Source organism: Pseudomonas sp. 05N432 (assembly GCF_056396945.1).
In genome coordinates, this window is record NZ_JBFTMM010000028.1 from 56,865 (window position 1) to 103,471 (window position 46,607).

42 protein-coding genes, 2 tRNA genes, 1 rRNA gene and 3 pseudogenes (1 of these 48 only partly in view) are annotated in these 46,607 nt (G+C 58.6%); 23 read left to right on the top strand and 25 right to left on the bottom strand.

All coding sequences use genetic code 11. From position 1 onward, the window contains the following. The 8 genes from AC1DHT_RS27585 to ychF form a co-directional block, all read left to right on the top strand. A protein-coding gene (locus tag AC1DHT_RS27585; protein ID WP_429540275.1) for a tetratricopeptide repeat protein crosses the window boundary here: on the top strand, positions 1–1,202 show its 3' portion. Its footprint begins 523 nt before the window's first position; only the last 1,202 of its 1,725 coding nucleotides appear in the window; the start codon falls outside the window, past its left edge; the stop codon is at positions 1,200–1,202. A gap of 4 nt (positions 1,203–1,206) precedes the next feature. Then, positions 1,207–1,824, top strand: a complete 618-nt coding sequence (gene lolB, locus AC1DHT_RS27590; protein ID WP_427545601.1) for a lipoprotein insertase outer membrane protein LolB — start codon at positions 1,207–1,209, stop codon at positions 1,822–1,824. Position 1,825: 1 nt separating this feature from the next. After that, positions 1,826–2,677 carry a 4-(cytidine 5'-diphospho)-2-C-methyl-D-erythritol kinase gene (ispE, locus tag AC1DHT_RS27595; RefSeq protein WP_427545599.1) on the top strand — a complete coding sequence of 284 codons (852 nt, stop codon included), beginning with the start codon at positions 1,826–1,828 and terminating at the stop codon, positions 2,675–2,677. A gap of 36 nt (positions 2,678–2,713) precedes the next feature. Further along, a tRNA-Gln gene (locus AC1DHT_RS27600) sits at positions 2,714–2,788 on the top strand. 46 nt (positions 2,789–2,834) lie between these two features. Continuing rightward, a complete protein-coding gene (locus AC1DHT_RS27605; RefSeq protein WP_003171603.1) occupies positions 2,835–3,776 on the top strand; it encodes a ribose-phosphate pyrophosphokinase in 942 nt (313 codons plus the stop codon). A gap of 142 nt (positions 3,777–3,918) precedes the next feature. Next, entirely contained in the window at positions 3,919–4,518 is a 600-nt protein-coding gene (locus tag AC1DHT_RS27610; protein ID WP_054595617.1) for a 50S ribosomal protein L25/general stress protein Ctc, read from the top strand. Positions 4,519–4,687: 169 nt separating this feature from the next. Beyond that, a complete protein-coding gene (gene pth, locus AC1DHT_RS27615; protein WP_123582826.1) occupies positions 4,688–5,272 on the top strand; it encodes an aminoacyl-tRNA hydrolase in 585 nt (194 codons plus the stop codon). A 23-nt stretch (positions 5,273–5,295) separates the two neighbouring features. Further along, entirely contained in the window at positions 5,296–6,396 is a 1,101-nt protein-coding gene (ychF, locus tag AC1DHT_RS27620) for a redox-regulated ATPase YchF (RefSeq protein ID WP_427545597.1), read from the top strand. Between the two features lie 73 nt (positions 6,397–6,469). On the opposite strand, the pseudogene AC1DHT_RS27625 reads toward ychF, so the two are convergent. The 3 genes and pseudogenes from AC1DHT_RS27625 to AC1DHT_RS27635 all read right to left on the bottom strand — a co-directional run bounded on the left by AC1DHT_RS27625 (position 6,470) and on the right by AC1DHT_RS27635 (position 8,421). Next, positions 6,470–6,791 (bottom strand): annotated as a pseudogene (locus AC1DHT_RS27625) (hypothetical protein). A 3-nt stretch (positions 6,792–6,794) separates the two neighbouring features. Further along, positions 6,795–7,238, bottom strand: a complete 444-nt coding sequence (locus AC1DHT_RS27630; RefSeq protein ID WP_427545595.1) for a DUF3592 domain-containing protein — start codon at positions 7,236–7,238, stop codon at positions 6,795–6,797. Between the two features lie 280 nt (positions 7,239–7,518). Beyond that, positions 7,519–8,421 carry a LysR family transcriptional regulator gene (locus AC1DHT_RS27635; RefSeq protein WP_427545593.1) on the bottom strand — a complete coding sequence of 301 codons (903 nt, stop codon included), beginning with the start codon at positions 8,419–8,421 and terminating at the stop codon, positions 7,519–7,521. Positions 8,422–8,513: 92 nt separating this feature from the next. Between AC1DHT_RS27635 and AC1DHT_RS27640 the strand changes: the two genes are divergently transcribed. After that, the gene (locus AC1DHT_RS27640; protein ID WP_427545591.1) at positions 8,514–9,521 is read left to right on the top strand and encodes an aldo/keto reductase; all 1,008 of its coding nucleotides are present in this window, start codon (positions 8,514–8,516) and stop codon (positions 9,519–9,521) included. A gap of 15 nt (positions 9,522–9,536) precedes the next feature. On the opposite strand, the gene AC1DHT_RS27645 is transcribed toward AC1DHT_RS27640, so the two are convergent. The 6 genes and pseudogenes from AC1DHT_RS27645 to AC1DHT_RS27670 form a co-directional block, all read right to left on the bottom strand. Continuing rightward, complete coding sequence (locus AC1DHT_RS27645; RefSeq protein ID WP_427545589.1) at positions 9,537–10,160, bottom strand: glutathione S-transferase family protein; 624 nt, start codon at positions 10,158–10,160, stop codon at positions 9,537–9,539. Between the two features lie 151 nt (positions 10,161–10,311). Beyond that, positions 10,312–10,627: pseudogene (locus AC1DHT_RS27650) on the bottom strand (LysE family translocator); the annotation flags it as partial. A gap of 489 nt (positions 10,628–11,116) precedes the next feature. Beyond that, on the bottom strand, positions 11,117–12,004 hold the full coding sequence (locus AC1DHT_RS27655) for a helix-turn-helix domain-containing protein (RefSeq protein WP_427545587.1): 888 nt from the start codon (positions 12,002–12,004) through the stop codon (positions 11,117–11,119). Between the two features lie 218 nt (positions 12,005–12,222). Then, on the bottom strand, positions 12,223–12,510 hold the full coding sequence (locus AC1DHT_RS27660) for a putative quinol monooxygenase (RefSeq protein ID WP_018929562.1): 288 nt from the start codon (positions 12,508–12,510) through the stop codon (positions 12,223–12,225). Between the two features lie 137 nt (positions 12,511–12,647). Then, positions 12,648–12,779 (bottom strand): hypothetical protein, encoded by a 132-nt coding sequence (locus AC1DHT_RS27665; protein ID WP_427545584.1) that lies wholly within the window; start codon positions 12,777–12,779, stop codon positions 12,648–12,650. Positions 12,780–13,124: 345 nt separating this feature from the next. Beyond that, the gene (locus tag AC1DHT_RS27670; RefSeq protein ID WP_427545582.1) at positions 13,125–13,334 is read right to left on the bottom strand and encodes a helix-turn-helix transcriptional regulator; all 210 of its coding nucleotides are present in this window, start codon (positions 13,332–13,334) and stop codon (positions 13,125–13,127) included. 450 nt (positions 13,335–13,784) lie between these two features. On the opposite strand from AC1DHT_RS27670, the gene AC1DHT_RS27675 reads away from it, so the two are divergent. Continuing rightward, positions 13,785–15,179, top strand: a complete 1,395-nt coding sequence (locus tag AC1DHT_RS27675) for an aminotransferase-like domain-containing protein (protein WP_477761548.1) — start codon at positions 13,785–13,787, stop codon at positions 15,177–15,179. Between the two features lie 6 nt (positions 15,180–15,185). Here the strand turns inward: AC1DHT_RS27675 and panB are convergent, their stop codons facing one another. Together panB and AC1DHT_RS27685 are read right to left on the bottom strand one after the other, a co-directional pair. Continuing rightward, positions 15,186–16,001: a 3-methyl-2-oxobutanoate hydroxymethyltransferase gene (gene panB, locus AC1DHT_RS27680; protein ID WP_427545578.1), complete on the bottom strand. Its 816-nt coding sequence runs from the start codon at positions 15,999–16,001 to the stop codon at positions 15,186–15,188. Between the two features lie 381 nt (positions 16,002–16,382). Continuing rightward, the gene (locus AC1DHT_RS27685; RefSeq protein WP_427545576.1) at positions 16,383–17,600 is read right to left on the bottom strand and encodes an MFS transporter; all 1,218 of its coding nucleotides are present in this window, start codon (positions 17,598–17,600) and stop codon (positions 16,383–16,385) included. Between the two features lie 332 nt (positions 17,601–17,932). Between AC1DHT_RS27685 and AC1DHT_RS27690 the strand changes: the two genes are divergently transcribed. Further along, positions 17,933–19,990, top strand: coding sequence for a methyl-accepting chemotaxis protein (locus AC1DHT_RS27690; RefSeq protein ID WP_427545574.1), 2,058 nt, complete (start codon positions 17,933–17,935; stop codon positions 19,988–19,990). Positions 19,991–20,106: 116 nt separating this feature from the next. Beyond that, a tRNA-Met gene (locus AC1DHT_RS27695) sits at positions 20,107–20,183 on the top strand. Between the two features lie 123 nt (positions 20,184–20,306). Here AC1DHT_RS27695 and AC1DHT_RS27700 read toward each other — a convergent pair. Then, the gene (locus AC1DHT_RS27700) at positions 20,307–21,410 is read right to left on the bottom strand and encodes a DUF2817 domain-containing protein (protein ID WP_427545572.1); all 1,104 of its coding nucleotides are present in this window, start codon (positions 21,408–21,410) and stop codon (positions 20,307–20,309) included. Between the two features lie 189 nt (positions 21,411–21,599). Here AC1DHT_RS27700 and ggt point away from each other — a divergent pair, with 189 nt between their 5' ends. Continuing rightward, positions 21,600–23,444, top strand: coding sequence for a gamma-glutamyltransferase (gene ggt / locus AC1DHT_RS27705; RefSeq protein ID WP_477761549.1), 1,845 nt, complete (start codon positions 21,600–21,602; stop codon positions 23,442–23,444). Between the two features lie 49 nt (positions 23,445–23,493). Here the strand turns inward: ggt and AC1DHT_RS27710 are convergent, their stop codons facing one another. After that, complete coding sequence (locus tag AC1DHT_RS27710) at positions 23,494–24,324, bottom strand: alpha/beta hydrolase (RefSeq protein ID WP_427545568.1); 831 nt, start codon at positions 24,322–24,324, stop codon at positions 23,494–23,496. 96 nt (positions 24,325–24,420) lie between these two features. Continuing rightward, positions 24,421–24,774, bottom strand: a complete 354-nt coding sequence (locus tag AC1DHT_RS27715; protein ID WP_427545566.1) for a gamma-glutamylcyclotransferase family protein — start codon at positions 24,772–24,774, stop codon at positions 24,421–24,423. Positions 24,775–24,947: 173 nt separating this feature from the next. Between AC1DHT_RS27715 and AC1DHT_RS27720 the strand changes: the two genes are divergently transcribed. Together AC1DHT_RS27720 and AC1DHT_RS27725 are read left to right on the top strand one after the other, a co-directional pair. Next, the gene (locus AC1DHT_RS27720) at positions 24,948–25,757 is read left to right on the top strand and encodes an AraC family transcriptional regulator (protein ID WP_427545564.1); all 810 of its coding nucleotides are present in this window, start codon (positions 24,948–24,950) and stop codon (positions 25,755–25,757) included. 76 nt (positions 25,758–25,833) lie between these two features. Next, positions 25,834–26,202, top strand: coding sequence for a cupin domain-containing protein (locus AC1DHT_RS27725; RefSeq protein WP_427545562.1), 369 nt, complete (start codon positions 25,834–25,836; stop codon positions 26,200–26,202). Positions 26,203–26,208: 6 nt separating this feature from the next. On the opposite strand, the gene AC1DHT_RS27730 is transcribed toward AC1DHT_RS27725, so the two are convergent. The 4 genes and pseudogenes from AC1DHT_RS27730 to AC1DHT_RS27745 form a co-directional block, all read right to left on the bottom strand. Further along, positions 26,209–26,790 carry a flavin reductase family protein gene (locus AC1DHT_RS27730; protein WP_427545560.1) on the bottom strand — a complete coding sequence of 194 codons (582 nt, stop codon included), beginning with the start codon at positions 26,788–26,790 and terminating at the stop codon, positions 26,209–26,211. Positions 26,791–26,909: 119 nt separating this feature from the next. Further along, a complete protein-coding gene (locus AC1DHT_RS27735; protein WP_237142992.1) occupies positions 26,910–27,341 on the bottom strand; it encodes a methyl-accepting chemotaxis protein in 432 nt (143 codons plus the stop codon). A gap of 108 nt (positions 27,342–27,449) precedes the next feature. Beyond that, positions 27,450–28,334, bottom strand: a pseudogene (locus tag AC1DHT_RS27740) (PAS domain-containing protein); the annotation flags it as partial. 105 nt (positions 28,335–28,439) lie between these two features. Next, entirely contained in the window at positions 28,440–29,756 is a 1,317-nt protein-coding gene (locus AC1DHT_RS27745) for an MFS transporter (RefSeq protein WP_427545558.1), read from the bottom strand. A 201-nt stretch (positions 29,757–29,957) separates the two neighbouring features. Between AC1DHT_RS27745 and AC1DHT_RS27750 the strand changes: the two genes are divergently transcribed. The 4 genes from AC1DHT_RS27750 (at position 29,958) to AC1DHT_RS27765 (ending at position 35,159) form a co-directional block, all read left to right on the top strand. Further along, entirely contained in the window at positions 29,958–31,376 is a 1,419-nt protein-coding gene (locus AC1DHT_RS27750; RefSeq protein ID WP_427545556.1) for a short-chain fatty acid transporter, read from the top strand. Between the two features lie 102 nt (positions 31,377–31,478). Further along, entirely contained in the window at positions 31,479–33,179 is a 1,701-nt protein-coding gene (locus tag AC1DHT_RS27755) for an acid phosphatase (RefSeq protein ID WP_477761550.1), read from the top strand. 112 nt (positions 33,180–33,291) lie between these two features. Then, positions 33,292–34,458 (top strand): hypothetical protein, encoded by a 1,167-nt coding sequence (locus tag AC1DHT_RS27760; protein ID WP_427545552.1) that lies wholly within the window; start codon positions 33,292–33,294, stop codon positions 34,456–34,458. Between the two features lie 182 nt (positions 34,459–34,640). Beyond that, positions 34,641–35,159 (top strand): lysine methyltransferase, encoded by a 519-nt coding sequence (locus tag AC1DHT_RS27765; RefSeq protein ID WP_427545550.1) that lies wholly within the window; start codon positions 34,641–34,643, stop codon positions 35,157–35,159. 21 nt (positions 35,160–35,180) lie between these two features. Here AC1DHT_RS27765 and can read toward each other — a convergent pair whose 3' ends face one another. Beyond that, positions 35,181–35,825 carry a carbonate dehydratase gene (gene can, locus AC1DHT_RS27770; protein ID WP_103318388.1) on the bottom strand — a complete coding sequence of 215 codons (645 nt, stop codon included), beginning with the start codon at positions 35,823–35,825 and terminating at the stop codon, positions 35,181–35,183. A gap of 151 nt (positions 35,826–35,976) precedes the next feature. Here can and AC1DHT_RS27775 point away from each other — a divergent pair, with 151 nt between their 5' ends. Beyond that, positions 35,977–36,378, top strand: coding sequence for a serine kinase/phosphatase (locus AC1DHT_RS27775; protein ID WP_427545548.1), 402 nt, complete (start codon positions 35,977–35,979; stop codon positions 36,376–36,378). A gap of 139 nt (positions 36,379–36,517) precedes the next feature. Here AC1DHT_RS27775 and rimI read toward each other — a convergent pair whose 3' ends face one another. Both rimI and AC1DHT_RS27785 read right to left on the bottom strand, forming a co-directional pair. Continuing rightward, positions 36,518–36,970, bottom strand: coding sequence for a ribosomal protein S18-alanine N-acetyltransferase (gene rimI / locus AC1DHT_RS27780; RefSeq protein ID WP_427545546.1), 453 nt, complete (start codon positions 36,968–36,970; stop codon positions 36,518–36,520). After that, positions 36,963–37,709, bottom strand: coding sequence for an energy transducer TonB (locus AC1DHT_RS27785; protein ID WP_427545605.1), 747 nt, complete (start codon positions 37,707–37,709; stop codon positions 36,963–36,965). The genes rimI and AC1DHT_RS27785 overlap by 8 nt, the downstream gene beginning before the upstream one ends. Positions 37,710–37,927: 218 nt before the next feature. On the opposite strand from AC1DHT_RS27785, the gene mksB reads away from it, so the two are divergent. The 3 genes from mksB to mksF are packed head-to-tail and all read left to right on the top strand — an operon-like array spanning position 37,928 to position 42,733. Further along, on the top strand, positions 37,928–39,205 hold the full coding sequence (gene mksB, locus AC1DHT_RS27790) for an Mks condensin complex protein MksB (RefSeq protein ID WP_178098849.1): 1,278 nt from the start codon (positions 37,928–37,930) through the stop codon (positions 39,203–39,205). Beyond that, positions 39,195–39,896, top strand: a complete 702-nt coding sequence (mksE, locus tag AC1DHT_RS27795) for an Mks condensin complex protein MksE (RefSeq protein WP_427533594.1) — start codon at positions 39,195–39,197, stop codon at positions 39,894–39,896. Before mksB ends, mksE begins: the two co-directional genes overlap by 11 nt. Then, positions 39,893–42,733 (top strand): Mks condensin complex protein MksF, encoded by a 2,841-nt coding sequence (gene mksF / locus AC1DHT_RS27800; protein ID WP_347928881.1) that lies wholly within the window; start codon positions 39,893–39,895, stop codon positions 42,731–42,733. Before mksE ends, mksF begins: the two co-directional genes overlap by 4 nt. A 75-nt stretch (positions 42,734–42,808) precedes the next feature. Here mksF and AC1DHT_RS27805 read toward each other — a convergent pair whose 3' ends face one another. From AC1DHT_RS27805 to rrf, 4 genes are all read right to left on the bottom strand, one after another. Continuing rightward, positions 42,809–45,112 carry a PqiB family protein gene (locus AC1DHT_RS27805; protein WP_477761551.1) on the bottom strand — a complete coding sequence of 768 codons (2,304 nt, stop codon included), beginning with the start codon at positions 45,110–45,112 and terminating at the stop codon, positions 42,809–42,811. Continuing rightward, positions 45,105–45,728, bottom strand: coding sequence for a paraquat-inducible protein A (locus tag AC1DHT_RS27810; protein ID WP_019693707.1), 624 nt, complete (start codon positions 45,726–45,728; stop codon positions 45,105–45,107). Before AC1DHT_RS27810 ends, AC1DHT_RS27805 begins: the two co-directional genes overlap by 8 nt. Then, positions 45,715–46,374 (bottom strand): paraquat-inducible protein A, encoded by a 660-nt coding sequence (locus AC1DHT_RS27815; RefSeq protein ID WP_427547470.1) that lies wholly within the window; start codon positions 46,372–46,374, stop codon positions 45,715–45,717. The genes AC1DHT_RS27810 and AC1DHT_RS27815 overlap by 14 nt, the downstream gene beginning before the upstream one ends. 147 nt (positions 46,375–46,521) lie before the next feature. Beyond that, a 5S ribosomal RNA gene (gene rrf / locus AC1DHT_RS27820) occupies positions 46,522–46,607 on the bottom strand; the annotation flags it as partial.

Below are 46,607 nucleotides of genomic sequence, written 5' to 3' on the forward strand. Positions count from 1 at the left end.
TTGACCGTTTGCTGCTGCGCCATCCGAAAAACAGCCAACTGATTTTCGGCAAGGCCCTGTTGCTGCAACAGGACGGTGACACCAAGGGTGCACTGGCACTGCTTGAGAAAAACCCTCCGCAAGACGGTGAAATCGCCCCGATTCTGTTGCGCGCACGCCTGCTGCAAAGCCTTAACCGTGGCAAAGAAGCGCTGCCGCTGCTGGAAAAAAGCATCCGCAAATACCCGGACGACAAACGCTTGCGCCTGACGTATGCCCGCATGCTGGTCGAACAGGACCGCATGAACGACGCCAAAGAGCAGTTCTCAAGCCTGGTCCAGCAGTATCCGGAAGACGACGAGTTGCGCTATTCCCTGGCACTGGTTTGCCTGGAAGCCAAGGCCTGGAAGGAAGCCAAGGGTTATCTGGAAGACCTGATCGCCCGGGAAAGCCATGTCGACTCGGCCCACCTGAACCTGGGTCGCATCGCCGAAGAACGCAACGACCCGCAAGGCGCCCTGATCGAGTACGCACTGGTCGGCCCGGGCAACGACTATTTGCCGGCGCAACTGCGTCAGTCCGACATCCTGATGAACAACGGACGCACCGCCGAAGCCCAAAGCCGTTTGGCCAGAGCACGCGACGAACAACCGGATTACGCGATCCAGCTGTATCTGATCGAAGCCGAAACCCTGTCTGCCAACAAGCAGGATGATCGCGCCTGGGCCGTTCTCGATAAAGGCTTGAAGCAGTATCCGGACGATCTGAATCTGCTTTATACCCGGGCCATGCTCGCGGAAAAACGCAATGACCTGGCGCAGATGGAAAAAGACCTGCGACTGATCATCAAGCGTGATCCGGACAACGCCATGGCGCTGAATGCCCTCGGTTACACCCTGTCCGACCGCACCACGCGTTATGACGAAGCCAAGACCTTGATCGAGCACGCGCACCAGCTGAACCCGGAAGACCCGGCCGTTCTCGACAGCCTCGGCTGGGTGAATTACCGCCTGGGCAACCTCGATGTAGCCGAACGCTACTTGCGCCAGGCCCTGGAGCGTTTCCCCGATCAGGAAGTCGCGGCGCACCTGGGTGAAGTCCTGTGGGCCAACGGCAAGCAACGCGAAGCCAAACAAATCTGGGGCAAATTCCTCAAGGAACAACCCGACAGCCCTACCCTGCGCAGCACCATCAAGCGCCTGACCGGTTCCGAGACTCTTTAAAATCATGTTTTTGCGCCACATCATCGTTTTCAGCTTCATCGCCCTGCTCGCCGGCTGCGCGGGCTTTGGCGCCCGTGAATCCGTCGAGGGCCACGGCAATTCCGCGCAATGGCGCGTGCACAAACAGCAATTGACCAGCCTCGATGGCTGGCAAATCAACGGCAAGGTCGGTATCCGGGCCCCGAAAGACTCGGGCAGCGGCACCGTGTTCTGGCTACAACGACAGGACTACTACGATATTCGCCTGTCCGGCCCGCTGGGTCGCGGCGCGGCACGCTTGACCGGTCGTCCCGGCCAAGTGTCGCTGGAAGTGGCCAACCAGGGCCGCTTTGAGGCGCCAACGCCTGAAGCCCTGCTCGAAGAACAGTTGGGCTGGAAACTGCCGGTTTCGCATTTGGTCTGGTGGGTTCGCGGATTGCCCGCACCTGACAGCAAAAGCCGCCTGAACCTGGATGCCGACAGTCGCCTGGCCAATCTCGAGCAGGATGGCTGGCAAGTCGAGTACCTCAGCTACATCCAGCAAAACGGTTATTGGCTGCCCGAGCGGATCAAACTGCACGGCACCGACCTTGATGTCACGCTGGTGATCAAGGACTGGCAACCTCGCAAATTGGGGCAATGACATGCCTGCTACTCGCCTGACCCTGCCCTCGCCGGCAAAACTGAATTTGATGCTGCATATCCTGGGTCGCCGTGAAGACGGCTACCACGAGTTGCAGACGCTGTTTCAATTTCTCGATTACGGCGACGAAATCACCTTCGCCGTACGCGATGACGGTGTCATTCGTCTGCACACCGAATTCGAAGGCGTCCCTCACGACAGCAACCTGATCGTCAAAGCCGCCAAAAAACTTCAGGAACAGTCCGGTTGTTCGCTGGGCATTGATATCTGGATCGAAAAAGTCCTGCCCATGGGCGGTGGAATCGGTGGCGGCAGTTCGAATGCGGCCACCACGCTGCTGGGCCTCAATCATCTCTGGCAACTGGACTGGGACGAGGATCAACTGGCCACGCTGGGCCTGACACTCGGCGCCGACGTCCCGGTTTTCGTGCGTGGACACGCGGCTTTCGCCGAAGGCGTGGGAGAAAAGCTCACCCCTGTAGACCCGGAAGAACCGTGGTATCTCGTACTGGTGCCGCAAGTATCTGTAAGTACAGCAGAAATTTTTTCAGATCCGCTGTTGACACGTAACTCTTCTCCCATTAAAGTGCGCCCCGTTCCCAAGGGAAACAGTCGAAATGACTGCTTACCGGTGGTAACAAGGCGTTATCCAGAGGTACGTAACGCTTTGAATTTGTTAGGTAATTTTACCGAAGCAAAACTCACCGGAACTGGAAGTTGTGTGTTTGGGGGCTTCCCAAGCAAAGCTGAAGCTGATAAAGTCTCGGCCCTTCTTACAGAGACCCTTACAGGGTTTGTAGCGAAAGGAAGCAACGTTTCGATGTTGCATCGCAAGCTGCAAAGTCTGCTCTAAAAGAACCGGGTACTGGGTACTCGTTGCAACAGATACAGGGGCGTCGCCAAGCGGTAAGGCAGCAGGTTTTGATCCTGCCATGCGTTGGTTCGAATCCAGCCGCCCCTGCCATTTTCCTATACTCATCCAGGTTACCCTCAGCCTTCAGGTACTGCGCGTGTCCAAGATGATGGTCTTTACGGGGAACGCTAACCCCGATCTGGCTCGGCGTGTTGTACGTCAGCTGCATATCCCTCTCGGTGACATTTCTGTCGGTAAGTTCTCCGACGGCGAAATCACTGCCGAGATCAATGAAAACGTCCGCGGTAAAGACGTCTTCATTATTCAGCCGACTTGCGCTCCGACCAACGATAACCTGATGGAACTCGTCGTGATGGCTGATGCCTTCCGTCGTTCCTCAGCCACTCGAATCACTGCGGTGATCCCCTACTTTGGTTATGCCCGTCAGGATCGCCGTCCGCGTTCCGCACGTGTGGCTATCAGCGCGAAAGTCGTCGCTGACATGCTTACCGTAGTCGGCATCGATCGTGTTCTCACGGTTGATTTGCATGCTGACCAGATCCAGGGCTTCTTCGATATTCCGGTAGATAACATCTACGGCTCCCCGGTACTGGTGGATGACATCGAAGATCAACGCTTCGAAAACCTGATGATCGTGTCCCCGGACATTGGCGGCGTCGTGCGTGCACGTGCTGTTGCCAAATCCCTGGGCGTGGATCTCGGGATCATCGACAAGCGCCGTGAGAAAGCCAATCACTCTGAAGTGATGCATATCATCGGTGATGTCGAAGGGCGTACCTGTATTCTGGTTGACGACATGGTCGATACCGCCGGCACCCTGTGCCACGCGGCTAAAGCCTTGAAAGAGCATGGCGCTGCCAAAGTCTTTGCCTACTGCACACACCCTGTGCTGTCGGGTCGGGCCATCGAAAACATTGAAAACTCCGTGCTGGACGAGCTGGTGGTGACTAACACCATCCCGCTGTCCGCTGCAGCACAAGCCTGTGCACGTATCCGTCAACTGGATATCGCACCGGTAGTTGCCGAAGCGGTTCGCCGCATCAGCAACGAAGAATCGATCAGCGCGATGTTCCGCTAAGGGCCCTGCCCTTCGGATACATCTCGATGACGAAAAGCGCCCCGCCCCGGCATAACCTGTCGGGGCGGGGCTTTTTTGCCCATATCGCCTTTAGCGCTGGTCGCAAACGCTGGGGCGAATGTGGTTATTTTGGAGATACAACATGAACGATTTTACTCTGAATGCTGAAGTGCGTTCCGACCTGGGGAAAGGTGCGAGCCGCCGCCTGCGTCGTCTCGCAAGCCTGGTTCCAGCTGTAGTTTACGGTGGCGAAAAAGCCCCTGAATCCATCAGCATGCTGGCCAAAGAAGTTGCCAAACTGCTCGAAAACGAAGCGGCCTACAGCCACATCATCGAGCTGAATGTTGGCGGCACCAAGCAAAACGTAATCATCAAAGCTCTGCAGCGTCACCCGGCCAAAGGCCACGTGATGCACGCTGACTTCGTACGCGTTGTTGCTGGCCAGAAACTGTCCGCTCACGTTCCTGTGCACTTCGTCAACGAAGCTGCTGCAGTGAAAAAAGGCGGCGAAATTTCGCACGTTGTTGCTGAAGTTGAAGTTTCCTGCCTGCCAAAAGACCTGCCTGAATTCATCGAAGTCGACCTGGCTAACGCCGAAATCGGTTCGATCATTCACCTGTCCGACCTCAAGGCCCCTAAAGGCGTTGAGTTTGTTGCTCTGGCTCACGGTAACGACCTGGCTGTTGCCAACGTTCACGCTCCACGTGTTGCTCCAGAAGCTGCAGAAGGCGCTGCAGAGTAATTCACTCTGTACGCCGGAGTGAGCAAATAACATCGCGGACTGGAACGTAGCGAGAAAGCGGGCGGGAACGCGAAGTTTACATACTGGTAAATGAGCATTTTTTGTCCACTTTCGCCGCACACACCTATTGCGACGATGTTATCCACCACTCCAAAGAAGGGCCCCTGATGTGACTGCCATAAAACTGATCGTTGGCCTGGGAAATCCAGGCGCCGAATACGAACAGACCCGGCATAACGCAGGGGCCTTTTTTGTTGAGCGCATCGCGCAAGCACAAGGCGTCAACCTTGTGGCCGATCGCAAATATTTCGGCCTGACCGGGCGCTTCTCGCATCAGGGTCAGGATGTTCGTCTGCTGATTCCCACCACCTACATGAACCGTAGCGGCCAGGCCGTGGCGGCTCTTGCCGGTTTTTTCCGGATCAAACCGGAAGAAATACTGGTGGCGCATGACGAACTCGACTTGCCACCCGGCGTTGCCAAGCTCAAGCAGGGCGGCGGGCATGGCGGTCACAACGGGTTGCGCGACATCATCGCGCAACTGGGCAATCAAAATACCTTTTACCGCTTGCGGCTCGGTATTGGCCACCCAGGCGTTGCCAGTATGGTTTCAAACTTTGTCCTGGGTCGTGCGCCACGCGCCGAACAGGAAAAACTCGATGCCAGCATCGACTTTGCCCTCGGCGTGCTGCCGGATATCCTCGCCGGAGAATGGAACCGCGCGATGAAAAACCTGCACAGCCAGAAGGCCTGACTCTAACTCCTAGGGGAAACACCATGGGATTCAATTGCGGCATCGTCGGCCTGCCTAACGTCGGCAAGTCCACCCTGTTCAACGCCCTGACCAAATCCGGTATCGCGGCCGAGAACTTCCCCTTCTGCACCATCGAACCGAATACCGGTATCGTGCCGATGCCGGACAAGCGTCTGGAGGCCCTGGCGGCCATCGTCAATCCAAAGCGCATCCTGCCGACCACCATGGAATTCGTCGACATCGCTGGCCTGGTTGCCGGCGCCTCGAAAGGTGAAGGTCTGGGCAACAAGTTTCTGGCCAACATCCGTGAAACCGATGCCATCGCTCACGTGGTCCGCTGCTTCGAAGACGAGAACGTGATTCACGTTTCCAACAGCGTCGACCCGAAACGCGACATCGAGATCATCGACCTTGAACTGATCTTCGCCGACCTCGACAGCTGCGAGAAGCAACTGCAGAAAGTCACCCGCAACGCCAAGGGCGGTGACAAGGACGCCGTGGTTCAGAAAGGTCTGCTGGAGCAGTTGATCGCTCACTTCACCCTCGGTAAGCCTGCGCGCAGCCTGATGAAGAACATGAGCACCGATGAGAAAGCGGTGATCCGTGGCTTCCACCTGCTGACCACCAAACCGGTCATGTACATCGCCAACGTTGCCGAGGACGGCTTCGAAAACAACCCGATGCTGGACGTGGTCAAGGCCATCGCCGAAGAAGAAGGCGCAATGGTTGTGCCGGTCTGCAACAAGATCGAAGCGGAAATTGCCGAGCTTGAAGACGGCGAAGAAAAAGACATGTTCCTCGAAGCCCTGGGCCTCGAAGAACCTGGCCTGAACCGTGTAATCCGCGCTGGCTACGAAATGCTGCACCTGCAGACCTATTTCACCGCCGGCGTTGAAGAAGTCCGCGCCTGGACCGTCCGCGTCGGTGCCACCGCACCACAAGCTGCTGGCGTGATCCACACTGACTTTGAGAAAGGCTTCATTCGCGCCGAAGTCATCGCCTACAACGACTTCATCCAGTACAAGGGCGAAGCCGGTGCCAAAGAAGCCGGTAAATGGCGTCTGGAAGGCAAGGATTACATCGTCAAAGACGGCGATGTGATGCACTTCCGCTTCAACGTCTAGCGTTGTTGGAATCGAAAAAGCCGCGTTGATTCGCGGCTTTTTTGTGGGCGTTATATCGACCTGCTATGCGCGACTAGAACAGATAGCCCATGTAGATCGCGGCGCCTCCACCGGCCTGCACACCAGCGTTCATGCCGGCCATGACCACCGCCCCCTTGGCCGACTGCAGCAACTGCCGGTTGACCGTGGAGGAGGCAATGAGCGAGGTCGCCGGGTTGGAGCTCAGAACCGCCGCCAACGCCAGCAGCTCGGGATCAAGCCCGAACAACAGGGCCGTGGCCGAACCGCCGACCACCAGCCCTGCCCGCCACCAAGGCTACGGTCAGACCGCCACCGCTGTCGGTCTGATACTGCCAGCGACTCTCATTGAGCGGGATCGGGATGTTGTAGCTCATCGTTCAAAGTCCTTTATGTGAATGAACTGCGCCGCGACCGCACTGGCGGTTAACCCTTAACAGGCCGGCAAGGGTGAACAGCAGACCAATACAACCCAGTACCCCTGGAGTGGCCCACAGTGCGGCAGGGGTATCGACCACGGCGCTACTGGCCGGCTGCTCGGGCAGGTAATACACCCGCACCGGCTGATCCTGCCGATAGCCAAAAATAAAGCCGCCCTGGGGGTAGGAAATCTTTTCACCACTGCTGGTGGTGAAGGCGATTTCGGGATGCGAACCACCGGCATTCAAGTGGCTGACGATGCCATCGGCGGTCTGTGCGTGGGCGAGGAATTCGCGTCGTTCAAGCGTGAGATTGACGACAATGCCCAACAAGCCGATACCAATCAGGGCAAAGAGCAGCCCCTGAAGCATCTTCCCGAGGCATGACGGGGTGAGGCTAGCCATGGCTTGTCTCGGTATTCGTCCATGAAAGAAGGCGGTCAGGATAACAAGAAACCACCGGGAAGTGCTTTGTACGACACAGCAGATAACGCATGTTCGGAATTGCGACGTTCTGACCGAAGCAAGGAAAGTATCGACGGTCTCGGCCAACCAGGAGCAGACCGAGAGCTGGATCAATGCCGGCCATCCTTTATAGGGTCGAGCTTGCGAGCAAGTGGGATCGGCCAGTTGCTTGGCGGGACCACTTTCGGCTGTGGATTCAACCGGTCGCGATGGTTCTGAATCAGGTTCGCAAGTCACCCGCTCTGATGAATTCGATGAGCGCTTTCAAGGCTGGGGGCACATGGTGCCGGCTGGAGTAATAAAGAAAGAATCGGCTTGGCGGTGCCTTCCATTCCTGGAGTATTTCTCTGAGATGCCCGTTCCGGATATCGTCGCGCGCCAGTTCCTCGTAGACATAGGCAATACCAGCGCCATCTTTCGCCGCTTGGATCATCAGCGCATCGTCTTCCAGAATGAGCGGGCCTGTGACTGACAACCGTATCGGTTGACCGTCTGCTTGATATTCCCAAGCGTAAAGTTTTCCACTGGGAAAACGTCTGGCAATGCACGCATGGTCGAGCAAGTCGCGGGGTGCGCGTGCGACCCCCTTCGCGTCCAGATAGTTATCCGCAGCAACGGTCACGAACGATTGAGGTGCGCCGACAGGGACTGCGATCATGTCGCCGGCCAGGCTTTCACCAAAGCGGACTCCAGCGTCAAACCCGTCGTTCACGATATCGGTCAATCCATCATCGGTGATCAGGTCCAACTGAATGCGTGGATACCTGGCTACGAAGGGCGCGAGCACTTGCGCAAACACGATGCGAGCCGCCGGACGCGCCACGTTGAGTCGAAGTTTGCCAGTGGGCACTTCCTGCATCGAGGTCAATTGCGCCAATGTATCGGCAACCTGCTGCAGGGTCGGGAGCAGCGTCGCCAATAGCTGCTGGCCGGCTTCGGTCGGGGTTACGCTACGAGTGGTTCGGTTGAGCAGTCGGATGCCCAGGCGCGCCTCCAACGCTCGCATCGCGTGACTCAACGCGGAAGCCGAAACGCCACGCTCGTCGGCGGCCTTGCGAAAGCTGCGATGGCGAGCAACGGCGGCAAAGGCATCGAGTTCAGATAGATCGGGGGGCTGACTCATGAATGTCGTTCAGTAGTTCAAATGCGATTACTTATCTTATCGTCGTGAGATCTCTCTCGGATACTTCTCACATCATTTGTGGAGAGGTCGCTATGCAACGGAATCGTCTTGGTTCATCGGATTTTCTGATTTCGCCTATTGGTCTGGGGACATGGGCAATCGCCGGCACCGGTTGGGAGTACAGTTGGGGAGCGCAGGATGACAAGGACAGCCTGGGCGCACTTGAGTATGCCGTCGAACGCGGCGTGAACTGGATTGATACCGCTGCGGTTTATGGCTTGGGCCATGCGGAGCAATTAGTGGGGCAATTGCTGCGTCGGGTGCCGGTCTCGCGGCGTCCTTTGGTGTTCACCAAAGGCAGCTTGGTCTGGGACCCGGTCACGAAGGCGATTTCGCACTCACTGGCCCCCCAATCCTTGCTCGCCGAGATCGACGCAAGCTTGCGCCGGCTTCAAGTCGAGACTATCGATCTTTATCAGATCCACTGGCCTGCTTTTCCTGCCGACGCAAGCAGTGAAGGTATTGAAATGGCGCTTTCGGCTTTGGCTGCCGCGCGCGATCAAGGAAAAATTCGCGCTATCGGTGTATCGAATTTCGATGTCGCTCAACTCAAGCGGGCACAGGCGGTGACAGAGATCGTTTCGCTCCAGCCGCCGTACTCCGCCTTGATGCGAGACATCGAGAAGGATGTCCTGCCATTCTGTGAGCGGGCCGGGATGGGTGTCCTTGCCTATTCCACACTTCAATCGGGGCTACTTTCCGGCAGCATGACACGCGAACGCATCTTGCAACTGCCCGAAGACGATTGGCGTAAGGCCCGAAGTGCTGACTTCCAGGAGCCCCGTTTGAGTGCGAACCTGGCATTGGTTGAAGTTATGGCACGCATCGGAGAAAGGCACGGGGTGAGCGCTGCGGCGGTTGCCATCGCCTGGGTACTTCGCAAACCGGTAGTCACGGGCGCTATTGTCGGTGCCCGCCGTCCCTCACAAGTAGACGGGCTGATTGCAGCCTCGGAGTTGCGCCTTGACACGGCGGAAATCGACGAAATTCGGCCGTTTCTGCCGTCGGGCATGGGAACAAATGTCCCTGGCGCCGCCTGACACCATGCTGAATGATTACGGAGTCCCGTTTCTTCCATGCAGGAGGTAGCCAGGTCGACGACTCAACCGTTCGTAATAGGCACTTACGGCAGGAAAGTCTGGATGATCGAGCGGTGTTTCAAACCACCGGTTAACCGACAGGCCTATCGGTATGTCTGCGAGAGAAAACCCGTCTTCACAAACGTAGGCTCCTGTTGATTCGAGTTGTCGATTCAGGATCTCCATGTGCCTTGACCACAGGCTGCAAGCGGCTGCCAAGGCTCTGCTGTCCTGATGGTCAGGCGAATGCCTGACCAACGACATGAAGGCATACGTCCACGATTTGTTGAGGTCCGACGCTTGCCAGTCTATCCATTGGTCCACCCGCGCTCTTGCTCTCGGTTGGACCGGGTAAAAATGACCTCCGTTATAGCGGGACGCCAAATACCGAATGATCGAGTTTGACTCCCAGAGCACGAAGTCGTCGTCCAGGATCACCGGCACCATTGCGTTGGGGTTCAGCGAAATGAATTTGGGCGTGCGCGTCGACTTGAAGCCAGAACCCCAGTCCTCCCGCTCAAAGGGGATTTCGATTTCGGCGCATGCCCAAAGTACCTTTCGTACATTGATCGACGATGCCTTACCCAATATGCGCAACATTTCATGTCCTTATCGTTCAGGGTGGTTGGTCAGGGGCTTTCGATAACCCGCTCGGATCTTTTTCTAGTGCGTCTGGCGCGATGCACAGGGGCCGCTCTCAAATCCGGGCGACTCAGGTTTACCGCGCCGCGCCAACCGCAAACAGCCCGGTTCAGCGCCGCCCTTCGACGGCCATGCGCACGGCCAGCCCGCGAGGACCGTCCCCATCAGCCAGCGCTGCACGATCTGCCACACGGGCCTGCTGGCGAGAAATGTCGCGATGGAGCCAGCCATGACGGCAATCAGCGCGTTGACGCTCACGCTAATGACGATCTGCGTAAAACCAAGCACGATGGATTGCGCCAGCATGCTGCCGTGGTCGGCGTGTTGGACTTGACCGCTTGCCAGGCAAGGTAGAGCAGATAGCGCGCGCAGCCGAGTCGCAGCGCGTCATACGCATAGGGAACCGCCAAGACCATGGCTGCGATAGTAGGGCGGTCAAAGGGGGGAACGTTAGATACAGATTGACTGACAAAACGTCATACAGCGGTCGCAGCACTGGGTATCCGCTCCCTGGGAATACGTTTGACTTCAACATGAGCAATGGCTTGCCCCAATAGCGCATCCAAACACTCTGACGCAGTCAGCCGCGTGCATTATGGATGAGGGCTTTCGGTCGGGAGCCGCCTGTTGTGACAGGCCGGAATCGACCGATTCTGTTGAAAAAGTCGGTCATGGTCTGCGCATCAAAAAGTACGCGTCCGGGATTGAAATATTTACTTTTGGCAGAGGCTTCCGGACTCGGATTTTACGTAGCAGCGTGCAAAAAAGGCATTTTCACCAGTCAATGATCGGGCAGTTTGGGCAGATCGACTTTTTCAACAGAATCGGCCACCCGGGTCAAAATTTAGTCGGCGCCTACAACCACGCCCAACAACACCCTGTCGCGGCAGCGGGGGGGCTTGGGCCTTGTCGCGCTACAGTTCTGCCGCGAAGGTCTTGGCTTTCTTCGGCGTGACACCGTACCGTTGCTTGTAGACCTTGATGAAGTGGGAGGTATTTTCATATCCCACCTCCGCAGCCGCGTCGGTGACGGAGTAATTTTTAGCCGTCAACAGCTGATGCGCGATGTCGACTTTTTTTTCGATGATCCAGCGGTTCGGAGTGGTGTTGTAGCTGCGCCTGAAGTCGCGGATAAAGGTCGACACGCTGCGCCCCGTCAGCAGGGCATAATCTTCAATCTTCAGCTTGTGCGAATAGTACTGCTCCATGAAATCGGTGATGAGGCGGCGTTTGCGGCTGCCGCCGCAGGACAGCTCGCGCAGGAAACGGAAGGACTTGTCCTGGATGGCGATCAGGTGCAGTAGTTCGAGCAGTTTCAATTCCAGCAGCGCATCGGAGCCCTCCGCGCCCTTGTAGACATAATTCAGCGAATCGATATAGCGCTGAATCTGTTCATTGGCGTGCAGGGTATAAGTGCCGTGCACGTTTTTCTGCAGGCCGTCCGTATGCGAATTGCCTGTGCCGGCCGCGCGCGACAGGTATTTGGCGATCAGCTTGTCGTCGAAAAACAGCAGCACCGCCTCGAAGATATCGCTGCCAGTGACGTAGTCCGATACCGTGTAAACGCCTTTGGAGAGGAAAATCAAATGATTCTCGTCGACGACATTGGCCATGGCGTCATAGTCGCGAATAATCTGCTTGCCCTGCTTGATGTAGACGATCAACGGCGTGGCGATATAGATCGCCTTGTCTTCCAGGTTCGTTTCAAGCGTTTTATGGAGAATGGACGAGCTACCGTCAGCGAGGATAGGCTTTACGTTGCGCATCGAATAAAGCGCCGCCGGTACTACTTCGAGTGTCATGGCTATGGCTTCTCAACAAATTGGCCGCCCCATTTGGACAGGACGGTATCCAGCAGCGCGACATGCTGCTGCCCAAGCGTGTAGGACGTTCGGGACCGAAGAGGATATCCAGGAAAATAGCAGAAAATACATAACAGCAAATAGCGCGTGTATGCCCGAGATGGCGCCGGAGGCGCGGCCGGACTCGCCGCACGCGCCCTGCCGCTGACGTTACGGCATCAAACTTCGCTGAAGTAGCCGCTGACCGGCGCACTGCTCAGATGCTCGACGATGACGCTCCACTGACCGCTCGAGATCATCTGGTCGACGTGGGTGCCGTGCATTTCACGCGAATCCCAGGCTTCCACTAGCGTGAACGCGAGTGGATCCTCCAAGTGGTTGAGGATCTTGACCGTTTGGCAACCGTCCACCTTCGGCAGATTGATCTTCACGTCGTTCATGATGTCCTTGAACGATTGCAGCTTTTCTTCTTTTACATTAAAGCTGATGACGAGATTGACGGACATATTACTTCTCCAGTTGGATTTGACTACAAAAAACATCGTCGATTGCAGGAACCGTAAATTGACGAGGCGGCGCAAACAAAATGCGCAGAATACGGAAAGAATGTTCAGGTTTTCATTTGCTGTTCCGTTCCCGTATCTCACATGGCCAGGCCGACCAGCGAAACCACTAAGTTCTTGATCCATTGTTTGACCTGGACTGCATCAATAAAATCTTTTCCTTTCACATGACGCGCAGCGCTAGCCCAAAACACTCTTTCGTTAGAGGTCATTATGTAAATTCCTTTTTGGTGTAGATTCGATATGGCGCAAAGAATTCGCTATGGAAGCAATGACTATATATATAGTTAAAAAATGAAAATGATTAAAAATGATTAAAAATGCACGATTCCAGTCACTCTTGCGTTTTTCTTGCGCGACGGCCGATGGCATGCGCCGCCTGCGGGAACGGAGAGTCAGGCGTGGTTCAAAAACGGCCTATCTTGGCTAACACGGGCGAGCGGAATACTTCCACCGAAGCAATGGAATTTTAATGATTTGGGAGTTGGGGTGTTGGCGCCGACGCCAGAATGACCCTTGGTGCAGGAATCCGTTGACCTTGGGAAGGCCTGAAGTAGTCAGCGATTTTTAATGCCCTCCCTGGTTGAGGTCCAGGTAGCTTTAGATTCGAGCCAAAGATCGAGATCATGCTCAAACCAGCACACTACCCCACCGCTTAATTGCACGGAAGCTGGGAAGGAATGGGCGTTACGCTCAAGACGCCAGAGCGTTGAAGGGTTGATGCCTCCCAGCTTTTTGCAAACGGCTTTCCGGCGGATGATCTGCATGACTACCTCGCCACTTATCGGTGTGCATGCAGTGTGTATTCTCAGTTCACGAATTCTCACTTTTTATTTTCAGCACGAGAAAATCCGTGATTCACTCTCTGGATGACTTATCTACAGGAACCGGGACAAACCGCGCATCAAGACCTGAAAAAAGAGTAGCCAACATTAAAGTGTATACGGGGGTGACTATATTTCTGATTCCAGCGCAAACATCCCTTCAGCCACGGCCCCTGCAGCCTCGACGTCCGGTTTAACGTCTAACAGCGACCGTGGTTTACACGGATCTCGATAGACTCAAAATCCCCGTGATCACTCGATGATACGGGGATTTTGCTTTTTGGGATCGCCCCCTCAGCATGGCAGACTGTTGAAACAACACGCCTCAGGCACACCACGCCAGGTCGGCAGCGTTGTCATGAGGTGGGCGCACAGGGATGACAGTAAGTGAACATGGATACAAATAAAGGCACTTCCTTCGTCTATCAGGCGGTGTACCGCTATCTCGTCGAGTTGATCGAGACCGCCCATTCGAAACCTGAGCAGAAATTGCCATCCTTGCGGCAACTGGCCCAGCGCCTGAACGTGTCAGTGTCGACGACCAAGTACGCCTATTCGCTTCTCGAAGACGAGGGGCGGATCTATGCCAAACCCAAGTTCGGTTACTTCACCAAGGCGATGCCGGCACCATTATTGAGTGAAGACTCGCCCAACTTGCTCGACAAGGTGTTCTCAAACGCACGCCAGCCAGGGATGCTGGCCCTTAGCAGCGATGCGCCAGCGATGCTGTTGTCGCTGGAAAACCCGCTACTGATGATGGAGCGCGAACTGGCCCGGCAGTACCCACGCTCCCATGCACCGCTCTATCAGCCGTTCGGCGAGCCCGAGCTGCGCGGCGCTCTGGCCGATCGCTACACCAGTTCCACTCACCGCTTCTGGCAGGCCGAGCATGTGTATATCGGCTCGGACCTGCGCAGTGTGCTGGAGTTGTCCCTCAGTGCGCTGAATCTGAGTGGCACTGTGGCGCTGGTGGAATCACCTTGCTCGTGGGCAATCCTGCGCCAGTTGCAGGCGGCGAAGATCCGCGTGATCGAAGTGCCCCTCGGCGAGGATGGACGTTTCAACCTGCCCGCGCTCAGTGAGCTGCTCAGGCGTGAGCCCGTCCGGCTGGCGGTGCTGTCGTCGACCGTGAACATTCCCCAAGGCAACCTGATGCCAGCACAGGATAAACAGCAGATCTGTCGCTGGCTGGCGGAGCGGGATGTCTGGCTGTTCGAAAACGACAGCTACGGTGAGTTCTGCTTTTCCCCCAACCCCGCCCGCTATCGCGATTTTGCCGATCCGGAAAAACTGCTGGTGTTCTCGACCTTCGACAAGATCATCGGCTCGGAARCGCCCTACGGTTATGTCCTGTGTCGTCGGCACGGGCCGCAGTTGCATCGGCTATTCCTGGAACGGGCATTTCGCCTGTCGCCGATCCGTCAGAAAGCGATCGCCAAACTCTTCAGTTCCAAGCGCATCGATCAGCATCTGATGGTGCTGCGAGCCATGTTGCTGGACCGTATGAAACGCATGAAGGCCCTGCTGGAGGAACACGCCGATGGCCAGTTGCGGGTGGTCGCCCCCCAAGGCGGCGCGACCTTCTGGCTCGAGGCCAGACACTCAGCGGACATGCGGCGGGTGTTCGAGCGCTTGCTGGCTCAGCGCATCGTCATCGCCCCCGGGGAAATCTTCAGCCAGCAGGGGGCCTGGCGGCATCATTTGCGCCTGAGCTACACCCTCGACTGGAGCAAGGATATTCCCCTGGCCCTGAAGAAACTGGCCCAGGCTATCGGCGAAGAGCACTAGACATACCTAGAGCCCATAGCAATGCCGCGCTTCAGGGAAGCGGCCATGACGCACCTCTTCGGCAAAACGCTCGCAAGCGTCGCGAATCATCGCGCCGACATCGGCGTACTGTTTGACGAAGCGCGGCACCTGCTCACCGCCCAAGCCCAGCACGTCTTCAGTCACCAGCACCTGGCCGTCGCAAGCCGGTGAAGCTCCGATGCCGATGGTGGGCATTTTCGAATCCAGGGTGATTTGCCGGGCCAGACCTTCGGCCACACCTTCGAGCAGCAGGCCGAAAGCTCCGGCCTCGAGGTTGGCCCGGGCATCCTCGGCAATCACCGCAGCGGTTTCGGCGGACAGACCCTGAGCCTTGAAACCACCCATGACATTGACGAACTGCGGCATCAGCCCGACGTGAGCCATGACCGGAATACCACGTGCCACCAGGAATTCAACGGTACCCGACAGGGCCTTGTTGGCTTCCAGCTTGACAGCATCGCAACCGGTGCGCGCCAGGACCTGGGCACAATTGCGAAAGGCCTGTTCGTTGGATTCCTGATAGCTGCCGAAAGGCATGTCGGCGATGACACAGGACAGACGTGTACTGTCAACCACGGCCCGGGTGTGGCCGATGATTTCTTCAAGCTGCATGCTCAGTGTCGAGGCCCGGCCATAGCCGACCATTGCAGTGGAGTCACCGACCAGAATGAAATCGACGATAGGGTCGATCAGCTTGGCAATAGAACTGGAATACGCCGTCAGGGATACGATTTTCTGTTGGCCCTTCATCGCGACCAGTTGTGGAACCGTCAATCGTTTAGTACGGGTATGGATGCTCACAAGTGTCTTCCTGTGGTGATTGAACCCCCCGCGGGATGGGCGTAGGAGGTGCCCGATTATTGGGTAAATGCAAGGAAACTCAATGTACAGATTTGCGCTAAAAAGCAACCCAGGTGCATTGCCTGATTGCCCCTCCTGGCAACTAGATGGACATTGCCGGCTATAGACCTGGTCGCATTTTTCAAATGGCACGACCTATTTAAGGGACTGGGTTCGGATGTTGTTTCAGTCGCGAGTTTTCATGAATACCTGTTTAGAGCCCCTTGATAACGCCCCCTATTTATCCACGATCCCGTCGCTTTTCCCGGTGACGTGGCGAATCTGAACGCAAAAAAAAGCGCCGACGGAATCGTCAGCGCCTTGGCCTCACGAGGGTTCTGCTCAGGCTTTTCGGGTCCTTGGCAAAAAGATCGCCAGCACTCCGAACAGCGGCAAGAACGAACACAGCCTGTACACGTATTCAATGCCGTGAATATCCGCCAGATGCCCCAGCAGCGCCGCACCAATCCCGCCGAAACCGAACATCAGGCCGAAGAACACCCCGGCGATCATGCCGACATTACCCGGCACCAGTTCTTGCGCGTAAACCACGATGGCCGAGAATGCCGAGGCCAGGATGAAGCCAATCACTACGCTCAAGATGCTGGTCCAGAACAGGTCGACGTGAGGCAGGATCAAGGTGAACGGTGCAACACCGAGGATCGAGAACCAGATCACCGCTTTACGGCCGACTTTGTCGCCAATCGGCCCACCAAAAAACGTCCCCGCCGCGACCGCTCCGAGAAACAGGAACAGGTGCAGTTGCGAACTGGCCACCGACAGGTCGAACTTCTCGATCAGGTAGAACGTGAAATAACTGGTGAAGCTGGCCATGTAGAAATACTTGGAAAACACCAGCAGCCCCAACACGACCAACGCGCTCACCACCCTGCCCTTCGACAGCCCGTGAGTCGCCGCCTGGCCTTGCTTGAGCTTGAACAGGCTCAAGTGGTTGGCGTACCAGCGGCTGATGCCATACAGCACCACCAGCGCAAACACTGCGAACAATCCGAACCAGGCGACATTGCCCTGACCGAACGGAATGATGATCGCCGCCGCCAGCAGCGGTCCAAATGCCGAGCCGGCGTTGCCACCGACCTGGAAGGTCGATTGCGCCAACCCAAAACGCCCGCCCGAGGCCAACCGTGCCACGCGAGAAGCTTCCGGGTGAAAGGTCGAGGAGCCGACTCCGATCAATCCCGCGGCCAACAGAATCAACGGAAAACTGCCGACCTGAGACATCATCAAAATGCCGACCAAGGTGCAGATCGCTCCTGCCGGCAGCAGATATGGCTTGGGATGGCGATCGGTGTAGTAACCGACCCATGGCTGCAACAACGACGCTGTGAGCTGAAAGGTCAGGGTAATCAGGCCAACCTGGGTGAAGGTCAGCCCGTAATTGGCCTTGAGCATCGGGTAGATCGACGGCAGCACCGACTGAATCAGGTCGTTGATCAAATGCGCCAGCGCCACCGCGCCGATGATTCGCATGACCAACGGGCTGCTTTGCGAAGTCGCGAGTGCCGGCGATGCGACAGTTTGAGCGTTACTGGTAGCCATGAGAGTTTCCATACCGCGTAAAGGAGAGCACTTGCAGGTGCGCCAATGTGCCATCTTTCGGTGCAGCAACGCCATCCCCTTAGCCTGCTAACGACCTCTGGATTGTCGACCGTTAGGTAATAGCGCAGTGCCATGGTCTGAATCTTGCCTTGCTTATCCCCTTCAACGCGGCCCCTTACAAAGGGGATCGAGAATGGGAAGTTTCACCACAGCGCCGGTCCCACATGACCCACCGAGGTGAACTTTCGAGGCCTTTTATGAGGGCACAGGGTGCGGCCATAACGCCGCGACCGCACGCCATTGGTGCGTGGTGCCCAGAGGAGTAGTCGGGCATGCAGGCTTTTCTGGCACCGGGGATTGGACTGCTTGGGCGTTTCGGTTTCGCCCGCAAGTTTCAGTTGTTGTTTCTGCTGTTTATCCTGCCGCTGGCGGGCAGCCTGTGGATGATTGGCCAGGATTACCGCGACAAGCTCAGCCTGATCGCCGGCGAGCGTGCCGGTGTACGCCAGCTGATTGCCCTCGACGCGCTGGACAACCTGCTCGCCGCCCAACGCGACCGCGCCGCCCGCTGGCGCGCCACCGAAACCAATCGCCAGCCAACACCGGCCACCGTCGCTGCGATGGCTGCGTTCGATGCAGTGCAGCCTGCTCTGAATCAGGCCGTAAACGATCTGGGCCATGCGCTGACAACCGAGGGGGCCGAGGCTGATACCCTCAGTCGCTATCAAACCCTGCAAACCGCGCTCAATAGTCTGGACTCGAAAAGCCTGAGCAGCGTCGGTTGGTGGCCGGATGGCTATGAACGTTTCACTGCGGCCCTCAGTGCGCTGCAAGCATTGCGCGAACAGATCGCCATGGATAACCGCCTGACCCTGGCTCCCTGGCTGGAAACCTACCTGCTGACGCAGATCTCGACCCAGCACGCGCCCGACCTGATCGAACGGGTCGGACGCCTCGCCAGCATCGGCCAGGCATCGGTAGTGTCCGGACAGTTCTCACTGCAAAGCCGTCTGCAACTGCGCGACCTGCGTGGCCGCATTGGCGACGCTCGCGAGCAACTGATCAAGACTGGCAGCCTGCTCGAAGCACGGCTGCCCAGTGCATTGCAGGCCTGGGCCGGGCAATACCACGACAGCCTCAAACATCTGGACGCCGGACTGAAAGGCCTGGATGACGGCATGTTCGGCGCCAGCATCACGCTCAAACCGGAAGACTTCGAACGCAACCTCGACGCCCTCCTCTCTGACCTCGCCTCGCTGCGCCAGCAATCGCTGGTGTCACTGGATCAGCGTCTGGACTACTACCACGGCTCGGCCATTCGCCAGTTCATTCTGGTGGCGAGCGTCCTCGGTTGCCTGCTGCTGGCCGCGCTGTATTTGTTCATCTGCCTGCAAGCTTCGATCCGCCGTAGCGCCAGCGGCATTACGCTGCTCGCCGAAGCCCTGCGTGACGGCAACCTGAGCCTGCAAGTGCCTGTGCACGGTCGCGACGAGCTGGCAGCGATCAGCGCCGCGCTCAACGTTGCTGTGGTGCAACTGCGCACCAGCCTGCTGGGGGTCGATCACGAAACCCTGCAACTGGGCAACGCGGTGCGAGCCCTCAATACTCACGCCAGCGAGGCACTGGGCGAAGTCGAAGCCCAACAGTTGCAGATCAGCCAGATCGCTGCTGCGGCCACGCAACTGGCCGCAACCTCGCAAGGGGTCGCCCAGAGTTGCGAACACGCCTCAGGCAGCGCTCAGCAGACCCAGCGCATTGCTGCCGAGAGCAGCCGCGACAGCCAACGCACCACAGCGAGCATTCAGCAGCTCAATCAACGCCTGAACGACACTGCCGCCGCCCTTGGCCGGGTCAGCGAACAAGGGCAGCAGATTCAACTGGTGGTGGACACCATTCGCGGCGTGGCCGAGCAGACCAACCTGCTGGCGCTCAATGCCGCCATCGAAGCCGCCCGCGCAGGCGAACAAGGCCGGGGCTTTGCGGTGGTCGCCGATGAAGTACGCAGCCTGTCGCAGCGCACCCAATCCTCCACCGCACAGATCGCCGGCACCGTCGACAGCCTGCGCAGTACTGTCAACGAAGCCGTGAGCCTGATGGAAGCCGCCTGTGGCCAGGCCCAAACCGACGCACAAGCGGTAACCGGTCTTGGCGAACGGCTGGGGGAAATCGCCAGCGCAGTGCAAAGCGTCACCGATACCCTGGCGCAGATCGCGACGGCCGTAGAAGAGCAAGCCAGCACGGCCGATGAGGTCAGTGGCAACATCCAGCAAGTCGATCAGGCCGCCGTGCGCCTGCTTGAAGGCGCACGGGCGGTGAACCTCGCAGCGGACACCTTGAGTTCGGGCAGCAAGGCTTTGAGCGAGAATACCGGGCGGTTTCAGCTGGGTTGAAGCTGAAAACTCATCCGTTTTTATGGAGCGGGTTGATAAGCGGTTGAAAGCGTAGAGAAATATTTTAGATTTACGCTTGACACTTCATCGTTACGAGCCAATAATGCGCGCCACTTGGCTACATAGCTCAGTTGGTTAGAGCATAGCATTCATAATGCTGGGGTCCGGGGTTCAAGTCCCTGTGTAGCCACCAAGTACTAAAAACGGCTTACCGAAAGGTAGGCCGTTTTTTTATGCCTGAAGAAAAGTCCCCGGCCCACCGACGGCTCACATCGCTCTGTGAGCCGCAGGATTCATCAAGCGCCGAAGCCCTCGACTATAGCGTGGGCAATGCCGACAACGCCTTTTCCCATATCTGTCGGGTGCGAACCCAGACCATTTCCTGCCAGTCACTGTCGGCGGGATAGAACTGCTCAACAAGATTCAGTTTTATCGCCCGTCCCACGGCATCCCCCGGATTGCCGTGCAGGTGCAACCAGTGATCGTCACGCAGATGAGCATGCACCGCCTCTCCCGGGTAAGTGCCGCACTCGATGACAAACGGCATCAGGCGTACCTGCGGCAGCGCATCGAGCAGCGCCTGAGAAGTGTAGCCAGTGGCTGATGCCGCAATCCCGGTTTCGCTGTGGGTCTGCGCGCCGGTTTGAATGGTGTAGAGCCACGGCCCGTAAATAGCCTGCGCCTGTTCCAGTGCCGGGTAAGCCGCTTGCGTAACGGTCAGCAGCATCGGATGACCGTACTCTCCCGCACCGGAGTGCAGGTCGAAACACATCGCGACCTCGGCCTGCGAGAGATGCGCCGCAATGATCTGATGCAAGGTCCGGTTCGACCAGCTCGGCGCCAGCCCACCGTAAAACAGACCGTCGGGATGACTGTGCTGACCGCCCTCGACAATCGACATCACTGCCGGCCAGCCATGCTCGCTTAACTGCGCGGTGAGCAAGGCATCGGCGCGCTCGCGCTCCGGGCCGTGTAACAGGCTGAAGGCATAAATCGGGTGCAGCGCTGCATAGGCCTGGTTGTCTGGCAACGGCCGATCAAAGTTCAGGTGATTGCGGTTCAGGTCGATGTTGTCTTCGTTGACGCGACGCAACCACGCCGTGCCCCAGGGATTGATCAAGTGGATCATCACCACCGCGACATCGGTGGGCAGTGGGCGATTGCCGAACTCATTCAGCCAGTTGATCTGGCACTCCGAACCGTAGAAGCCCTCGACCCCGTGGGTGCCACTCAACATCACCAGCAGACGCTTTGCCCCGGGGTCACCGAGCACCGCCACGTCAGTGCTCAAGGACTCGCCAAACGGCCCTTTGAGTGGATGCGGGTATTCGGTCAACCGGGCGCCGGCTGCGGTCGCTGCCGCCACGAATTGTTCGCGCTGCGAACGGTAACTTGGCTGCGTTGGGAACTCGGTCTGCATGTCGGCCTCTTGTTGTTATGGACTTGTTATTAGCGAACATCTCGCGCCCCCGACCCTACAGAAAATCCCTGTGCCGAAGAAGGGCAAAGGTGCCCATCCATCGATCAATACACACAAGACCAGCGTTGCAGCTGACTCGAGGCGCAGATACAGTCGGTTGATTCTTTATCCCACGGACGGAGTGCCCACGTGTTCCCAACCTTCCATTTKAGTCGCTGCCGCCTGACTGCCCTGTCGCTGCTAGCCACCGCGCTGACCCTCGCGGCCTGCAGCGCCCCGCCCGCTTCGTCGTCCGTCAGTGCATTGCCGGTGGCCCCGGAAATCGCCTCGGGGTTTCGCACCGACCTGCACACCCAATACGCTGCCAAACACATGGCCGCAGCGGCCAACCCACTGGCAGCCGCTGCGGGACGGGAGATGCTGCGTCAGGGTGGTTCGGCGATCGACGCCGCCATCGCCATGCAAGCGGTGCTGACACTGGTTGAACCGCAATCCTCCGGGATCGGTGGCGGCGCGTTGATCGTGCTCTGGGACGGCAAGGCAGTACGCACCTACGACGGCCGCGAAACCGCACCCGCTGGCGCGACTGAAAAGCTCTTCCTGCAAGCCGACGGTAAACCCATGCCCTTCCCCGAGGCGCAGATTGGTGGTCGTTCGGTCGGAACACCGGGGGTGTTGCGTGCATTGGAGCTAGCGCATAAGCAGCACGGTCGTTTGCCATGGGCGAAGCTGTTCGAGCCGGCGATTGCCCTGGCGGAAAAGGGCTTTGCGATCTCGCCGCGCCTGCACACGATGATCGCCTCCGACCCGTTCCTGCCACGCTCCCCTGACATGGCTGCGTACTTCCTGAATGCCGATGGCAGCCCGAAAGCCGTTGGCACGCTGCTGAAAAACCCGGCACTGGCCAAGGTCCTCAAACGTGTTGCGGTAGAAGGCCCGAATGCGCTGTATCAAGGTCCTATTGCTCAGGAGATCGTCGCCAAGGTTCAAGGCAATGCCAACCCCGGCAGCCTGTCGTTGAACGACCTCAACGGCTATAGCGCCAAGGAACGCGCCCCGCTGTGCACCGACTACAAGCGCTGGCAAGTGTGCGGCATGCCGCCACCATCGTCGGGCGGGATTGCCGTGGCGCAGATTCTCGGCACCTTGCAGGCACTCGAAAGCGACGACAGTCGCCTCACTCTGGCCCGACTGAAACCGCTCAAGACCGATAAACCAGCGGGCCTCGAACCGGCGCCTGAAGCCGTGCACCTGATCGCCGAGGCCGAGCGCCTGGCGTACGCAGACCGCGCGCAGTACGTCGCCGACTCGGACTTCGTGCCGGTCCCGGTCGCCGGTCTGGTCTCCCCTGCCTACCTGGCCAGCCGCGCAACGTTGATCAGCGATCGCAGCATGGGCAGCGCCAAACCCGGCACGCCACCGGGCATTCAGGTGGCCTACGCCCCAGACCGCTCCCCCCTGCGGATTTCCACCTCGCAAGTGGTGGCCGTCGATGATCAGGGCGGTGCCGTGTCGATGACCACCACCGTTGAAGCGGCCTTCGGCTCGCACCTGATGGTGCAGGGTTTTATGCTCAACAATCAGATGACCGACTTCTCGTTCATCCCTGAAGAAAACGGCCACCCCGTGGCCAACCGTGTCGAGCCTGGCAAGCGCCCGCGCTCATCCATGGCGCCGACGCTGATCTTTGATCGTCAAAGCAGAGAACTGGTCGCGACACTCGGTTCGCCCGGCGGCTCGCAAATCATCGAGTACGTCGCCAAGTCAGTGGTCGGCCTGCTCGACTGGAACCTCGACCCGCAAGCCGCCATCAGCCTGCCCAACTTCGGCAGCCGCAATGGCTCGACCGAACTGGAACAAGGCCAGTTCAGCCCGGCGCTGATCCAGGCCCTCAAGGACAAAGGGCATACGGTCAATCAAATCGACATGACCAGCGGCACTCAGGCCATCGTTCGCGTACGCGACGCTCAGGGCAAAGCGTCCTGGGCCGGCGGCGCCGATCCACGGCGTGAAGGTGAAGCACTGGGGGATTGATCGACTCTGGAAATAACCAAGGGCTTACCGCGAGGCAAGCCCTTTTTTATTATCTGGCGCCAGTACACTGGATCGGTCGATCCCGCCAATCGCCCCATACCTTGTCCAGCCCCTCGGCATGGGACACGTCTGGCAAGACCACCACTTCCAGGCAGTCAGCCTGCCCTAGCGCCCGACGATAACTGTCGACCAGGGCCGGCGGTACGATGGAGTCGTCAGCCCCGACCAGATGCCGTTGCCGAACATGAGCCAGGCGCGCTCGGTTATCCAGGGGTTCCAGCGAGCCCTTGAGCGGGCTGAGGTTAAGTCGCTCGGCCCACAACCTGGGGCTGAGATTACCGGCCAGGGTTTGCACCTGAGCAATATCGTCGCGGCGAGCCGCTAGCAACAAGGCCAACGCGGCACCGCCGGAATAACCGATCAGCTCAAAGTCATGGTTGCCGTAGCGGTTTTTGATCTGGTTCAACGCCTGATCGAGACTGTCCAGCACCTCGGGAGAAAAGCGCCGCTCGGTCCACAGTGCCGGCACGCACCCTGGCGCACTGACGAACTGACAAGGACGCGCGAGGTAAAGACTCGGTGTCGGATCACTGAACGCCATTCCGGCGATCAGCAGTTGCCGTGGGCTGGGGTCGAGACTCGGCTGGGAAGCCGTCGCCCAGGCGTGGCCGTCACCTTCCAGGTAAAGACGAATCCGGCTGGTATCGGGACGTTTCAGCGGCGTGCTCAGCAGCAACGGATAAGCGTGAGTGGCAATGACTTCCACCTGCTGACCCTGCTCTGCCGCCAGCGCTTCAAGAGACTGCCTGGGGGACTGGCAACCACTCAGCAAAGCACCGAGCAACAAAGCAATCGTCAAGACGCCTGGCGTGCGCTTCATCTGCTCATTCCAATACATACGGTCACAGGCCTGGCCCTCTTCTGCGTTAGCACGGTTGTGGCCATACAACGGAACATTCAAGCCTCCCTTGCCAACTCAGGCACTCACATAGACCCACGCCTCGATCCCGGACGCCAGCACCACGCTGACTCGTTTGTAATCCGAGACTTCATAGCTGTCAGCAGCCGCCAACTCCGCTGGCGTGATCCGGAACACCATACCGGGGATCGGCACACTGTCAGCGCCGCCGGGACGCAGGATCGGATGGTGAGTCTTGCCGCTGGTGGCCAACACTTCAGGGTCGGTAATTTCGACCCAGGACTGCTCGTAACCCAGCATCTGGTCTGCGCTGCCGGACAGTTCGCGACCGAAGTTGGCGAGTTGCACGGCTTTGTCCTGCAGGGTTCCGTAGGAAAACAGGTAGACCTGCGTATTACCGGAATCGGTCATCAGCGAACCTCGTCTCTAAAAGTAGTGTTTCTTAACACGACAAGCGGAGCGGGTTAAAGACTCAGTTCCTGAGTAAAACGCAAATGAATCAATCAACCGGTTATCTGGCTGACAGCCAACCCGCACCTGAGCTACCGTGCTCGTCACCGAACACCCGGATACAAAGACTCCCCATGGGTAAGCAGAAAATCCTCACCGACTGGTTCCAGCGGGCCCCCTACTCGGGCGGGCTGGAGCGTATCGAGGCATTTTTCTCCGGTCATGGTTACGACCTTCATCGTCACGACACCTACGCCATCGGCCGAACCCTGGCCGGCGTGCAGCGCTTTCAGTATCGCGGCGGCTGGCGGCATAGCCTGCCGGGCGGGACCATGGTATTGCATCCCGACGAAGTCCACGATGGCGAAGCCGGCACCGAGGACGGCTTCAAATACCGGATGCTCTACGTCGAGCCCGCGCTGATCCAGCAGATGCTCGGCGGCCAGCCGTTGCCCTTTATCAAGACCGGCATTTCCACTGATCCACGCTTGTTCGCTGCGACTGAGGTCCTGTTGCAGAGTATCGATCGCCCCCTCGACCCGTTGGAGCAGCAGGATGCGCTGTTTGATCTGGCGCAGGCCATGAGCGCGGTATCGGGAGTGCCCACCCATCGTCAGAGCTTCGATTACCTCGCGGCAGAACGCGCTCGCGAGTTCATGCACAGCGCCCTCGACCAAACGGTGACCCTGGATCAACTGGCCGAACACAGCGGGCGTGATCGTTGGAGTCTGTCGCGGGATTTTCGCCTGCTGTTCGGCACCAGCCCCTATCGTTACCTGACCATGCGCCGCCTGGACCTGGTGCGCTCTTTGCTCATTCAAGGTGAATCGCTGACCAACGCTGCGCTGATCGCAGGCTTCAGCGATCAAAGCCACATGACCCGGCAGTTTGGCAAAACCTACGGCCTGTCACCCGCCCGCTGGATGAAAATGCACCGCCGCTGAGCCACGCACAATCGTGCAAGAAGTGCGCTGCTGCGCAGGCTACCGTGGGCTCACAATCACCAACGGGAGCCGTATCATGCAGACGTATCAAAGCCTGAATTTTGCCAACAAGCTTGCGCAGATCAACGAGCACTGGTCGCCGCGGGTCATCGCCGAAATGAACGACTATCAGTTCAAGGTGGTGAAGCTGCAGGGAGACTTCATCTGGCACGATCATCAGGACACCGACGAAACGTTTATCGTCCTTGAAGGCCAACTGCGCATCGATTTTCGCGATGGCCAGGTGCTGGTGTCCCAAGGTGAAATGTATGTGGTGCCCAAGGGCATCGAGCACAAGCCGTTTGCCGAACAGGAAGTCAAACTGCTGCTGATCGAACCCAAGGGTGTGCTCAATACCGGGAGCGAAGGTGGGGAGCGTACGGCGCTAAATGATCAGTGGATCTGACGAGGCTCAATCGTCCAGTTTTTTACCCGCCACCGGATCGCCGATTTTCAGGAAATGCCCACCGGCGACGTGGTGCAGCGTGCGCAATGCATCGTGCCCTTCGAAATGCCAGCGGCCATCGCTGAATACACGCTCGTCCGCCTGGGCGGCAATCACTTCGGCCAGGAACAGGTCGTATTGCTGGTGGTTGTGCGGCTCGGGCAGCAGCCGGCATTCCAGCCAGGCGACGCAGCCATCGAGCATCGGTGCATCGAGCTGTTCACCGGTGAATGTTTGTAATCCGTAGGCCTGGAACTTGTCTCGCTCAAGGCCGGACGTCGAGCCGACGGTTTGTACGATGTCGGCCTGAGCCGCGCAGGGTACGTTCAGCACAAAACTGCCTGAAGCTTCGAGCAACTGGCGAGTCCAGGTCGACTTGTCGAGCACCACGGCGATTTTTGGCGGTTCGAAGTCCAGCGGCATGGCCCAGGCCGCCGCCATGATGTTGCGCTTGCCGTCATGCTCCGCGCTGACCAGTACGGTCGGCCCATGGTTGAGCAGACGATAGGCCCTGGACAAGGGAACCGGCCGGCGATGGGAAACGCTCATGAGTGACTGCTCCGGAGAAAAGAGCGAAGTGTAGCGGTATCTGCCCGGACGTAGTGCGGAGCGAAACTGAATAGCGGCCTGCACCTCTCGACACGAGAGCAGGCTCGCTCGAGCCGGGCTTAGGTCGACAGCTGATTGGCGAACTGCCCGACCGCGTTGACCACCTTTTGCGCACCATCCTGGATCTCGACGATCACCGTGCCCGCCTCGGCGGCCAGCGCCAAACCTTGTTCGGCCTGGAGCTTGCCATCCGTCATCAGCACCACGGCATCGCGTGCCATGTCCTGGTTCTGACGCACTACACCGACAATTTCGTCGGTGGCTTTGCTGGTGCGCGAAGCCAGTTGCCGGACCTCGTCTGCCACCACCGCAAAACCTCGCCCCTGCTCACCGGCACGGGCCGCTTCGATGGCGGCGTTGAGCGCCAGCAGGTTGGTCTGTTCGGCAATGCCGCTGATGGTTTTGACGATGGTGCCGATCACCAGTGACTGTTCGTTCAGCGCCTCGATGCCTTCACCAGCCTGCTGCATGTGCTTGGCCAGCTCACGCATCACGTCCACCGCCTGAGTCACCACGGCGGTACCGCGCTGTGCACAGTTGTCGGTCTGCAATGAGGTGCTGTAAGCGATGTTCGCCGCTTCGGCAACCGCTTGTTCCTGATTGACCTGATCGGTGATCACGGTGGCGAACTTGACCACTTTGTAGAGCTTTTCGTTGGCGTCGTGCACCGGGTTGTAGGACGCCTCGAGCCAGACCACTCGGCCATGGCTGTCGACACGTTTGAAGCGGTCGGCCACGAACTCGCCGGCATTCAAACGTCGCCAGAAATCCTGATACGCGGAGCTGTTGTACTCCTCGGGCTCACAGAACATGCGGTGATGTTTGCCTATGATCTGTGCCAGGCTGTAACCCATACCGTTCAAGAACCGCTCGTTGGCCGCCAACACATTACCGTTGAGGTCAAACTCGATGACGGCTGTAGAACGAACCAATGCACCGATCAGGTTCTCGTGTTCACGAGACGCTTCGATGGTGCGGGTCAGGTCACTGGAGTAAATCGAAAAGTGTTTGATCCGGCCGGCCGAGCTACGAATTGGCTGGGCAATAGAACGCAACCATGCTTCCTCGCCACTGCCTCTGAGCAAGCGCACAGCGCCCGCGAAGTGCTCGCCACGGGTCAGGGCATTCTTGAAGCGCAGGTGAAATTCATCGGTCTTGACGTGGGCCGGAACGATCTCTTCGATGTGTCGGCCAATCAGGTCATTGCCCTTGTAGAGCATTTCCTGGGCGAAATTCTGGTTAATCGATTGCACCCGCCCATCAGGGTCCAGGGTGAGCACGAGCATCTCGCTTTCCAGGCTTTCCTTCACTTGTTGAAGGCTGGAGAGTTCCTCACGAAGAGCCGACAGCTCCTGCTTCAAGCGTTTATTGAACATGGCGATGCACCGATGGGCAGGGTTGAGAGCGTCCTTCAGATTTACCATCGGCCTTACCCGGCTTTTCTGAAGAGCTTTGCCGGGTTGTCCTACAAAAATAGTTGGCATCTAGCCACTATGCGCCCGTAATGCCTCGTTCGAGGTCGACATGATCGTCGCGCTCGAGCCTGGGCTCGCACGCGTGGGTAAGACCAGCCTTACGATTAAAGTGCCTCAGGGACTGCAGGCCACGCCAGCCGCATGATCGACCCGTGGCAGGCGTGAACCGAAGTACAGCGCTGCGCCAATCCCGGCCGCCCCCATCACCGCGCAGAACATCACGCAGATCCATGGGCTCCACGGCATCAGGCCAATCAGCAACAACGGCGTGATACTGGCCCAAATGGCGTAGGCAATGTTGTAGGTGAACGAAATCCCCGAGACACGAATCCGCGCCGGGAACAGGTTGACCATCACCGACGGCACCGCACCGACCACCCCGCAACCCAGACCGGCAATGGCATAGGCCAGGCCAATCCAGTGTGCACCGCCAATCAGGCTGGCGTAGAGCACGCCAATCCCCAACGGCAGCAGCAAGCTGTAGAGCATCACTGTGCGCCAGGCGCCGATGCGGTCGACGATCAACCCGGCGATCACGCAGCCGACGTTGAGAAACACGATGCCCAGACTGCTCAGGGCGAAGGTATGACTGGCACTCATGCCGAAAGTCTTTTGCATCATGGTCGGGGTGATGACGACGAAGGTCACCACCGCCGAGGTCAGCACGCAGGTGAGAAGTACCGCCGGCAGCATTGCCAGCCGATGCTCACGCAACACTGTGCGCAGCGGCAGTTCGACATGCCGTTCGCGACTGGCCTGCATGGCCATGAACACCGGGGTTTCATTCAACCAGCGACGCAACCAGACGCCAATCACCCCGAACACGCCACCTAACAGAAACGGGTAACGCCAGGCGTAATCGAGGATCTCCGTCGGGGTGTAGACCCGCGCCAGCAAGGTTGCCGTCAATGCACCGATCAAGTAACCAAAGGTCAGCCCGGCCTGCAGGAAGCCCAAGGCATAACCCCGGTGCCCGGCCGGTGCGTGCTCGGCCACGAACACCCAGGCGCTTGGCACTTCACCACCCACCGCCGCGCCTTGTAGCACTCGCAGGAGCAACAACAGCAACGGTGCGAAATAGCCGATCTGGGCGTAGGTCGGCATGATCCCGATCAGCAGGCACGGCAGCGCCATCATCAGGATGCTCAGGCTGAAGACCCGCTTGCGCCCCAGCCGGTCTGCGAAGTGCGCCATCAGAATCCCGCCCAGCGGCCGCGCCAGGTAACCGGTGACAAAAATCCCGAAACTTTGCAGCAAACGCAGCCACTCGGGCATTTCCGGAGGAAAGAACAGTTGGCTGAGGGTCAGGGCGAAAAATACGAAGATGATGAAGTCGTAGATTTCCAGTGCCCCGCCGAGCGCCGCCAGGCCCAGGGTCTTGTAGTCAGACCGGGAAAACGGTGCCGGCCGTGCATCAAGGATGGCAGTCATAAAAATGCTCTGAAATGGGCAAAAAAACACGGCGCCCATGGTCTACGCAAAAACACGTTCGAACAACCCGTTAGACCATAGTCCCAAGTCTGCAAAACAGCACCGCAAAAACATCTTGATTGATTTACTGTTTATGTCTGAGCGCAAGGGCCTGCGCGGCCCGGCTCGCACCACAATAAACATAAAAATCGAGGTACTCCCGTGGCCGCTGCAATCGAAGATAGCCGCTCCGCCCGCTTTGCCCTGCACTGCTCGAACTTTGCCGAACGCTGGTTTCCCGACTCCTGGGTGTTTGCCGCGCTCGCGGTCATTATCGTTGCCGTGGCCACCATGATCATGGGCGCCAAGCCCACCGATGCCGCGATGGCCTTCGGTGACGGCTTCTGGAGCCTGATCCCGTTCACTATGCAAATGGCCTTCGTGGTGATCGGCGGCTATGTGGTCGCCAGCTCGCCACCGGCGGTGAAACTGATCGACCGCCTGGCGCGCATCCCGAAAAACGGTCGCTCGGCCGTGGCCTGGGTCGCACTGATTTCCATGGTTGCGTCGTTGCTTAACTGGGGGCTGTCTCTGGTATTTGGCGGTTTGCTGGTGCGTGCACTGGCGCGCCGTACCGATCTGCGCATGGATTACCGCGCTGCCGGTGCCGCCGCTTACCTCGGGCTCGGCGCAGTCTGGGCGCTGGGACTGTCTTCGTCGGCAGCGCAGTTGCAGGCCAACCCGGCCAGTTTGCCGCCGTCGATCCTGTCGATCACCGGGATGATTCCATTCACCCAAACGATTTTCCTCTGGCAGTCCGGTGTGCTCTTGCTGGCGCTGATCGTGGTTTCGTTGATCATTGCCTATGCCACCGCCCCTGGCCCGAACTCCGCCCGTGACGCCAAGGCCTGCGGCATCGACCCAAGCTTCAGCCTACCGGCACCACAGCCACGCACTCGCCCCGGCGAATGGCTGGAATACAGCCCGATACTGACCATTTTGCTGGTGCTGTTGGCCGCCGGATGGTTGTTTCACGAGTTTTCGACCAAACCGGCGATCAGCGCCATCTCGGGCCTGAACACCTACAACTTCCTGTTCCTGATGCTTGGCGCACTGCTGCACTGGCGCCCGCGCAGCTTCCTGGATGCGGTGGCCCGCGCGGTGCCGACCACCACGGGCGTGATGATCCAATTCCCGCTGTACGGTTCCATAGCCGCGCTGATGACCGTAGTCAAAGGCACCGACGGCCAGACCCTGGCGCACCACATCTCGACCTTCTTCGTCAGCATTGCTTCCCACGACACCTATGCCCTGCTGATGGGCGTGTATTCGGCGATCCTCGGTTTCTTCATTCCGTCCGGTGGCGGTAAATGGATTATCGAAGCGCCGTACGTGATGCAAGTCGCCAACGACCTCAAATACCACCTGGGCTGGGCCGTACAGATCTACAACGCCGCCGAAGCCCTGCCCAACCTGATCAACCCGTTCTATATGCTGCCGCTGCTTGGCGTGCTCGGTTTGAAGGCGCGGGACCTGATCGGGTTTTCGTTTGTGCAACTGCTGGTGCACACGCCGCTGGTGCTGTTTCTGTTGTGGGCGCTGGGGACGACGCTGACGTATGTGGCGCCGGTGATGCCTTAGTAAAAATGGGGCTGAAACCCTCTTGTCACCTCGCCGTCATATCTCGCTGCTAGCGTCCAGCCGAAATATACGGCAACACTTTTCCGCAAAACAGGATTCAGGATGAACGACGACAAAACCGGCAACGATGCGCCTCCTCCAGCAGACGACAGCCCCACCGACACCAGCCGTCGGCGCTTTCTGGGGGGCGTTGCAGTCCTCGGTGTCGGCGCAACGCTGAGCGCGTGCGGCAATACTGGCGAGACTCCGGGTAAGCCTGAAGAGCGGCCGCTGTCGCCTGCCGAGCTGGACAAGGCGTTGCGCGATCAGGTGAAAAACGTGGTGGTGATCTTCGCCGAGAACCGCAGCTTCAATAACCTGTTCAGTGATTTTCCTGGCCTTGAAAAACCGTTGTCAGCCCTCAAGCCTGAGGACTATCAACAGCGCGACCGGGATGGCAGCCTGCTGGAAACCTTGCCGCCGGCCTGGGGTGGCGTGTTGCAGATCGGTCCGCAAACCCTCGATGGCGTGACCTATCCGAACGAAACCCAATTCCAGCAACACTTGCCCAACGCCCCCTACGCCCTCAAAGGCCCGAATGGCGAAGACTTGCCGTTTGGTCTGGTGACGCGTGATCTATGGCATGTGTTCTATCAGAACCAGATGCAGATCAACGGCGGCAAGAACGACCGTTTTGTCGCCTGGGCCGATTCGGGCGGCTTGACCATGGGGCATTACGCCCAAAGCCGTTATTCCCTGCGTCTATGGGACGTAGCTCGGGAGTTCGTGCTGTGCGACAACTTCTTCCAAGGCGCTTTTGGCGGCTCGTTTCTCAACCATCAATACCTGATCAGTGCCACCGTGCCGTTTTACCCGGATGCCGCCAACTCGGTGGCCAAGGCGCAAATCGCTTCGCTGCAAAGCGATGACCCGCGAGACACGCGCCTCAAGCCGCTGGAAAAATCCCCGGCCAGCGCCATGAGCGGTCCACCGCAGTTCGGCCCCAGCGCCCTGACCCCGGATGGTTACGCGGTCAACACCATGGCCCCGCCTTATTGGCCAACCTGGATCCGCGACCCGGAACGCCCGGAATACGCCAAAGCCGATCTACCCAGCGTGCTGGTACCGCAAACCCACGAACACATCGGCGACAAGCTGTCGAAGAAGAACATCGACTGGGCCTGGTACGCCGGCGCCTGGCAGGCGACGCTGGACCAGTTCAAGGACTCGGGGGGCATTCCGAAGATCCCCAACTTCCAGTATCACCATCAGCCGTTCAACTACTTCAAGCAGTTGGGTCCGGAAAACCCGGCCGAACGCAGCAAACACCTGCGTGATGGCGGTCTGGGTGACGAGTCGACCACTAACCGGTTTTTTGCCGATGCCGAAGCCGGGAAGTTGCCGGCGGTGAGTTTCTACAAACCCCAGGGCAACMTGAACATGCACGCCGGTTACGCCGACGTGGCATCCGGTGACCGGCATATCGTCCGTGCCCTGAAGGTGCTGCGTGAAAGCCCGCAGTGGAAAAACATGGTGGTGGTGGTCACGGTCGACGAAAACGGCGGCTGGTGGGACCACGTCGCGCCGCCGCAAGGTGATCGCTGGGGCCCAGGCACGCGGGTGCCGGCGCTGGTGGTGTCGCCATTCGCCCGTAAAGGCACGGTGGATCACACGGTGTACGACACCGCGTCGATCCTGCGGTTGATCACCCGGGTGTTCCAGCTTGAGACGCTCGACGGGATCAAGCAGCGCGATACCGCAATGATTGCCCGAGGCCAGAAGCCGATGGGCGATTTAAGCAATGCGCTGCATTTTTCCGGCTGATTGACTTTCAGTCTTGCGATCTTTTCGCGTGGGTACTAGACCTATCAACGCAAGTGGTTTCAGTATGTAACCGCCCTCGCTTTCGAGGACCCACGCTGAAAAGGATCTGAGCATGTTCAAACTCGCAGGATTGAGCCTCACCCTCGCCGCCCTTACCTTGAGTGCTACCGCCCACGCCGATACCGACCTGAAACTGGGCAGTACCGAACGGGTAACGCAGCTGTTCGCCTACCCCAACAACTGCAACGTGATTTGCTATCGCAACTGGACGCTGGAGCAAACGGTCGAGCACTACCTGACCCAAAGCGTTCAACGAGATGGCTACGCCACGGCAAAGGTCCATGTAAAAACCGATAACAATCAGCTCTACGCAAACATCAGTGGCGTGCCAAAGGACTACGCAAAACCGTTGACTGCATTGCTCGATGCCGGGGATCTGGCCCACGCCGGCGCCAACAAGCTGAATGCCGACGGCAAGTGGGCGTACAGCTGGTACCTGTTCCTGCCCTTGGGCATGGCGCTGGAAAACCGCAAAAGTGTCGAGCTGCTGCACTTCCCACCGGACTATTCGCTGACCCAGGCCCAGGATTACCTGGAATCGAAGACCACCGACCGCTGGGCCACGCTACTGACTGCCAACGGTATCGCCGCCGGACAAACACCGGCCTACCAGACCATCATCGATATCGCGCCGATTGCCGCCCCTTCCACCGCCGGCAAGGACCTTGAAGGCGTCTACGGCTACTTCAAGGACTACCAGACCACCCTGGTCAAGCAATTCAGCCAGACCAGCAGCGGCGTGACCTTGCCGATGGTCGCGTTTGGTGCACCGGTGCGCAACTGGGTCAAGGAGCAGTATGGACAGACCGTGGCCGTGTTGGGCCTGGCACAAATCATCCCGACCCCGGGCGTGAAGGTGCCGGTACTGGGTTCCAACCACCCTAGCTACATTTGGTATGCGGCCGACCCGGCGAACTATAACGACGATCAGGCCAAGGCCGATGCCGTGGGTTTGAAGGTGATGGGGCAGGACTTGAGTGCGGCTTGCTGGCAAGCGGGTATGGGCAGCAAACCCGGCAGTGACCCGAGTGCACAACTCAACACCTGCACGCAAACCTGGCAAGTGGCCCAGAAAGAGAAAACCTGCGAGCTGTTCTACACCTCGATCCGCAATCTGACGCCCGAGCAAGCCGCAACCAAGTGTTCGGCCCCGGACATCAAACCCCAACTGGAGCAGTTGAAAGTGCCTGCACCCGCGCTGGCTGCATCGCACCTGTAATCCTGCGGGCACACCTGCTGCGTAAGCATTCGCTGACGCAGCAGGCAGCCTCTATCGCCTGTCAGATCTGACAGTAGACCCTCTGTTTCATTTGCGAGACTCTTTAGACGTACCCATGTGCTGCAGGGCTGGCAGGATCGCCAGCCTCCTGTGGTCGCAGCGCCCAATAAACAAGGATCGTTATGAAACCCCAGGCCAGCGACAAGGCAGCTACGCTGTCGAGCTGCATTTACCCGAACAAAGAACTCAGGGCCCGTCAGGGCTACCCCTCCAAAGCTCACTTCACGGTAATCCAGACTGACGATGGGCGCGGTGCGGCAATCACGGCACAGCGCAATTACCTGCGTATCAGTCGTATCTGTCGGGTGTCGGGACTGCTGATCCATACCCGCCGTTTGCATACCCTGCAACTGGCGCCGGGTATCCACGTCTACGATCCGTTTTTTTCCGGGCTACTGCTGCATTCCTGCGACCCGAACGTCTTTCTCGACATGAGCGAACTGTGGCTATGGGCGCTGAAGGACATCGCACCTGGCACTGTGCTGTGCATGGACTACGCCAGCACTGAAGAGAAGCTGACGCGTCAGTTCGCCTGTCAGTGCGGCTCGCCCGATTGCCGCGGCTGGATCACCGGCTACGATGATCCGCCAAACGCCGAAGGCCAGAAGTTCTTGCAACACTGGCATCGACATAACCCCTGATAAACGGAGGCTCAGCGCCGTTTACAAGGCACCGACCGGACGCAAGCGGTATTGCGGCGGCAGTTGTTCGAAACCGCTGATAGTCGCGTTCAGGCTCTTCCAGCGACCATCCTTGATGCCGTAGATGCAGCCGTGAACCGACAGGCTCTGCCCGCGGTGCCAGGCATTTTGCACAATGCTGGTATGGCCGACGTTGGCCACTTGCTGAATCACGTTGAGTTCGCAGAGACGGTCGACCCGCTCTTCTTCAGTCGGCAATTGACCAAGCTCTTCGCGGTGTTCGTAATACAGATCGCGAATCGAGCGCAGCCAGCCGTCGATCAGGCCCAACTGGCGGTCCTGCATCGAGGCGCGCACACCGCCGCAACCGTAGTGGCCGGTGACCAGGATGTGTTTGACCTTGAGCACGTCCACCGCGTACTGAATCACCGACAGGCAGTTGAGGTCGGTGTGCAGCACCACGTTGGCAACGTTACGGTGCACAAACAGGTCGCCAGGTAGCATGCCGACGATTTCGTTGGCCGGTACGCGTGCGTCGGAGCAACCGATCCATAGGTATTCAGGGGTTTGCTGGCGGGCCAGTTTGGCGAAAAACTCAGGATCTTCCTGATTGATCGCATCGGCCCAACGCGCGTTGTTATCAATCAGATCTTGTAATTCGTTCATGCTCTGAAGCCTCAAGAATGGTGCGTTGCTTTGACAGACAACCGCCCGTCGGGGTCACGCGGGTGTTGCAGGTAGTCGAACAATAATGTCTTGGAATCTTTAAGGGTAACGCCTGTCCACCTTATAAGGCCCCACATTATGAGGAATTTCCATGACTGATTCACGACGTCCTTATGGCGCGGTCCAACCCGAGCCTATCGACGACAACGAAGACCGCATGGGTTCGATGCGCGAACTGGACTTCGATGAAGAAGAACCCGGCGAGACCATCGGTGGCCTGACCCGCGAGCACGAGCGTGAGCAACAATTGCCCAGCAAACGCGTACCTGAAAAAGGCACGGGCGGTGCCTCGGCTGACGACGACCCCATTGACGACGACATGAGCCCGGAAAACCTGATCCGCGAAGATGGCGCCCGCGACGCTCATGAAGCTGGAGAAGACTTCAGCGCCGATTGGGACTTGAGCATTGTCGATGAAGACGAAATCGGCGGCGGCAACGGGCTGGATGAGGCGGAACTGGCAGAACGCGATCCGGTTGATGGCAATCGTTGATCTCTAGTGTCTGAAAGACCGCCATCGCGAGCAAGCTCGCTCCCACRTTCGATGGGTGTCGAATACAAAGCCCGTGACCAACATACCCCCTGTGGGAGCGAGCTTGCTCCGGGCGGCGTTCCGACGATGCTTTTAAGGCTCAATCCACCAATGTGCAGGCCATCACCACCGCATCTTCACGCCCACCGACTGCCGGGTAGTAATCGCGGCGGCGACCGATTTCATTGAAACCATAACGCTCATACAGACGGAACGCCGCCTGATTGCTGTCGCGCACTTCCAGGAAACATTCCCGGGCTTTGGCTTCATAGGCACGGGACATCAAGTGCTCAAGCAGCCTCAAACCCAGCCCGCGCCCCTGGTTTTCCGGCTTGACCGTGATGTTCAGCAGATGCGCCTCATCGAGGATGATCTGCACGACGCCGTGGCCAACCTGTTGCTGACCTTCGAACATCAGCCAGATCTGGTATTTGCCCAGACCATCAAGAAAAATCCCACGGGTCCAGGGATGGCTGAACGCCGCGTATTCGATTCGCAGTACAGCGTCCAAATCCGCTTCAGTCATCGGGCGGAACGATACAGCGTCACTCATTCGATTCTTTCCAACGCGCCATCAGCCGACGCATGGCTTGCCAGACATCAGCCTTACGCTGTGGCTCTTCCATTAATAATTCCAGGCCGGGCAGCGCCCAGACCGACCCCAGGCCTTCGACCTGAAGCTCACGATTGTAAGATTCAGCGTTCGCCTCACCGGCAAAACGCACCGCCGGCAGACCGATCAACCATAGACACACACAAGGCGCGTCTTCCAGGCGAGCCGAAAGGAACCCTTGAACGAAATCACGGGCAGCCTCCGGGCCTTGATCCATGGTTCCACGTGCCAGCAGCGGCCAGCGGACCGGTTCGCCGACAATTTGCGGGCTGTCTGGCAGGCCGGCGGCGCGCAGCATGTCCTTGAGCAGCAAGTAGGCCGGATCGCGAGTCTGGAACGCACCGCCTGTGGGTAACTCCACCAGCAGCAGGCAACGGCCGGCACGCAGCAATTGCAAGGCAAAGCGCGGTGGCGGCACTTGCGGCGCCTTGGCCGCGACCGGTGCGTCTTCGACCTCTTCGACCGGCTTGCTCGCCGGGCGCGCGACCGAAGGCGTTGGGCGCGGCACTTCGACCTTGACCCGCTCGGCCGGCTTGGCCACTGGCTCTGCAGCAGCTTTCGCGACCTGAGCCGGCGCAATCGGCGTTTCGACCAACGGCTCTGGCGCTTCCAGCAGCTCGGGCCGCGACGGCGCGGCAAAGGGCAATTCAGTGCGCGGCAGCCAGTTGACCACCTGCATGGCGGTCAAATAGGCGCGGCGACGGGACTCGATAAGCAAAGGTCGGCCACTTGTGGATAACGGATAGTGCAGGGATTCTACCGCCCTTCGCTCAAGATCGCCCGCAGTTGATCGATAGAAAAGCGACTGTCCGTCCCGTCGATCTCTCGAGAGTGATTCCCATCGCACGTGATGCAGTACAATCGCTGCTTTTAATCGCCAACCAGCCGGCCATTCCAATGATCGAACCCAAGCGCGTCTTGCGCGCCCTCGCCGAACACTGGGCACTTCTGGAGCCTTTGTGCGAGCACTTCGACCAAGGCACCCTGAGCCTCAACGAACTGCGTTCACAGCTGGCCGCCCAGCAACTGGACAGCACGCCACAGGACATCACCAGCCTGCTGGACGTGTGGATCCGCCTCGACATTCTGGTTCCGGTGGCCAAAAGCCCGAACCGTTTTGAATTGAACGCGCAGATTCACGACTTCCTCGCCTACCTGCGCCGTGAGCACCGTCTGGGCCTGTGCCTGGAAATCGAAGCCTACCTGCGCCATCTGGAGCGGCTGGCCGGTTACATTCAGGACGCCTTCGACATCCGCGACGGCAATGATCTGGCGCGCCAGCTGCGTTTGCTCGACATGCGTGTGCGCGATGTCCTGAAAAAGCTCGCCAACGACGAACAGGCCCTGGTGGCCGTCGCCGAACGGGCCAAGACCAGCGACCGACAGATCCCGTTGCGTCAGCGTTATGCCGAAGTGTTGGCAACCTGGGACGAATACGTCGAACCGATGATTCAACTGGTCAACGCCGACGGCGCCTTCGAGCAAGGCGTACGCAAGGTGGAAAACGTGCTGTTGCGCATGCTCAGCGAACAACAGCGCCTCGGCCATCTGGTCGACGACGATATGTTGCTGCGTACCCACGCGCGCATCCTCGAAATGCAGACCAGCGCCCAGCTAACCTTGCGTCACGCTCGCGAGCTGTTGCTACCGCTGCGCGAAGAAGCCCGCCGGCACAACGCCGTGACCCGTGGCGCGGCGCTGGCCCTGTCGATGATCCGCCGCAAGGGCATCGACGCAGTACCGCAAGCGGCGATGCCGATGTTCACCCGACCGCAAAGTACCTTCCTCGGCAGCGCCAGTCAGGTCGAAGCCTACGTTTATGCACTGGCGCGTTTCGAGCCAAAACCGGCGCGTTTCCCCAAGGCCCACAAAACCCAAAAAGGCGAAGCCCCACGGGCGCCACGCACCGTTCGGGAAATGCTCGAACGCTGCGAAGACGCTCTGCCGATGCCGGATTTGATGACCTGGCTGCTGGAACAGGAACCGGACGGCGCGACCGACGAGTTGCTGTACTGGTTCTCCCGTCTGTCGCGGGAAAAACGCTTCAAACGCGAGCGCCTGGAACGCCGCGATTACCACACTCACGAGCACCAGGTCAGCCTGCGCTCCTTCGCCCTGCTCTCGGCCCGCGATGACGCGCCCGAGAATTCCGCGAGCACTCCTCATGCATCTTGATCTATCCGAACTGTCTCAGCTGGCACCGATCTTTCGCGAGCTGTTCAAGGGCTACCACGTCAGCCGTCGCGATCCTGAACTCTACGCGCAGCTGTCGAACTTTCAGGACCAGTACCGCACGCTGTTCAAGGCCCTGGGATTTGAACTGGTCTGCGACACCCGTGGCTTCTACTACTTTGTGCCGGACCTCGCCGCGGCGGCGGTGAACAAAACTGCCCAGCGTCTGGCGCTGTTCACCTTCATCCTTGTCGAGCATCTGGCCGACCAGGGCCGCGATCCGATTGCCGTGCTGGATGGTGGCAGCCTCGGTCGCGATGAACTGCCGTCATTGCTGGAAAAGTACCGCGACCTGTTCATTCAGGCCGAAGTACAAACCCAGGAAGAACTGGAAGAAAAGATCATGCGCCGCATGACCCAGCTCGGTTTCGCCGGCGAAGAGAATGGTATCTACCGCTTTCTGCCGCCGATGCACCGCTTCCTCGACGTTTGCCTGTCAGTCCAGCAAGACCGTGACCTGGCCGCCAGCCTGCACAGCGTGCTGCCATTGCCGGCGCCAGTGCTGATCGATGACGACAGCGACGAAAAACTGCTGCAAACCGATGACCCGCTCGACCTTAGCGATTTCGCTGAAGAAAGCGAAGAAGACGCCCTGGCCCGTGCCATTGCCGAAGAACAGGAGCTCGACGCATGAGCAAGGAACGCTACGGCATTCGCCGCTTTGCCCTTTTGAACACCGCCGGTTACAGCCTCGGTCTGTTCCCGCTGGAAGAGCCGCTGTCGGTCTACGGCGCGAACAACCTTGGTAAATCCGCCTCGATCAACGCCTTGCAGTTCCCGATCCTGGCGCGCATGTCGGACATGAGCTTCGGCAAGTACAGCCTTGAACAGTCGCGGCGTTTCTATTTCGCTACTGACACCAGTTACATCCTGGTCGAAGTCGCCCTGCCCCACGGCCCCCACGTGATTGGCGTGGTCGGACGCGGCCCGGGCGGCGGTTTCGGTCATCAGTTCTTCGCCTACGCCGGCAAACTGGACCTGGCCCATTATCAGAAAAACGATACCTGCCTGCGCCAGAAAGAGCTGTTCACCAACCTTGAGCGCGAAGGCCTGAAAGCCTATGAACTCAAGCCGGATGAATTGCGCCGCTTGCTGGTCGGTGGCCACACGTCGGTCCCGTTGGACCTGACGCTGATCCCGCTGCGCTCCACCAGCGAGCAGAGCCTGAAAACCTTCCGCGCACTGTTCATCAACCTGCTGCACATGCGTGAAATCACTGCGGCCAAGCTCAAGCAGTTGTTCCTCGATGCGTTCGAACACAGCCTGCGTTCCGGCAGTGTCGATTACATTGCCGCCTGCGAAGAGGCCTTCCGCGACGTGCGTCGCATGGAGCAGGACTACAACTCGCTGGTCACCGCCGGTCCGTTGGTCGAAGCGCTTGCTGCCGGCGTTACCCAGCGCAACATCCTGCGCGGCAAGTTGCACCGCATCTCACCGTTGCTCGACTCGTTGCTCGGCACCTGGTCGGACTACGCCAGCGCGCGCAAGGAAGAGCTGACGATTCAGGCCGAACACTACCGCAACGAGCAGGACGCACTGCAAAACGATCAGCGCGGCGGTACTCAGGAACTGATGCGCCTGGAGCGCGAAATCACCGGCATCCAGCGCTGGCTGGGCGAGTTGTCGGTGCTCAAGCATCGCTTCGCCCTGGTCGACGACGTCAAGGTGCTTGAGCAACAACTGCTCGCCGCCAAGGACGCACACGATGAGCTGGCCGGTGCGCTGGCGCAGTCCCGCCAATTCAGTGCCGAAGACCTCGAAGAGCGTCTGCGGGACCTGGAAAAACGCCTGAAGTCGGTCAAACAGCAGCTCGATCACGCCGACAACAACAGCTACGCCCGCTTGCGCGAAGAGTTCTCGCAACAGGACGTCGAACGCCTGATGCGTCTGTTCAACAGTGCGCTGTTCAGCTTGCCGCTGGGCGAACATGGCATTGCCCTGGACGAAGACGGCCAGTGGGTCAAATCCATGGAGCTGATCCTCGACGGCTTCAAAGGCGAGCGCTTCGAAGTGCCGGGCCTGTCCATCGACCTGTCGCACATCGAACCACCGGCCCTGCAAGCCCTGGCCGACCGCGCCGCGCTGCGTGATCAGAAAGACCGTCTGGACAAAGAACTCAAGCAACTGAAAACCCAAGCGGCCGTCGTGGCGGACCGCGCGGCCAGCAAGACCCAGACCGAAGCGCTGTACCAGCAAGTGCTGGATGCGCAAAAAGCCCTGGAAGACTTCCGCCGCTCGCAAACCCTGAGCGCCGAGGAAGGCGACAAGCTGGAACAACTGGCGCAGATGGAAGCTGCACAGGACGAGTTGAAGCGTTCCAGCGACGCCTTCACCGAACGCGTCCAGCAACTGTCGGCCAAGCTGCAACTGGTCGGCCGGCAGATCGGCGACATGGAAGCCAAGCAACGCACCCTCGACGACGCCCTGCGCCGCCGTCAGCTGTTGCCGGCAGACTTGCCGTTCGGTACGCCGTTCATGGACCCGATCGACGATTCCATGGACAACCTGCTGCCGCTGCTCAATGACTATCAGGACAGCTGGCAAGGCCTGCTGCGTGTCGACGGGCAGATCGAAGCGCTTTATGCGCAGGTTCGCCTCAAGGGCGTGGCCAAGTTCGACAGCGAAGACGATGTCGAGCGTCGCCTGCAATTGCTGATCAACGCTTACGCGCACCGCACCGACGAAGCCCTGACCCTCGGCAAGGCCCGCCGTGCAGCGGTGACCGACATCGCCCGGACCCTGCGCAATATTCGCAGTGACTACGACAGCCTTGAACACCAACTGGCGCTGTTCAACCGCGAGATCAACAAGCGTCAGGTCTCCAACTTGCAAAGCTTCCGCATCGTGCTGGCGCCGAACAAGGAAGCCCTCAAGCACATCGACCAGATCATCCACAGCGCTGGTCAGTATGAGGAAGGCGAAACCCTGTCGGTGTTCGACCTGAGCCAAAGCGCCGATCAGGACAACAAGAACGAAGAAGCCAAGGAATACCTGGCGCGGTTGGTGGCTGCGAACCACAACCAGTTGGGCCTGAAGGACCTCTTCGAGCTGGCGTTCGAAATCACCAAGGTCAACGGGCAGCCGGTGATTCATACCGACATCGATGGCGCGGCGTCCAACGGCACCACCATGACCATCAAGGCGCTGACCAACATGTACTTGTTGCTGCACTTGATGGATCGCGACCAGGCCGGGCGCGTGCGCTTGCCGTACTACCTCGACGAGGCAGCGGACATCGACGAGAAGAACCAGGCCGCCCTGCTGGAAACCAGCCTGCAGCTGGGCTTCGTACCGATCCTGGCCAGTGTGAAGCCGCAGGTCTGCGCCAGTGTCGCCATCGACCTGGAAGGTGGCAGCGGGCCGCATGGTATCTACATCGACGAGGCGGACTGGAAGTACATTCGCCGGCATGACGAGGTGAAGGCTACGGTCAACGTTGAGTCGACCGAACCGGAACTGGACGAGGTCTGATCCTTTCACCGGCGTCGTAACGAAAAAGGCCGCGGTCCAATGGATCGCGGCCTTTTTTATGGTTGCTGTTGCGGGCTATTTACCGAGAGAAATCTTCGGCGCCCAGGTCAGCCACTCGTCTTCGAACTTGTCGAACAGCGGGAAGGTCTGTTCAGGTCGTGCGGGGGTTCCCATCCGATCACCATCCGGTGTCGCGAACGCAATACCGCCCTGAATCAGCGTCTCCAGCGACTCGGTTCGCACCGTTGCGCCTTTGAACAAGCCAAAGTCCAGGCCAAAGCCACTGGTGTTCCAAAAGCGCGTTCCGCTGCGTACCAACGGCGCGTACTTCGGCTCGATCAGGATGTGGACCAACACGCGATCCGCAGTTTGACCCAGTTCATAGCCGGTGACCTTGCCGACGGTAATTTCACGATAAGTCACCGGCACGCCAGTTTTCAGCGAACCACGGCGAGCGGCGCTCAACACCAGACTCAGACCGGCCTCTTCCTTGACAGACTCCGGAGGATTGGCGAGCGCCACGAAGCTCTTCTGTGGCCCAAGGTTTTTCGCGGCGGGCTGAACCTCGATGTACTGCCCGGAGACCAGGGTTTCCAGGTTGGACGTTTTGATCAGGCCCAATTCCGGCTTGACCACCCAGAACTGGCTGCCGACTCGAGCAATGCGCTCTGGCACTTCGGTGATGCGTGCGGTGAGCAGCACAGATTGCAGATCATCACTGAGGTCGACGTTTTCCACCTTGCCGACATCCAGACCTTTGAAGCGAATYGGCGTGCCAGTGCGCAAACCGTCGGCACGATCGACTTTGATCGTGACTACAGCGCCTTTCTGGCTCGCCTCCTCACGGTTGGCGAACAAGCGGAAACGCGGAATCCGCTTCTGCAACGGCGCCGTAGCTTTCGGTGTTTCGAACGCAATACCACCGGCCATCAGGCTTTGCAGGGATTCGCTTTTGACCTGAATCCCGCCGGTGAGGCCACCGGTCAAGGTAATTCCGCTGGCGTTCCAGAATCGCGTCGAGGCGTTGACCAGTCCTTCGTACTCCTTCTCGATGTGTACACCGATGATCAACTGCTTTTTGGTACGAGAGAACTGATAGCTCTGCACCGACCCGACCTTGACCTGCTTGTAGAGAATCGGACTCCCGACTTCCAGCGAACCGAGGTTTTCGGTGAACAGCACCAGGTGCAGACCTGGAGAACGCAGATCCAGCGGCGGCGGCTTCGGCCGGGCCTCGAATTCGCGTTGCGGCGCGCCGCCCTTGTCGCCAGGGCGCACAGCAATGTAATTACCTTTTACCAACGCCTCCAACCCGGTGATCCCGGCCAACGAGATTGAAGGTTTGACCACCCAGAACTGGGTCCCGGTCACCAGGTAATCTTCGGCAAGCGGGTCCAGGGTCAACTCGGCTGTCGCGCTGGACAAGTCCGGGTCAATCTTGAGCGTTTTCAGGTTACCGACCTGAATGCCTTTGTACATCACGGGTGTGCGGCCGGCCTGCAGGCCTTCGAAGTCACTGAGTTTCACTTTGACACGAATACCGGCCTGAGCGGCGTCGAAGTCTTCATAGAGACGAAACGGCAGGCTCGGGTCAGTGGGTGGGCTGTCTTTACGGTTGTCCGGCGTGGCGAAGGCAATACCGCCCGCGACGATACTCGCCAGCGACTCGCTGCGTACTTTCACCCCTGACAGATTAGCGTYGATGCTGATCCCGCTGGCATTCCAGAAGCGCGTATGTTTGCGCACCAGATTGGCGTAGGTGGGTTCGATAAAGACTTTGATCTCGACGGTGCTCTGGTCTTCGGACAGCAGATAGCTTTTCACCTGGCCGACCTGGATCTGCTTATAGAACACCGGACTGCCACGGTTCAGGGAGCCCAGACGATCAGCCTTGATGGTCAAGTGCAGGCCTGGCTTGGAGTCAGACAGCGGTGGCTCCTTGGTCAAGGCGGTGAACTTGCGGCTTGGCTCACCCTCACCTGGGCTGATCGCCACGTAATTACCTGAAACCAGCGTTTCCAGGCCAGTAATCCCGGCCAGCGTGACGCTCGGTTTAACCAGCCAGAAGCGCGTACTGGTCTTCAGGTATTGTTCAACGTCCTTGTTCATTTCGATGGTGGCGATAACCCCGCGGGTTTTGCCTTCATCATCCAGCGTCAGGCTTTTTACCTTTCCGACCGGCATACCTTTGTAGACAACTTCGGTCTTGTTGGCCTGAATGCCCTCGCCACTTTCAAAGCGAACCTGAACTTCAATACCGGTCTCATTGTAGGCACGCCAGCCCAGCCATCCGCCAATCATCAAGGCGATCAAGGGCAGAACCCAAATGGCCGACCAGTTCGAAGCCGGTCGAGTTTTAGCTTTAGGCAAATCAGTCATGGTCGTCGTCCGACTCCGTGTTATCCCAAATCAGTCGGGGATCGAAAGTTACTGCAGCAAGCATTGTCAAAATCACCACACTGGCGAAGGCCACCGCTCCGAGATTCGCCTCGATACTGGCAAGTCGACCAAAGTTCACCACCGCCACCAGAATGGCGATCACGAAAATATCCAGCATTGACCAGCGGCCAATGAACTCGATAAACCGATACATCACGATACGTTGCCGTGCGGATAAAGGCTGACGCCGCTGTACCGAAAACAACAGCAATGCGATGCCCACCAATTTGAAGGTCGGTACCAAAATACTTGCGACAAACACCACGGCAGCAATCGGAAACATCCCGTGCTGAACCAGGGTGATCACGCCGGACATGATGGTATCGCCTTCACCCTGCCCCAATGTGCTGACGGTCATGATTGGCAACACATTGGCGGGTATATAGAGAATCGCTGCGGTAATCAGCAACGCCCAGGTACGCATCAAACTATTTGGGCGACGCGCATGAACCAGAGCTCCACAGCGAGTACATGTCTGCTCGTCGGTGTCCGGTTCCTGTTTGTTGAGCTCATGGCATTCGATACAAATCAGAATGCCCGCATCAATTGCCCGCATGAGCATCCTCTCCTGACAGCGCTTGCCAGATCTGATGAGGCGACATCACCACCTCAAGTAAAACCTGCACCAATAGCAAACTGATAAAGCATGCCAGACCCAAGCCAACCGTTATCGACGCAAGGTCAGCCAGCTTGACGATGGCCACCAGCACGCCCATCAAATAGACCTCGAGCATTCCCCAATCGCGTAGATGGTGATAAATGCGATAGAACAGCAAGCCGTAACTGCGCCCTATATCAAAACGAATGCTCAGCAATACCAACAACTGACAGAGCAACTTGAGCAGCGGGATTCCCATGCTGCACAGAAACACCACTACTGCCACGCCTTGCATCCCTGTATCGAATAGGCCAACGACACCACTCCAGACAGTGTCGTGCGACGATTGTCCGAGTAAATGGAGTTGCATGATGGGCAAAAAATTCGCCGGAATGTATAGCAGCAGGGCGGCGATTACTAAGGCGAGGCTACGTTCCACGACATTGTGCCGGTGGGCGTAGAGCTCATAACCACAGCGCGGACATAGGGCTTTCTCGCCATGAGCGAGTTGCGGCTTGCGCATCAACAAGTCGCATTCATGACACGCCACCAAGTCGTCCAGCGGTAAATCTGACAGCCCAGAGGCGTCAACCGGATCTGGCATAAAGGGCTCGGGTTCTGAAAATGACCGGCCTATTCTAGTGTTCTGGCCGAGAAATAACTGTGCAAATTTGTCCGGATTCCGGAATCAACTTTCTCGCAGGCAAAACAAAACCCCAACTGCTTTCGCAATTGGGGTTTCGGAATTTAATCTTGACGATGACCTACTCTCACATGGGGAAACCCCACACTACCATCGGCGATGCATCGTTTCACTGCTGAGTTCGGGATGGGATC

Excerpts from the sequence above, each read along its gene's own strand:
- lolB (WP_427545601.1), top strand. The coding sequence starts at position 1,207 with ATGTTTTTGCGCCACATCATCGTTTTCAGCTTCATCGCCCTGCTCGCC.
- ispE (WP_427545599.1), top strand. The coding sequence starts at position 1,826 with ATGCCTGCTACTCGCCTGACCCTGCCCTCGCCGGCAAAACTGAATTTG.
- AC1DHT_RS27610 (WP_054595617.1), top strand. The coding sequence starts at position 3,919 with ATGAACGATTTTACTCTGAATGCTGAAGTGCGTTCCGACCTGGGGAAA.
- ychF (WP_427545597.1), top strand. The coding sequence starts at position 5,296 with ATGGGATTCAATTGCGGCATCGTCGGCCTGCCTAACGTCGGCAAGTCC.
- AC1DHT_RS27630 (WP_427545595.1), bottom strand. The coding sequence starts at position 7,238 with ATGGCTAGCCTCACCCCGTCATGCCTCGGGAAGATGCTTCAGGGGCTG.
- AC1DHT_RS27635 (WP_427545593.1), bottom strand. The coding sequence starts at position 8,421 with ATGAGTCAGCCCCCCGATCTATCTGAACTCGATGCCTTTGCCGCCGTT.
- AC1DHT_RS27640 (WP_427545591.1), top strand. The coding sequence starts at position 8,514 with ATGCAACGGAATCGTCTTGGTTCATCGGATTTTCTGATTTCGCCTATT.
- AC1DHT_RS27645 (WP_427545589.1), bottom strand. The coding sequence starts at position 10,160 with ATGTTGCGCATATTGGGTAAGGCATCGTCGATCAATGTACGAAAGGTA.
- AC1DHT_RS27655 (WP_427545587.1), bottom strand. The coding sequence starts at position 12,004 with ATGACACTCGAAGTAGTACCGGCGGCGCTTTATTCGATGCGCAACGTA.
- AC1DHT_RS27660 (WP_018929562.1), bottom strand. The coding sequence starts at position 12,510 with ATGTCCGTCAATCTCGTCATCAGCTTTAATGTAAAAGAAGAAAAGCTG.
- AC1DHT_RS27665 (WP_427545584.1), bottom strand. The coding sequence starts at position 12,779 with ATGACCTCTAACGAAAGAGTGTTTTGGGCTAGCGCTGCGCGTCATGTG.
- AC1DHT_RS27670 (WP_427545582.1), bottom strand. The coding sequence starts at position 13,334 with ATGCAGATCATCCGCCGGAAAGCCGTTTGCAAAAAGCTGGGAGGCATC.
- AC1DHT_RS27685 (WP_427545576.1), bottom strand. The coding sequence starts at position 17,600 with ATGGCTACCAGTAACGCTCAAACTGTCGCATCGCCGGCACTCGCGACT.
- AC1DHT_RS27690 (WP_427545574.1), top strand. The coding sequence starts at position 17,933 with ATGCAGGCTTTTCTGGCACCGGGGATTGGACTGCTTGGGCGTTTCGGT.
- AC1DHT_RS27700 (WP_427545572.1), bottom strand. The coding sequence starts at position 21,410 with ATGCAGACCGAGTTCCCAACGCAGCCAAGTTACCGTTCGCAGCGCGAA.
- AC1DHT_RS27710 (WP_427545568.1), bottom strand. The coding sequence starts at position 24,324 with ATGAAGCGCACGCCAGGCGTCTTGACGATTGCTTTGTTGCTCGGTGCT.
- AC1DHT_RS27715 (WP_427545566.1), bottom strand. The coding sequence starts at position 24,774 with ATGACCGATTCCGGTAATACGCAGGTCTACCTGTTTTCCTACGGAACC.
- AC1DHT_RS27720 (WP_427545564.1), top strand. The coding sequence starts at position 24,948 with ATGGGTAAGCAGAAAATCCTCACCGACTGGTTCCAGCGGGCCCCCTAC.
- AC1DHT_RS27725 (WP_427545562.1), top strand. The coding sequence starts at position 25,834 with ATGCAGACGTATCAAAGCCTGAATTTTGCCAACAAGCTTGCGCAGATC.
- AC1DHT_RS27730 (WP_427545560.1), bottom strand. The coding sequence starts at position 26,790 with ATGAGCGTTTCCCATCGCCGGCCGGTTCCCTTGTCCAGGGCCTATCGT.
- AC1DHT_RS27735 (WP_237142992.1), bottom strand. The coding sequence starts at position 27,341 with ATGCGTGAGCTGGCCAAGCACATGCAGCAGGCTGGTGAAGGCATCGAG.
- AC1DHT_RS27745 (WP_427545558.1), bottom strand. The coding sequence starts at position 29,756 with ATGACTGCCATCCTTGATGCACGGCCGGCACCGTTTTCCCGGTCTGAC.
- AC1DHT_RS27760 (WP_427545552.1), top strand. The coding sequence starts at position 33,292 with ATGTTCAAACTCGCAGGATTGAGCCTCACCCTCGCCGCCCTTACCTTG.
- AC1DHT_RS27765 (WP_427545550.1), top strand. The coding sequence starts at position 34,641 with ATGAAACCCCAGGCCAGCGACAAGGCAGCTACGCTGTCGAGCTGCATT.
- can (WP_103318388.1), bottom strand. The coding sequence starts at position 35,825 with ATGAACGAATTACAAGATCTGATTGATAACAACGCGCGTTGGGCCGAT.
- AC1DHT_RS27775 (WP_427545548.1), top strand. The coding sequence starts at position 35,977 with ATGACTGATTCACGACGTCCTTATGGCGCGGTCCAACCCGAGCCTATC.
- rimI (WP_427545546.1), bottom strand. The coding sequence starts at position 36,970 with ATGAGTGACGCTGTATCGTTCCGCCCGATGACTGAAGCGGATTTGGAC.
- AC1DHT_RS27785 (WP_427545605.1), bottom strand. The coding sequence starts at position 37,709 with ATGCAGGTGGTCAACTGGCTGCCGCGCACTGAATTGCCCTTTGCCGCG.
- mksB (WP_178098849.1), top strand. The coding sequence starts at position 37,928 with ATGATCGAACCCAAGCGCGTCTTGCGCGCCCTCGCCGAACACTGGGCA.
- mksE (WP_427533594.1), top strand. The coding sequence starts at position 39,195 with ATGCATCTTGATCTATCCGAACTGTCTCAGCTGGCACCGATCTTTCGC.
- mksF (WP_347928881.1), top strand. The coding sequence starts at position 39,893 with ATGAGCAAGGAACGCTACGGCATTCGCCGCTTTGCCCTTTTGAACACC.
- AC1DHT_RS27810 (WP_019693707.1), bottom strand. The coding sequence starts at position 45,728 with ATGCGGGCAATTGATGCGGGCATTCTGATTTGTATCGAATGCCATGAG.
- AC1DHT_RS27815 (WP_427547470.1), bottom strand. The coding sequence starts at position 46,374 with ATGCCAGATCCGGTTGACGCCTCTGGGCTGTCAGATTTACCGCTGGAC.